Raw genomic sequence first — 57,315 nt, 5'->3', positions numbered from 1 at the left:
CCGGGTTGGATGAGAACTGAAGTGCGTGAGTGCGTTGGTGCGTTTTGAACCGCGAGGCAGGGCTTCGTGCATTGGATGCGCGGGAGCGTGAATACGTTGGGACGCACTCACGCACTAACGCACCTTTTTTCCTACTTCAGCTTGACCCGTTCCGAGCCGTCGTACGCGCTCATGTCGGACAGGATCACCACGTCGCCCGGCTTGAGGCCGGTGACTACTTCCACCGTGCTCGCGGAGCCGCGGCCCAGCTTCACCGCCACGCGCGATGCCTCGGCGCCGGCGGGGTCCAGGCGGAACATGCTGACGGTGCTCTCCGCCTGGCCGTAGGCGGGGCGGCCCACGTACATCACGTTCGTCAGCCGCTCGATGTCCACCGTGCCGTCCACCGACAGGTCGGGGCGGGCGCCGCGGGGGAGGGGGCCCTCCAGCGTCACGTCGATGGCCACGCTCCCGTTCTGCACCGAGGGGTCGATGCGCACCACCCGGCCGCGCACGATGCCGTTGCGCGTGTCCACCGAAGCGGGGAGGCCGACCACCAGGTCCTTGGCCTGCGTCTCCGGGATGCGGAGCACCGCCTTGAGCCGGCCGGGCTGCACCACGCGGGCGAGGGTGGTGCCGCTGTTCACCCACTGCCCCGGCTCCACCGAGAGTTCCTGGAGCACGCCGTCGCTGCCGGCGCGCACCTGCATGGCGTCGATCTGCCGCTGCTGGAACTGGATGAGGGTGCGCAGGATTCCGAGCTGCGACCGCTGCGCGCTGATCTGCGAGCTCATCGACTGGCTGATGAAGGCCAGCCGGCGCTGCTCCACGCCGAGCCGCACGCGCAGCTCCTCGGCGTTGTCGCGCGCGCGGTCGAGCTCCTGCTGCGACACCATTTTCTGCGCGGCGAGCCCCTCGGCGGCGCGCGCCACGCGCTCGTTCTCGCGAAGCTGGTTGCGCACGGTGGCCACGGTGGCCTCCTGCGTCAGCCGCTGCGACTCCAGGTTGCTGCGAAGCGTGGCCAGGTCGCTCTCCGCCGCGGCGAGCTGGCGCCGGGCCTCCAGCGCCTGGCGCTCCACGTCAGGGTTGGAGAGCTCGGCCAGCACGGTGCCGGCCTTCACCACGGTGCCCGGCAGCACCAGCTTGCGCTCCACGCGGCCGGGAACGACCGCGGGAACCCAGCGGATGTCCTCGGCGATCAGGGTGCCGGGGCCGCGCACCTGGCGCAGCATGTCGCCGCGGCGCACCGTGTCGGTCCACACGGTGGCGCGCTCCACGGCGGGGGCGGCCGGGTCCAGGCGGGCGAGCGCCACGGTGGCCCCCGCGAGCACCGCGATCCCGGCGCCGCCGATGACCCAGCGTGCGCGCTTGCTCTTTTTGGGGCGGGGAACGTCCACGGTCGCAACTCCTGCAGATGATGGATCGGCGGGCGCGGGCGCGCAGCCGAATGATGTCGTTCGGTTCAGCGGGTGGCGCTCAGGCGCTCCACCGCGGCGGTCAGGGCGCGCAGCTCCACCTCCATCCCGGCCAGCCGGTCGTCCAGCTCCTCGTCGTCCGCGCCGGGGCGGCGTACCCGCGCCACGGCGTGGAGCACCGGAACCAGCCCGAAGCGCGCCGCCAGCCCCGCCAGCGGAAAGATCAGCACGGCTCCGGTGATCCAGAGCACGAGTACGGTGGCGAGGTCGATGGAAGGCATGGCGCGGAGGTGGCTCGTAGTTGATGATGTGCTTCGTTCGCGGCGAACACCCATAAGGCGAAGACCGTGCCCCGTGCGCCCGCTCCGCAACCCGTTGCCCCTGACGCACTTGCGCGCCCGAGTGTGGCGCCGGGAGCCCGGCCCGTGCCCGCCGCTGGGAAAAATGCGTCCCAGAAACGGACACCTCGCCGGGGCGCCGCACTTGACCCGCGTGCGCGCGGTCGATAGGGTGTGTCGCCCGTGGGATGGTAGTGTACTGGCCGAGATCAAGGGTGAGGAGAACCGCATAATGGCTGATCCGAAGGCGGATGCGCGCTTCGACGCGCTGGTATCGCAGGTGCACGACTGGACGGAGTCGGCGGTCGCGCTGGACGAGGGGCACTTCCCCGGCGAGCTGCTGAGCGACCTCCGCGACCTGATCGAGGAGCTGAAGGCCTTCCTCGAAGAGGCGGAGCCGGGGACCTACAAGCGCGGCGACGTGATCGAGATGTTCGTCACCCCGGAGATGGCGGAGGTCACCGACCGCTTCCCCAAGGTGCGCCGCCTGCTGGAGAGTGCCTGGGGCTCGCAGCTGATGGAGCTCCTCGCCGAGGAATCCGCCGGCTACGAGCACGGCGACGACGACGAGGAAGAGGAGTAGGACGGAAGGGGCGGCTGCGAGGCCGCCCCTTCTTCTTCGTGCGTCCTCAGGCCCGGCGGGTCTCACACAGAGGCTGCGGAGAGAACGGAAAAGGCACAGAGAAGCCCTCCTGCCGTTCTTTCCGTTTCCTTCGTGTCTCTGTGTGAAGCCGCTGTTGGTTTTCTCCCCACTACCGCACGCCACCCATGCCAGACCAACCAACTCCCGCCGCGCAGTCCACCATCTCCGCGGACGCTGTGACCACGCAGCCCCCCGGCCCGCGGCCCGCGGGGATCCAGCCGGAGCACATCTACAAGGCTGTCGCGCTCGCGTTCGGGCTCGCGATCCTCTTCCGCTTCTTCGACACCATCGCGCAGGTCTTCTTGATGATCTACGCGGCGGCGATCGTGGCCGTGGGGCTCAACGCGCTGGGGCGGCGGCTGCCGCTGGAGCGGAAGTGGCTGGCGGCGCTGGTGGGGGTGCTGGTGATTGGCGGAGTGGCGGCGCTGCTGACCTTTGGGCTTCCCGTGCTGGTGGGGCAGCTCAAGGACATGGTGGGGCGCGGGCCGGGGCTGGAGCAGCAGATCAAGGAGTGGGAGGTGTGGCTCCGGCAGCAGACCGGCGCCCCCATCCGCATCCCCCGCCCCGCCGAGATCGCCAAGCCCGGCGCCGTGGGGAACGCCAACGCGGTGGGGAACGCGATGAGCTTCCTGGAGGCGCTGTTCATCCCCATCGTGGTGTTCTTTGGCGCCCTCTTCGCGCTGGCGAACCCCAACGAGAACCTGATGAGCCCGGTGCTGCGCCTCGTACGCGCGGACCAGCGGCCGGCCGTGTACCGCGTCTTTCAGCTCCTGGGCGAGCGGCTGGTGGGGTGGCTGCGCGGGACTGCGCTCGCCATGCTGTGCGTGGGCATCCTCAGCGTCATCCTGTACTCGCTGATCGGCGTCCCCAACGCGCTCCTGCTGGGCGTCCTGAACGGCACGCTGGAGTTCATCCCGCTGGTCGGGCCTTGGATCGGCGGGGGCACGGCCACCATGGTCGCCTTCATGGACGACCCCGGCAAAGGCGGATGGACGGCCCTCGCCGCGCTCGCCATCCAGCAGATCGAAGGGTACGTCATCACCCCCTTCGCCATGAAGCAGAGCGCCGAGATCCACCCCTTCATCACCCTCTTCGCCCTGGTGCTCTTTGGCGGGATGTTCGGCTTCCTGGGCCTCCTCCTTGCCCTCCCGCTCGTCCTCCTGGTCTGGACCCTCGTGCAGGTGCTCTGGGTGGAGCGCGCCCTCGACACCGACCGCGACCGCATCGCCCCGGTGGTGAACGAGTAGGGGCGCGATTCATCGCGCCCACCCTTGCCCTTCCTCGACCCCCGTCCAACGCACGGATCCCGTACGGGCAGACCCACGTGTCTGCCCGCCCCCGCCCCCACCTCGATCCCCTGCCTTTCGCACCGCCACCTGCAGGGGCGGCCCCGCGTGGCCGCCCGTGCCCGACCCTGCACCGTTGCCCGCCTCCCCCGTCCACCCCGCGCGAATCCCCCGCACGTTCTGGCACCACGGCGCTCCGCACGCTAGCTTCCCGCACGCCCAACGAGACGTGACCGGAAAGCACTACATCGCCGCATCCCATGAAGCTCCGCCCCAACCTTCTTGCCGACGCACCTTTAGCCGCCGCGCGCCCACCCGCCGGCGCGTCGCGGATCCGCGCGTCGCACGCCGATTCGCACGGGGTGCCGGAGCGTTGGCGGGAGGCGCGGCACCCGTGAGGGGGCGTTACTCGGGGGGGATGGAGCACGTCCCGCGCAGGTCGGCGATCCCGCGCGACGAGTTCCACGGCGCCCTGCGCGCCTGGCACGCGGATGCCTCGGACGGCGAGGTGATCCGCGAGACCTCCACCAGCGACGAGGACCTCTACGACGGCGACGACTGGGTCTGGGTGAAGCACCTGGGGAACCGCTTCTACCTCCACGCGGACACCACCCGCGCCGGCATCGAGCGCTACCTGGAGCTCCTGGACGCCGAGGGGGACACGCTCCGCTGGAGCGCCGCCCCCGGAACCGGCGACCGCCCCGTCGCCATCGGCGCCGATGGCGAGATCATCCCGGAGTTCCGCCTGTACCGCACGACCTGAAAACTTTTCCGGGCGCGGACAAATTCGCCGCTGGAAACACGCGAAGCCCGCCTTCGCGGGCTCCGGGTCCGATGCCGCGGTTCTCGAGCCGGCTTCAGCCGGCTTCCCGTGGTTCCAGCCGCCGGGCTGTCGCTACCACCCCACACCAATCCCGCCCCCACCACCTGCGAAGGCAGGTTTCCCGCCGTCGTTGCAGCGGTTTCAACCGCCGGTCCCCCCACCATTCCGCCCGGCATTTCCCTGTCCCGCCCAGCCATGTGACCGGGCATGCCCCTTGCCCGTCCACATAGAAGAAGGGGTGGTCGGCGAACACGCTTGCGCGGTCGCGCATCCTGACTCATGTTGCGGTAAACGCATGTCCGGCCCGGGAAGCAGCGCGCCCGGGCGCCTACGACAAACGGCAAACCCGGCGAAAGCCGGCGACGCAAAGCTACGAGGCTACCGCCGCTCCAAGGGAAGCGGCCACGCCAGTCGAGCCGCCGAACAGGTCACGAAGATGCGCACCAGCGGTACGCGCTCCCTCTCCCCGGCCAGGCCGCCCGCGCGCGCGGCACGCTCCCCCTGGCCCGGGGCCGTCCGATGAGCCCGCGGACGACGTTCGCCACCGGCGACGATCTGGCCGCACCCGGCCCGCATACCTTTCCCCCCGCACTCCGCGACCTGCTATCGGGCGCTGTCCGCCGTCTAGGCGCGACCGCGGCCGTCTTCGTGCCCGCGAACGCCGAAATCGGCTTCCACGGCGTGCCGGACGCACCGGAGCAGGCCGTCCTCACCCGCGCGCTGGGCGAGCTGCGGCCGCTGGCCAACGAGGTGCTCGCGACCGACGCGGCGCGCTACGTCCCGCTTCCCCGCGCGGAGCCGGGCTCCGCCGCCACCGTCGCGCTGGTGCCGGTGTGCTGTGATCCGGAAGAGCCGCTCGGCTGCCTGATCGCGCTCGGCGGCACGGGATGGTCGGTGCCGGAGAGGATCGCGCTGGTGTGCATGGCGGAGGCGGCCGCGGCCGAAACGGCGCGCGAGGAAGAAGCCGCCGCACGCAGGCGCGCCGAGCACCGCGTGAGGCTGCTGGAGGGGGCGCTGCGGACGGCGCAGGTGGGCGTCACCATTGCGGACGAGCGGGGGCGCATCGTCTACGCCAACCCGGCCGAAGCGCGCATGCACGGCTACAAAGTGGAGGATCTCTACGGGCGGGAGGCGCGCTCGCTGGCGCCGCCGGAGCTGTGGAGCTCGGACGGCGGCCTCCCCGCGCCCCGCACGCACCGCTGGACGCGCGAGCGCACCAACGTGCGCAGCGACGGCACGCAGTTCCCCGTCCGCCTCTGCTCCGACCCCATCGTGGACGAAGCGGCGCGCCCCGTGGGCCTGGTCACCTGGTGCGAGGACCTGACCGCGCACGCCGCGGAAGACGCGGAGGAAACCGTCGCCGGAAGCCGGGACGCGCTCACCGGCACGCTGGACCGCGCGGCCTTTTTGCATCGGCTGCGGCTGGCCTGCGCCGCGCGCGAGAGGGGGACGGGGGACGAGTTCACCCTGCTCTTCATCGACCTGGACCGCTTCAAGGCCGTGAACGACCGCCACGGCCACGCCGCCGGCGACGCGCTCCTCTCCACCATCGGCCAGCGGCTGCTGGCGTGCGTGCGCCCCACCGACATCGTGGGCCGCGTGGGCGGCGACGAGTTCGCGGTCCTGGTGCGCGGCACCGGGCGCGAGGCGGAGGTGGTGCCCGTGGTGCACCGCATCCAGCGCACCCTTGCCGCCGCCGCCACCGCGGGCTCGGTGCAGATCCACCCCTCCGCAACCATCGGCATCGCCCTCAGCTCCGAGTGCGAGGAGCCGGAGGACCTCCTGGCCAGCGCCGACCGGGCCATGTACCGGGCGAAGGCGCTGGGCCCCGGCCATTACGGCGCGGGCGATGCGGCCCTGCGCACGCACGATTCCGCCGTCGGCGCCATGGAGTCGGACCTGCGCCGCGCGCTGGACCACGACGAGCTCGCGCTCCGCTTCCAGCCCATCATCTCCCTGCGGGACGGGCGGCTGTCCGGCTTCGAGGCGCTGGTCCGCTGGAACCACCCGCAGCGGGGGCTGCTGGGCCCGCAGGCGTTCCTGCCCGTCGCCGAGCGGAGCGACCTGATCGTGGACATCGACCGCTGGGTCCTGCGCGCCGCCGCCCGCCAGCTTCGCGAGTGGACGTCGCTCTACCCGGTGGCCCTCCCCGTCTCGCTGAGCGTCAACTTCTCGGGCCGCCACGTGGTGCGCCCGGACGTGGCGGAGCACACGCGCGCGGTGCTGCGCGAGTTCGGCGTGGGCTCGGGGCGGCTCATGGTGGAGGTCACGGAGACTTCGATGGTGGAAGACGCCGAGGCCGCCGCCGCCACACTCACCGCCCTGCGCGAGGGCGGCGTGCGCCTGGCGCTGGACGACTTCGGCACCGGCTACTCGTCGCTCTCGTACCTGCGGCAGCTCCCCTTCGACGTGCTCAAGATCGACCGCTCCTTCGTGCAGCGCGTCGGCCAGTCCGCGTCCGACCGCGCCATCGTGCGCAGCGTGGTGTCGCTGGCCCGCACGCTGGGCCTCAGCGTCACGGCCGAAGGCGTGGAGACCGCCGAACAGCAGAGTGCCCTGCGCCGGCTGGACTGCGAGCACGGGCAGGGCTACCTCTTCTCGGAGCCGGTCACCGCGGCCGAGGCGGCCGGGTGGATCGAGCGCGGCGCCCACGCCTTTCCCGGAAGGGCGCGCGCGGGGTGATCAGCGGGCGTGCTTGTACATCATGTCCACGAGCTCGTCGTACATGGAATCGGCCGCCGCGCCGTCGCTGCCCGTGATGGCGGCGGCGGCGCAGTGTTTGAGGTGGTTGCGCATCAGCTCGCGCCCCACCCCGCGCAGCGCCTCGTGCACCGACGAGATCTGCGTCATGACGTCGGCGCAGTAGCGGTCCTCCTCCACCATCTTCTGGAGCCCGCGGATCTGCCCCTCGATGCGCCGCAGCCGCTTGAGGTTGCGCTCCTTGATCCCGGCGTCCACCCCCACCGCCCTCCTTTCCCCGCCCTCCTCCCCGTGCGCCACCCCGCACGCGCAGGCGGCGGGTGCGTCGTTCGTGTCCGGCATGTCGGAACCTTTTTGCATTGTTGTGCGGAGATCGCAGGCCCCCTCCCCGCTCGTTCCTCGCTGCCCCTCCCCCAACACACCCTGGGGGAGGGGCGTTGGCATGGATCTGCGCAACCCTTCCTACTCTGTCGCGGCTTCGATCTCCGCGGCTCCCGAGACCGCTTCAGCGGTCTTCCCGTGGTTCCAGCCGGGGGCTTCATCCCCCGGTGCTGTTCATCCCCCGGTGCTGTTCATCCCCCGGTGCTGTTCATCCCGCGGTGCTCTCCGGCCCCCGGCACCCCCGCTCACCCCAGCCTCACCCGCCGCAACCGCAGGCTGTTCGCCACCACGCTCACCGAGCTGAACGCCATCGCGGCGCTCGCCAGGATCGGCGAGAGGAGGAGGCCGAATGCGGGGTACAGCACGCCCGCCGCGACCGGGATCCCCACGACGTTGTAGATGAAGGCCCAGAACAGGTTCTGCTTCATCGTTCGCATCGTGCGCCGCGAGAGGTGGATGGCGGCGGCGACACCGTCCAGATCGCCGCGCATCAGCACCACGTCCGCGGCCTCGGCGGCGATGTCCGTGCCGGTGCCGATGGCGATCCCCACGTCCGCGCGGGCGAGCGCGGGCGCGTCGTTGATGCCATCGCCCACCATCGCCACCACCCTGCCGTCGCCCTGCAGCCGCTCGATCTCGGCCACCTTCCCCTCCGGCAGCACCTCGGCCACCACGCGGTCGATCCCCGCCTCGCGCGCGACCGCCTCGGCCGTGTGGCGGTTGTCGCCGGTCAGCATCACCACCTCCAGCCCCATTGCGCGGAGCCGCCGCACCGCCGCGCGCGAGCTTTCCTTGATGGGATCGGATACCGCCACGAGCCCCGCCAGCCGTCCATCGACCGCCACGAACATCGGCGTCTTCCCCTCGGCGGCGAGCCGCGCCGCGTCGCCCTGGAGCGGGCCGATGACGATGGCGTAGTCGGACATCAGCAGCGCGTTCCCCACCGCGACCGCCCTCCCCTCCACCACCCCGACCGCGCCGCGCCCCGTCACCGATTCGAATGCATCGGGCGCCGGCAGCGCGAGCCCCGCATCCTTTGCGCGCGTCACGATGGCGTCGGCCAGCGGGTGCTCGGAACGCGTCTCCAGCGCTGCGACCAGGCGGAGGAGCTCGTCCTCCGACGCCACCTCACCGCCCTGCGCCAGCGCCAGCTCGGTGACGGTGGGGCGCCCTTCGGTTACGGTGCCCGTCTTGTCCAGCACGACGGTGGTCAGGTCCCCGGCGCGCTGGAGCGCCTCGCCGCCCTTGATCAGCACGCCGTACTCGGCGCCCTTGCCCGTGCTCACCATCACCGCGGTGGGCACGGCGAGCCCCATGGCGCAGGGGCAGGCGATGATCAGCACCGCCACCGCCGCCGCGAATGCGCGCACCCCCGGCGCCTGGTCCGCGATCACGAACCACGCTACAAAGGTGGCGATGGCGATGGAGAGGACGATCGGGACGAAGACGGCGCTGATGCGGTCGGCCAGGCGCTGGATGGGCGCGCGCGAGCCCTGCGCGTCGCGCATCAGCTTGACGATGCGCGCCAGCACGCTCTCCGCGCCCAGGGTGGTTGCGCGGTACTGGAAGGCGCCCGTGCGGTTGATGGTGCCGCCGATCACCCGGTCGCCCGCCCCCTTTTGCACCGGCATCGACTCGCCGGTGAGCATGGACTCGTCCACCGCGCTCGATCCGGACACGACCTCGCCGTCCACGGGGATGCGCTCGCCGGGCCGCACCACCACCGCGTCGCCGTGCCGCACTTCCTCCACGGGGACGTCGATCTCCGCGTCGCCGCGCAGGACGCGCGCGGTCTTCGGCTGGAGCTCGGCGAGGGCGCGCAGGGCGGCGGAGGTCTGGCGCTTGGCACGGGCCTCCATCGCGTTGCCGGCCAGGATCAGGGCGATGATGAACACCACCGCCTCGTAGTACACGTCCGGCTGCACGCCGCGGCGCAGGAAGAAGCCGGGCGCGACCGTCGCGGCCACCGAGTACACGAACGCCGCGCCCGTCCCCACCGCCACGAGCGTGTTCATGTCCGCGGAGTGGTGGCGGAAGGCGGCCCAGGCGCGCGTGTAGAAGTGCCGGCCCGCCCACGCCATCACGCCCAGCGTCGCCACGAGCAGCCCCCACGCCAGCGCCGCGCGCGGGATCGCGTACAGCCACGGCAGCGCGGAGCGCAGGGCCGGGCTCAGCCACTGCATCGCCCAGCGCATGAATGGGTCGACGGTGGCGCCATGTCCGTGCTCCCCCACCGCCATCAGCGGCATGGAAACGATCATCGCGATCACGGCGACGGCGAAGCTGACGCCGGCCTTCACCCGCAGATTGCGGAACTCCTCGTCGTGCGCGCGGTCCTGCGCCTCCTGCTCGTCGAAAGCAGAGCGATCCGGATGCGCCAGCTCGGCACCGTACCCGGTGGCGCGGATCGCATCCACCAGCGCGTCCGCCGAAGTCGACGCGGGATCGAAGTCGACCGTCGCGTTGCGGAGCATCAGATTGACGGCGGCCTGCTGCACCCCCGGCTGCTTCTCCAGCGCCCGCTGCACGCGGCCGGAGCACGCGGCGCACGTCATCCCGCTCACGGGGATGGTGACCTTTTCGCGCGCCGTCTCCCGCTCCGGCGATACCTGGGTCTGCATCTCACCCCTCCTGTTCGTCCACCGTGATGCGCCCGCGGAGCATCCCCATCCCGCAGGTGAACTCGTAGCTCCCGGCCCGCTCGGGCGTGAACTCGACCGGCGTCTGCTGGTTGGCGGGAAGGAAGCGCCTGATCCCGAAATCGGGGATCACCACCTCTTCCGAGCACCCCGACGTCTCCTGCCGGTCAAAGAGCAGCCGCACGGGCGCCCCCGCCCTCACCCGCACGTGCGCCGGCGAGTAGCCGCCCTGCACCACCACCGTCACCTCCTGCCTTCCGCCCGCCACCGCCCCCACCGCGACGTGCGCGGGCGAGCGCCCCGCCACGAAGAAGTACCAGTTGACCCACGCGATGGCGGCCGCGCCGCCAAAGATCACCGCCCATTCGGTGGCATCCATGGTCACCTCCCGGCCACGCGGGCCTGGTATCCCTCTTCCTCGATGGCCCTCCCGATCCGCTCCGGACTCGCCACCGTTGGATCATACTCCACGGTCGCGCCCCCGATCTTCACCTCCTCCACCTTTACCCCTTCCACGCCGCCGAGCGCCTGCGCCACCGCCGCCACGCAGTGCCCGCAGCTCATCCCGCCGATCTCGATCGTCATTCGTTCCATCGTCCCCTCCCGTTCGATGAAGATACCCCCTGCGGGTATATTGTAGCGTACCCCCCACCCCTATGTCAAGAGGGGCCCTCACCCGGCGGGTTACAGCTGCCACCCTCTTCCACAAACGCCGTGGGAGAGAGGACCTGGGCTCGTGTGTCGGGCGTGGGGCGGTGCGGGGTGGGCAGCCACGCGGGGCTGTCCCCGCCAGGGATCGAGGTGCGCGACGGGCGGCGGAGAGGCGTCGGCCACGGGCACGATGAATCGCGCCCCTACCGGACCTGTGCGGCGCGCGGGGATGCATGCAAACGCCCCTCCCCCAGGTAGTTATTGGGGGAGGGGCCGCGAGGTGCCGAGCGGGGTGGGGGCCTTCTCTACGGCAGCTTCACGAACGGCGCCAGGAACGCGCGCGCTTCGGGCGTGTCCAGACGCCAGTCCCAGGTGGTGGCGCGGCAGTTGTAGTCGCCGGTGGTGACGGTGGCGACGATCGTGGTGGCGTCGCCGTCCAGGAACTTGGGGCCGCCCGAGTCGCCGTAGCAGTCGCCGCCCTCGCCGGTGGCGCTGGTGTTCATCAGCAGGCCCAGCCAGGTCGGCTGCAGGCCCATGAACTCGGACTTCGAGTAGTTGCGCTTGCCGTCGTACGAGAAGCCCGGCACGCCCGTGCGCGTGGCCGACGTGCCGTACCCCACGTTCACGAACATCTGCTTGCTCAGGCTGCCCTTCGCCGCGAGCTGGTCCAGCAGCCCGGCGGTGGGGAGATTGAGCGGCGTCATCCCGCGCGTGGCGCTGGCGGGGAGGAAGACCACCGCCAGGTCGTGCAGGTTGGCCTGGTCGTGCCCGTACTGCGGGTCGGCCTTGTAGCCGGTCGCGGCGATGGCGCGGAAGCCCTTGCCGAACAGGTCCGGCGAGAACGACACGTAGAACTGCGACCCCGGCGGCGTGTACGGCGTGATCACGCAGTGCGCCGACGTCACGAACACCGTGGGCGACACCAGGCTGCCGGTGCACCACTGGTCGTTGCCGTCCACGCCGTTGCCGTTGTAGTCGAAGAGGAGCGCGCCCACCGACGCATAGGCGTTCCCCGTGGGCTCGCCGTTGACGATGCGGCTGGGCCCCTGCGAAGGCGCGAGCGGCGCGTCGCTGCCGGAGCAGGCGGCCAGCGAGAGCGCGGCGAGGGCGGACAGGACTGCGAGGTGGCGCATGAAAGGTTCTCCGAGGACGGTGAAACGGGGGAGGGCGCGCCGGCCCGGACGAGCCGGCGCGTTGCACGTTCGATTCACCGCCCCGTACGCACGACTCCGGAGGCGTCCTGAACCGACACGATTTGGAAAGATGGCGGCGCGCCGTCTTTGCTACAAGGGTTTCCGCTACCGCCCCGGCACCGGGTACACGGCGATGCTCTCGTGCCCCTCGCGGTCCACCGCCACCACGCCGAAGAAGTAGTTGTCGATGATGACGTTCTCCAGCGTCGCCTGGGTCACGTTGCCCACCCAGCGGGAGCGCGTCCAGGTGGGCTCCGTGGGCTCGCGCCAGTACACGCGGTAGCCCGCCAGGTCGGGCGCATCCCCCGCCTTCCAGCGCAGCACCGTGTTGGGCGACACGCCGCCCGCGATCGTCACCGAGTCCGGCGCGGCGGGGGCCCAGGCCAGCGACGCCAGGGAGGCGGCGTTCAGCGAGGTCATTTTCGCCACGTACGGGTAGTCCACCATGTCCGGCGTGTCGCCGTAGCGGATGCCGTTCTCCACGCGGACGTTCTGGTGCTGCCGCGTGTAGTCCTCGTACGTCTCGGTGATGCGCACCGCGGGGTAGCCGGCCAGGAAGAAGGGCGTCTGGTCGCCGCCGCGGCCGAAGCGGTCGAGGCGGTAGATCATCTGCACGTCCAGGTCGTTGACGTACTGGTCCGCCACCCGGTCCACGTAGCGCGCCAGCTGCCGCGTGGGCGTGTCCAGCTCGCCGCCGCTGTACAGGTAGCGCCGCAGCTCGGCCGCGGGCGCGTCCGGCGCGATGCCGGGGGCGAAGACGCGCGCCGTCGTGTTACCGGACGCCCCGGTCTGCCCGCGGGTGTTGCCGATGATGTCGTTGTTGAGCACCCCCGCGATCCGCCACCCGTTGGCCTTGGCGAAGCGCGCCAGGATCTCGCCGCCCAGCAGCCCCTGCTCCTCGCCGGCCAGCGCGCCGTACACGATCGTCCCGTCGAAGCGGTGCTTCGAAAGGACGCGCGCCGCCTCCAGCGCCGCGGCGACTCCCGACGCGTCGTCGTTGGCGCCGGGCGCGTCGCTGGTGGCGTCCATCACGTCGTTGACGCGCGAGTCGTAGTGCCCCGTGATGAGGACGTGGCGGTTGGGATCGGTCTGCCCGCGCTGGATGGCGACCACGTTGACCACGTTGGTGGGCACGCGGATGCGCCCCTGCGGGTTGGCGGGGATGACCTCGCCGACGTAGCGCACCTCTAGGCATCCGCCGCACTGCTGCGAGATGCGCTGGAACTCCGCGTACAGCCACCTGCGCGACGCCCCGATCCCGCGCGTCTGCGAGACGGTGTCGCTCATCGTGTGCCGCGTCCCGAACGCGGCCATCCGCCGGATGTCCGCCTCGATCCTCGCCGCCGACACCCCCGCCACGATCTGCCGGATGCGCGCGTCCTCCCCCGCCACGCCGTTGTCCGGCGCGCTCACCGTCTGCCCCGGCCGCGCCGCCGGGTCGCGCGTGGCCGGCCTGTTTGGAACCTGTACCTGCGCCTGCGCCGCCCCCGCGATGGCGACCGCAAGCATGACGGCGAACGAACGGAATGTACGGGTCACGGATGGTCTCCAGGGAAGAAGAAAGTGCGTTAGTGCGTTAGTGCGGAAAGTCCTAAGTGCTAAGTGCTAAGTCCTGAACAGCGCGCCAGTGCCGGCCGTCGAGTACACCCCCTCGTCTCTTCATCCTGAGGGAGTCCGCCTCCACGAGTTCTGCGGCGCACTCCAGAACTCCTGCGGCGACCGAAGGATCTAGCCGGCGAGGCAAGAGGACAGTGCGACACGACAGTCCCCTCGGCACGCGCAGTAGATCCTTTGCTCCGCGCCACGGTTCGGTCGCAGTGCAAGTTCTGCGCAGCGCGTCACTCAGGATGACAGAAAGGGGGAGGACTGATCAAGGACGGGTGACGCCCCGCTGCTGCCCCTTTTCTCCTGTCCCCCCGCACTCACGCACTCACGCGCTTCCGTTCACCACCCGCTCCAGCACCTCCGCCAACTCCACGCCGTGCAGCGACTCCAGCCGCAGCGAGTGGTCGCCGAAGGCGAGGGCGGCGGTCACGGGGTTGGGGACGACGACACAATACATCCCCGCGCGGCGCGCGGCCAACGCGCCGTTCGGCGAGTCCTCGATGGCGACGGCGCGCGAGGCGTCGACGCCAAGGCACTCCAGGGCGCTCAGGTACAGGTCGGGCTCGGGCTTTACGCGGCGCACGTCGTCGGCGGTGCGGACGCAGTCGAAGAAGCGCCGCAGCCCCAGGCGCTCCAGCTGTCCCTCCACCCACACGCGCGAGCCGCTGGATGCGACCCCCAGCCGCAGCCCCTGCGCGTGCGCGGCGGCCAGCGCATCCTCCACGCCCGGGAGCGGGCCCACCTCGCGGATGCGCTCGAAGAAGCGCTCGCGGCGCAGGCGGTTGAGGGCATCGCGATCGTGCTTCCGCCCCGTGCACTCCTCCAGGTAGGCGATCGTGTCGAAGTAGCCCGCCTCGCGCCCCACGCAGTCCGCCCATACCTCCAGCGGCAGCTCGGCGCCGTGCTCGGCGAAGAGGTCGCGCGCCACGCCGTACACGTGGCTCTCGCTGTCGAGGATGGTCCCGTCGAAGTCGAACACCACCGCCTGGATCAACGCCCCGCTCCGCGCCTTGGGAAAACATCTGTGCCGCCGCCGGGCCCACCGCTTGCACGCATCGGGCCCTCCTTTTCGACACCCACATACAAGGGTTGGGGATGGCCGACGAACAGAAGTACGACGTGATCGTGGTGGGAGGCGGCCCCGCGGGGCTGATGGCGGGGCAGTGGCTGGCGCGCTACCAGCGCCGCGTGCGCATCATCGACGCCGGCGACGGGCGCAACGCCGTCACCTACGGCGTGCACGGCTACTTTGGGATCTCGGACCCCACGCCGGACGAGCTGCGCCGCATCGGGCAGGAGCAGGCCCGCGGCGCCGGCGCCGAGTTCGGGCACGGGTGCGTGGAGAGCATCGAGGGCGAAAAGGATGACTTCACCGTCACCCTCTCCGGCGGCGGCACCCTCACGGCCCGGCGCATCCTGCTGGCGACGGGCCTCAAGGACATCGTCCCCGAAACGCCGGGGCTGACGGACTTCTACGGCCAGAGCATCTGGCACTGCCCCGACTGCGACGGCCCGGAGGTGGTGGGGAAGCGCATCGCCGTGATGGGCTGGGGCGAGGGAATCGCCAAGTTCTGCATGTACATCATGACGTGGACGCGCGACATTGTCCTCCTGACCGACAGCCACGCCGCCGACATGAGCACCGAGGCGCTCGAAGCGCTGGCGGAGCACGACATCTCCATCCGCCGCGAGGCCGTCGTCCGGCTGGAGGGCGAGGGCAAGCAGGTTCAGCGGGCCATCTTCCACGAAGGCCCGCCCGAGGAGATCGAGGCGCTCTTCTTCCACATCGCCAGCGGCGCCGCGTCCCCCCTCGCCGCGGACCTGGGGTGCAAGCTGGACGAGGACGGCGCCCTGGAGGGGATCCTGGAGGTCGACAAGGAGTTCCAGACCAGCGTCCCCGGGGTCTACGCGGCGGGCGACATCGTCCCCGGCTCGCGCCTCGTCATCCGCGCCGCCTCCGAGGGCGCCCGCGCCGCCCTCGGCATCCACAAATCGCTGATCGGCGAGGCGCGGCGGATCGGGTAGGGGGCCCTCACCCCCGCTCGTTCCTCGCTGCAGCACGCCGATGCCATCGTAGGGGCGCGATTCATCGCGCCCGTGTCACCGCAATGATCCGCCGCCCGCCCTTGCGCACCAATCTCCGTAGGGGCAGACCTGCGTGTCTGCCCGTGCCTTCCCCCGCGCCGAACCACGCGCCGCGCGCGGATGCACGCCCACGCCCCTCCCCCAGGTCGTTATTGGGTGAGGGAGCGAGGAACGAACGGGGAGGGGGCCCTACCGGGACTGCGTATCCGCCCGCCGCTCGATGGGCGCTTCCTCCGGCCACAAGCGGTTGCGGCCCTTGAGCATCGGGGCGAGAGCCGCTAGCATTCCCGAGATGGTCTGGAAGCGGGCGCGGGGGTCGGAGTCCAGCGCGCGCAGGATCATCCCCTCCAGCTCGGCCGTGATCTGCGGGTTGTGCTGCCGCGGAGAGACCGGCGCCTGGCAGATCTGCGGGTAGCGCGTCTCCAGCTCGCGCGTGGTCAGAGGGCGCGGCGTGTCGTCCGGGTTGGGCGCCGCCTTTTGCGCGGCCGGCTCGTCCCAGTCTTCGTCCTCGTCCCAGAAGTCCTCGTCGTCCTCCTCCGGCTCCTCGTTGGGCCACCGCCCCGTGAGCAGCTCGTAGAGAAGCGCCCCCAGCCCGTACACGTCCGTGGCGGGGGAGAGCGGCTCCTGCCTCACCTGCTCCGGGGCCATGTACGGCGCCGTCCCCAGCCGGTCGTTGGGGCGGCTGGTGAGCTTGATGGGGCGTACCACGTCGAAGTCCAGCAGCACCGGCACCCCTTCGCGCAGGTGGATGTTGGCCGGCTTCAGGTCGCGGTACAGGTAGCCGCAGCGGTGGAGGTAGTGCACGGCGGCGCCCACGTTCATCACCGCGCGGATGGCGTCGGGCACGTGGAGGCGGCGCTTGGGCATCGCCTCCAGCACGTCGAAGAGTGAGGGGCCCGCCAGGTACTCCATCAGCAGGTACGACCTCCCCTCCGCCACCCCGCTCCCAAAGAGCTGCACGATGTTGGGATGGCGCAGCCGGTGGAGGACGCGCGCCTCGTTGCGAAAGGAGGCCGGCGCCCTGGCCCCCGCGAACTCGGGGTGCACCACCTTGCCGGTGAGCGCGCACCAGTGGCGGTTGCTCCACACCTGGTACAGCTCCGTCATGCGGCCGCGCGCCAGGTGGCCGATCACGGTGAGCTCGCCGATGCGGTCGCCGACCGCGAGGGAAAAGTCCGCCGTGGGGCGGGCGGGGTCGTGGGTCCAGCGGCGCGCCGCCACCAGCCCCTGGTAGCGGGCCCGCGCGATCCCGGGATCGGCCATCTGATTGGTCCTTCGGTGAGATCCGCCTTGAACGTCCGGAGCGGCCGTCCGTGAGCGTTCTCCTCCACGCAACGGCCGTACCCCGTGCGGAACCCTGGCGACGGCGCCGGGTAGCCTTTATCGTGAACCTTCACCCAGGAGAGATCCCCATGAAGCGCAACCACGTCATCGCGGCCCTGGCCGCAGGAGCCGTGCTGCTCGCCTTCGCCGCCCGCCCCGCGCGGGCGCAGGAGTGGCGTCCGCCCAGCACTTCCATGCCCCTCATGCCCGCCTCGGGCGACGTGAACGACGGTTGGGCCGGCGGCCAGGGAAGCTGGTTCATCGCCAGCCGCGGCGGTGTGAAGGCGAGGGCGGAGGGGGGCGGCCGCCAGGCGCGCTTCGTCCGCTTCAGTGCGGACGACATGCGCACGCTGGCGGCCTGGAGCGACCGCAACGGCGACGGCCGCTGCGACATGGTGGAGGTGTACCGCGACGGCGCCCTCGCCGCGCAGGTCATCGACCCGGACTACGACGGCACCGCCAACGTGATGCGCGTCTACGGCGCGGACGGGAAGCTGGTCCGCGAAGAGCGGCTGTAGCACCCTGCGCCCCCGCCCGTGAGCGGCCCGCACGAGGCGCTGCGGGCGGCGTACCTGGCGACCACCTGGTCGGTCCGCGCCCCCGGGGGCACGCTCCACCTGGCCCCCGGCCGTCCCTCTCCGCGCCCGCTCCGTCCCGCCGCCATCGTCACCGCCTACAACCCGGCCTCCGTCCACGCTTCGGCGGCCGAGAACCGCGCCGCCGCGCGCCGCCTGCTCCGCGAGGTGGTGGCGCTGGGCGTTCCGTGCCTCCCCGCGCGCGCCCACGCTCCCGACCCGCGTTGGAACGAGCCCGGCGTCGCCCTCCTGGGCCCCGCCGCCCTCGATGCCGCCGTGCGCCTCGGCGTCGAGTGGGGCCAGAACGCCATCCTCGCCATCGACGATGCCGGCCTGGTCTCCCTGGTCGCCACGCGGCCCGGCTTCTGCGGGCGCGACCCCGGCAATGTGATCGGCTGAGAGTGCGTGAGTGCGTGAGGACCGCAGCCTGCCGGTCAGCGCTTCGAGGTCTAAACGCTCAGGGGCGGGGGGACGGGCCTGGCATTGGGTTCGCTTCGCACCGAACACAAGGGTAACGATGAGTTCGCTGACTGTCATTGTGCTGGTGGTGATTTTTATCGTCTACTTCCTCCCGAGGATCCGACGGGGAGGAGGTCCCCGCGGCCGCGGCCGATAGCCCGCATCAACTGAGCGGCCCCGGCATCATCTGCCGGGGCTGGGGTCAGGCTCCGGGGTGGTGGGTTCGGCGGCCTTTTTCAGTGGACGAGTAGACAAAGTAGTCCATATGGGGGGCGTGACGTGCCAGCCTCGCGCCATAGTCCCCAAGGCGGACCTCGCGTGGTTCCAGCGGCCTTCATTCGCTCCTGGAGGAGGGGGTCTGCGCATGCCCCGGCGGTGGGCAGACACGCAGGTCTGCCCCTACGAGATCTGTGCGCATTGCAGAGGTCGAAGTAGGGGAAAGGGTGGGCGTAATGAATCACGCCCCTACGAGGATCGCGGCGCGCCACAACGCACAAACGCACTAACGCACTCACGCACTTTGCTGGTCAAAAACCGCATGACCCGCGCCCCCGTCTCGGTGCCGGCCGACGCGACGCTGGGCGAGGCGCTCCGCCTCATGCGCGACCACCGCGTGCGCCACCTTCCCGTGGTCGAGGGCGGCGAGGTGGTGGGGATGCTCAGCGACCGCGACCTGCGCCTCGCCATGCCGTCGCCGCTGGGGATGGAGAGCGCCGAGGACGTCGCCGCCGCCGAGGGGACGCCCGTGGCCGACGTCATGGCGCGCGGCGCGATCACCGTGGGACCGTTCGACACGGTGGAGGACGCGGCCGTGCGTATGCGGCGGCATCGCGTCGGTTCTCTGCCCGTGGTGGATGCGGAGGGCGCGCTCCTGGGGATACTCACCGAGACCGACATCCTTCAGGCGTTCGTGGAGATCCTGACCGCCTCCGGCCCGTCGTCGCGGCTGGAGATCTCCCTTCCCGACCGCCCGGGCGAGCTCTCGCGCGCCATGCGGGTGATCGGCGAGGAGCTGATGATCAACGTCAACAGCGTGATGGTGACGGGCCACGACGCGGAGGGGCGAAAGACCGCCGTGGTGCACCTGGCCACCATCGACCCGCGCGAGGCGATCGCGGCGCTGGAGCGGGCCGGGGCGCGCGTGGGCTGGCCGTCGCTGGAGAACGACCTGCGGCGGATGGAGGGCGCGTGAGCCCGGTGAAGACGGCGCTGGTTTGGGACCCGGCGGTCACCGCTTACCGATTCCGCCCCGACCACCCCTTCAACCCCAAGCGGCTGGAGCTCTCCGTCTCGCTGATGGAGGCCATGGGGCTGCTGGAGGCGGAGCACGTCGGCATCGTCGCTCCGCGCCAGGCCACCGACGAGGAGCTCCTGCGCGTGCACACCCCGCAATACGTGGAGGCGGTGCGGCGCTTCAGCGAGCCCGGCGCGCGCGCCATCGAAGGCTGGCCCTGGGGCCTGGGTACGGACGACACCCCGCTCTTCCCCGGGATGCACGACGTGACCGCGCTGGTGACCGGCGCCACCCTGCGCGCCGCCGAGCTGGTGATGAGCGGCGAGTACACGCGGGCCTTCAACATCGCCGGCGGGCTGCACCACGCGCACAGGGACCGCGGCTCCGGCTTCTGCGTGTACAGCGACCTTGCGGCGGCCATCGCCTGGATCCGCGAGGCGCACGGGGCGCGGGTGATGTACATCGACTACGACGCCCACCACGGCGACGGCGTGCAGGGGATCTTCTACGATGATCCCGAGGTACTCACGTTCTCCATCCACGAGTCGGGGCGCTACCTCTTCCCCGGCACCGGCTTCGTGGACGAGCTGGGCGAGGGCGAGGGCTACGGCTACTCCCTCAACGTCCCGCTGGAGCCGTTCACCGAGGATGACTCGTGGATCGGCCTCTACGAGCGCCTCCTCCCCGACGTCGCGGACGCCTTCCGCCCCGACGTCATCGTGCTGCAGAACGGGTGCGACGGGCACACGTACGACCCGCTCACCCACCTTCGCGCCACCACGCGGCTGTACGAGGAGACGGTGCGGATCACCTGCGAGGTGGCCGACCGGCACTGCGGCGGCCGGGTGGTGGCCACCGGGGGCGGAGGATACGCGGTGTGGACGGCGGTGCCGCGCGCCTGGACGCTGGTGTGGGCCGCGCTCTCCGGCCAGTCGGCGCCGGACGTCATTCCCCACGCGTGGAACGACCGCTGGCAGGGGGAGTCGCCCGACCTGCTCCCCGAGCGGCTGCGCGACCCGGAGGGGCTCTTTCCCCCCGTGCCGCGGCGCGCCGAGATCGAAGCAACCAACCGCCGCACCGTCGAATCGCTTCGCCGCCAGGCCCTTCCGCTCCTCCGCGGGTGGGGCCTCGGCTTCTGAGACAGGTGCCCACCGAACCCGCCGCACCCGCCACCCTGCAGGGGCTGCTTCCCGCCGCAGTGTACGACAAGGAGAACCGATTGTCCGCCGTACGTCCGTACCGTCCCGACGACCGCGAGTCGCTGGAGCGGTTCTATGCCGACTTCTCGCCCAAGCGCGAGGCGCAGGGGCTCCCGCCGGAGGGTGCGCCCCGCGTGGCGCGCTGGCTGGACTCCATCCTCCGCGCCGGCACGCACCTCCTGGTGGAGCACGAGGGGCGGCTGGTGGGGCACGCCATGATCATACCGACCGATCGTCCGGGCGTGTCCGAGTACGCCATCTTCCTGGAAGAGGCGGTGCGCGGGCAGGGGCTGGGCACCGAGGTCAACATCCTGACGGCGCAGGTGGCGCGCACGATGCGCCTCGACCGGCTCTGGCTCTCGGTGGAGCCACGCAACCGGCCCGCCGTGCGCTCGTACGAGAAGGCCGGCTTCCGCTTCAAGCCCGAGACGGTGTTCACGCCGGAGCTGGAGATGGAGCTGGTGCTGTAACTGCGGCCTCACACAGAGACACGGAGGGGTACGGAAAGGAAAGAAGAGGGTGGCGCGGAGATGCGCCGCCCTCTTTGCGGTAGGAACATTGGGCGCCTGGACGGGATACATCGCGGGTAGAAGCGAATCACGCGGGCGGGTCCGAAAGTGGAGGATTCGGGCGCTGGCCCGCGTTTTGATCCGCCTGGGCTGGCTTGCACCCCCGCCCGTACCCTTACGCGGAGACCGGTCTTGAACAACTTCGTCAGCCACGCGGCTGTCCTTGCCATGCTCGCCATCGCCGGGGCCTGCGCGCCGGTGGCCGAGCCCATCGTACGGCCGCTTCCCACGGGACCCGCACTGGACACGGCGGGCCGCACGTTCGTGCAGCGCGTGATCCCCCCGCCGGAGTTCCAGGCGGCGGTGCAGCGCGGCACCCGCACCGAGACGGGCGCGCCCGGCCGGCGCTACTGGCAGAACCGGGTGCGCTACACCATCCGCGCCGAAGTGGACCCCCGCACGCCGCGCGTGACCGGGTCGGAGCGGATCGTGTACATCAACAACTCGCCCGACTCGCTCCCCGTCATCAGCATGAACTTCTACCAGAACCTGTTCCGGCAGGTGACAGGGGGGCTCACGATCACCCGCTTCCAGGTGGCGGGTCAGACGCTGGGCGAGGTGTCGCAGCCGGACTACGAGGCCAACCTGCGCGAGGGGCGCCGCACCGCCGGCTACCTGGTGAACGGCACGCTGGCCCGAGTGCTCCTGCCGCGCGCAATCGCGCCGGGCGACAGCATCGCCTTCGACATCGATTGGAACTTCAAGGTGCCGCCCGCCCAGGCGCCGCGCACCGGCTTCGAAGACGCGCTGGGCGGGCGCGTGCTGCAGGTGGCGCAGTGGTATCCGCAGATCGCGGTGTACGACGACGTGGTGGGGCAGGACGTGACGCCGTACCAGGAGCAGGGCGAGTTCTACCTGGACTACGGCGACTGGGACGTGCAGCTCACCCTTCCCGCGCAGTACCTGATCACGGCCACGGGCACGCTGCAGAACGCCGAGCAGGTGCTGTCGCCCGAGACGCGCGCGCGCCTTGCCCGCGCCATGCAGACGGACTCGGTGACGCGCGTGGTGACGCGCGCGGACATGGAGCGGGCGACCCTTCCCGGCACCGGCGGCAAGGTGACCTGGCGCTTCCGGGCGGAGAACGTGCGCGACTTCGCCTTCGCCACCTCCAACCGCTACCTGTGGGACGTGATGCGCGGCACCATCCCCACCGGCAACGGCGGGACGCGCCACATCCCCGTGCACGCGATGTACCGGCCCGGCGCGCCCTTTTGGGACCGCGCGGTGCGCCACGCGGACCAGTCGGTGGAGTTCCTGAGCCGGCAGATGGTGCCCTACATCTACCCGCAGATCAGCGTCAGCGAGGGGCCGATCTACGGGATGGAGTACCCGATGCTCGTCTTCATCGGGAAGCCCACCGGGCAGGAGGAACGGCTGTACGAGGTGATCGCGCACGAGGTGGGGCACGAGTGGCTCCCCATGATGGTGGGCCAGGACGAGGCCGCGTTCCCCTGGATGGACGAGGGGATCAACACCTACATGGAGGCGCTGGCCTTCCACGACTACTTTCCGCGCTCCAACCACTGGGTGGACCCGCGCGCGGCCACGCTGGGGGCCAGCGGGCCCGCCGCCCGGCTGCAGCCGCTGATGACGCACGGCGACCAGCAGAACGCGCAGCTCTACGGCGTCACGGCCTACTACAAGCCGGGGCTGCTGATGCGCTCGCTGCAGGCGACGCTGGGCGACGAGCTGTTCTTTCGCGGGATGCGCACCTACATGAACGAGTGGATGCTGAAGCACCCGTACCCGTGGGACTTCTTCAACACGATGGAGCGGGTGTCGGGGCGCGACCTGGACTGGTTCTGGTACCCGTACTTCTTCCGCAACGCGAACTTCGACCAGGGGATCGCGGCGGTGTCGACGGGTGCGGACTCGGTGCGCGTGTCGGTGCGCGACTACGGCCAGGCGCCCGGCCCCACGTTCGTGACGGTGACGCTGCGCGACGGGACCACCGCCCGCGCCACCATCCCGGTAGAGCGCTGGCTGCAGCCCTCCACCCGCCTGCAGACGGTCACGGTGCCGGTGAACGGCCCCGTGGCCCGCGTGGAGCTGGATCCGGAGCAGTACTTCCTGGACGTGAACCGGCGGAACAACGTCTGGGCGGGGAAGTAGGGGGACGGGCTGCCCGGGTAGAACTGCCGGCGGTTGAAACCGCTGCAACAACCGCGGGAAACCTGCCTTCGCAGGTTGCGGGGGCGGGGTTGGCGGGGGGCGGCGGTGCCGCATCGCCGGGGGCTGAAGCCCCCGGCTGGAACAACGGGAAGGCGGCTGAAGCCGGCTCGAGAACGGCCGGTTGCATCCTGAGCGCAGTACCGCCGCGGCCCCCTTTCGTCGCACCGCCCTCTGGCGCGGAGTCGAAGGAGGGGGGCCTTTTCGTGTGGCGGCGCCGCGTTCGTGACGCGCCGAGGTCTCTTCCCCGAGTCCGCGCAGGCGGACTTTGTGCTGTTGTTGCTGCGAGTTCACTCGCCCGGCCAGCTCCGCACAAGCACCAGCCGGCACCCGCCCACCGCCATCTGTCGCGCGCGTCCCTTTCGCGTCGTGGCACCTGACCCTATCCTTCGGGGACACCCCTCGTACCCCACCGGCATGCCCCACCGCGACACCCTGCTGCGCATCTACGAGTGCGGAGAGCCCGAAGCGGCGCTCCGCGAGCTTGCGCGCGCCATGGCGGGGCCGGAGGCGCGCCGGCGGGCGTGGTGGCTGGGGGCAAAGGGCGAGCTCAAGGGCGCCGAGCCCGCGGCATGCCCCCCGCCCGCAGAGGTGCTCCAGGGAGTGGCGCGCGGCGCGGAGAGCGTCACCCTGGCGGACGGGCGCGAGGTGCGCATCCTGGGTCTGCGCGAGGGGGGCGCGCTGGCGCTGGCCGCAGTCGCGTGGGAGGGCGAGGGGTGGCGTGAGATGGCCGACGCCTTCGGGCGGGTGTCCGCGCGCGCGGACGAGCTGAGGCGCGCGGAGGAGGAGCGCGACGAGCTCCGCCAGCGCGCCGAGGAGAGCGAGGCGCTGCACGTGCTGGGTCTGGCCGCCAACCGCACCCTGGACCCCGACGAGGTGCTCGCGCTGGTGGCCCGCTTCGCCCGCGCGCTGCTGGGCGCCCACTACGTCACCGTCAACACCGCCGCGTTCGACGGGGCGCTGCGCACCACGGCGTCGGTGGGGCTGCGCGCGCACGACGGCGAATCCGACGACCCCTTTGCGCTCCGCGTGGCCGAGGCGGGGAAGCCGGTGGTGCTGGAGGGCGAGGAGGCCGCCGCCGAGCCCTTCCACGCCGCCGAGGGGATGCAGGCGGGGGTGGGCGTGCCGCTCTCCCTCTTCGGCGAGACGTTCGGTGCGCTGGTCATCGGCTACCGGCGCGCGTACCAGCCCGCCCCGCGCGACGTGCGCCTGGCGCTGACGCTGGCGGGTCACGCGGCGGTCGCCATCGGCAACGCGCGCCTGCACCGCACGCTGGCCGAGCGGGGCGGAGAGCTGGAGCGCGCCAACGAGGAGCTGCGCTGGAGCACGGAGGCCAAGGAGCGCTTCTTTGCTTCCATGAGCCACGAGCTGCGCACGCCGCTCAACGCCATCCTGGGCTACCAGGACCTCCTCCTGGACGGCGTGGTCGGTGCCATTCCGGAGGGGGCGCGGTCGTTTCTGGAGCGGGCGCAGCGCGCCACGCGCTCGCTCCTCCTGCTGGTGAACGACGTGCTGGACCTTTCCAAGCTCGCCGCCGGAAAGATGGACCTCGTCTGCCACCCGGCACGCGTGCGCGCGATCGTGGACGAGGCGCTCGCCACCGTCGAGCCGCTCGCCGTGGCGCAGGGGATCACGGTGGAAGTGGTGTCGGCGGACGCCGTTCCCCTGATCTCCACAGACGCGGACCGCGTGCGGCAGATCCTCCTCAACCTCCTCTCCAACGCGGTGAAGTTCACGGACCGCGGGGGGATCACGGTTTCCATCGAGCCGGTGGCGGAGGGGGTGGAGGTGCACGTGGCGGACACGGGGCGCGGGATCGCGCCGGAGCACCAGGAGCGCATCTTCCACGAGTTCGAGCAGGTCCCGGGCTCCAGGGTGAGCGGCGGCACGGGGCTGGGGCTCCCCATCTCGCGCAAGCTGGCGCGGCTGCTGGGGGGCGAGCTGCGGGTGAAGAGCACGCCGGGCGAGGGCTCCGTCTTCACCCTGCGCCTGCCGCACGCGGTGCCGGCGGATGAGTGAGGCGCTCACCCCCGTCCGGCTCACGAAGATGGCGTCGGACCAGGAGCGGCTGGGGCACTGGGACGAGGCGGCCGGGCTGTACGCGCGCGCCTTTCGCGAGTCGCTCCACTCCGGCGCGGTGGAGCACGCGTCCGATGCGCTGCGAGGGCAGGCGCGGGTGCGCAACCGCGAGCGGCGCTGGGACGAGGCGGAGGAGCTGGCCGAGCTGAGCCGCGAGATCGCCGAGCGGGCCGGGCTGGCGCGCGCCGCCGCCCGCGCCGTCAACGTCGTCGGCCTCATCCGCCACGCCCGCGGCGACTGGACGGGGGCGCACGACTTCTTCGCCCGCGCCCACGAGCTGGCGCTGGACCTGGGCGACGACGAGCTGGCCGGCTTCGCGCTCCAGAACACCGGGGTGATCGCCAACCTGATGGGCGACCTGCGCGAGGCGCGCACGCTGTACCTGGAATGCATCGGCTCGTTCGTGCGCTCGGGGAGCAGCGCGAGCGCGGCGCTGGTGTACAACAACCTGGGGATGGTGTGCGGCGACCTCCGCGAGTGGATGGAGGCGGAGATCTTTTACGCGCGCGGAATCGAGATCGCGGAGCGGATCGGCTACTCCCCCGCCCTCGCCCTGCTCCTGGCCAACCGCTCGCAGCCGCTGATCGAGGTGGGGGACACGGAGAAGGCCCTCGCGTCGCTGGCCCGCGCGGAGGAGCTGGCCACGAGAATCGGAGAGCGGGGGGTGCTCTCTGACGTGGCGCGCTTCCGCGGCATCATCGCCCTGCGCACCGGCGACGTGGCCGCCGCCGAAAGGTCGCTGGAGCAGGCCCTGGAGCTGGCCACCGGCCCCGGCCTGGAGGTGGAGCGCGCCTCGGCGCTTCGCGAGCTGGGAGAGCTGCGCCGCACGCGGGGGCACACCGCCGAAGCACGCAACGCATTCACGGAAGCGCGCACTCTTTTCGCCGTGCTGGGCGCCGCGCGAGACGTCGCGGACATCGACTTTCGCCTCGCGGAGTTGGGCGAATCAGAGCCAACCCTGCAGCCAGTAAAGACTTAGCCTCGCGACCACCCCACCGTCCGTTTCCCGCCGTAGCACATAGGCACGTGTCCTGCTATACTGATTTTCACACGGTGGAAACGATGTACCAAGGAGGGCTCAATGGTCCGTGGGATGCGCATTGCGATGGTGCTGGGGGCGGTGGTTCTTCTCGCCTCGGCCTGTGGTACGGACGGGGGAACGCCGTTCTCGCCGGAAGTTAAGCCGGCGTTCGACGGGCTCGGGACGGGCGGGAACGTGACCGGCGGTGGGACCCAGACCACCACGACGTCGACCACCACATCCGGAACGACTGCACCATCCGACACCACCACCACGGTGGGTCGCGACGGGCTGGGGACGGGCGGCAACTAGACGGCACGGATCGGAAACCGGCGAGAGGCCCGCGCACCAGGTGCGCGGGCCTCTTTTGCCTGCGACGGGGGGCCCGGGCCCCCTCCCCCGCTCGTCACCTCGCGGCCCCTCCCCCAAAACTACCTGGGGGAGGGGCGTACGCATGCATCTCCGCCGGATGCGCGATTCTGTGGGGCGCGATTATCGCGCCCGTGCTCGCCCCCACATCGTCTCCCGCTCACCACGCGCACGCCGGTAGGGGCGGCCCCGCGTGGCCGCCCGTGCCCGCCCCCACTCCGCCCTCCAGCCCCACGCGCCGGCAAGAGACATCCCGGTGCGGCACCCGTGTCCCAGCGGCGCGCAGGACACCCCGCAGCTTTCCGCCGAAAATTTCCTCGCCGGCAAACAACAGAGTCCGGCAGATGCGCGCAAGTTCACCAATAACAGGCACTTGCGACGCACGAACCACCCGGAAGCCATAGCGTCGTCAAAGGGGCGAAAACGGCACGGAACGTGTAGCCCATCCACAGCGCCCATCGGCAGATCCTCCCACCCGGGTGGTACCATGCTGTCCGCCCTAGCTCCACGCTCAACGCCCCCGCGAGAGGGCGATCTCCTCCGCGCCGCCCTGCGCGCCGGGTGCCAGGACGACCCCGAAAGCGCACTCCGGACGCTCGCCGAGTCGCTCCCCGATGCGCCCCGCCTCCAGTGCGCGCTCTGGGTGGACGCGGACGCGGAGATCGTCGCCGCATATCCGCAGGGATTCGAGGCGGGGGCCGAGGTGCGCGAGGCGGCGGCCCAGGCCGTCGTCGCCGGGAGCTACGCCGCTTGCTCGCTGGGGAGGGAGATGGAGACGCGCTTCCCCGGCGCCGAGATCCTGGTGCTCCCCCTGGCGAAGCCCCAGGGAGCGCTCCTGCTGGCCGCGCCCGCGGGAGCGTTCGGGGATGCGGACGCGTGGGCGCCGCTCGCCGAGGCGTTCGCGACCGTGCGCGCGCGCCACACGGAGCTCGTGGAGGCGCGCGCGGAGTGCAGCCGCCTGCGCGAGCGCGCCGAGGAGACCGAGGCGCTCGACGTGCTGGGCCTCGCCGCCAACCGCACTCTCGATCCGGACGAGGTGGTGGGGCTGGTGGCGCGCTTCACCCGCACCCTGCTCGGCGCCGACTACGCCGTCGTCAGCACCGGCGAGGGCGGGCACCTGCGCGCCTGCGCGGGCGTGGGCGTCCAGGCGGCACTCCCTTCCGCCGAAGACGATCCGCTCGCCCGCTGCGTGGTGGAGGCCGGCAAGCCCGTGTACCTGGGCGAGGGCGAGGAGCTGCGCGCGGCCGACTTCGCCCTGCACTCCGCCGAGGGGATGCAGGCGGGGCTGGGCGTGCCGCTCTCCCTCTTCGGCGAGCACTTCGGCGCGCTGGTGATCGGGTATCGCGAGCCGTACCGCGTCACCCGGCAGGACACGCGGCTGGCGGTGACGCTGGCCCGCCACGCCGCCGTCGCCATCAGCAATGCGCAGCTCCACCGCGCCGTGGAGGAGCGCTCGCGCGAGCTGGAGGGGGCGAACGAAAAGCTGCGCGAGCTGTCGGCGGTGAAGGAGCGCTTCTTCAACATGGTGAGCCACGAGCTGCGCACCCCCATCAACTCCGTGAAGGGCTACGGCGACCTCCTGCTGCGCGGCGCCGCGGGCCCGCTTCCGGACCGCGCGAAGCTCTACCTGGAGAGGTCGCGGACCGCCACGCTGACCCTCATGGAGCTGATCAATGACCTGCTGGACTTCGCCAAGCTGGATGCGGGGCGATTGGAGGCTTCGCTGGAGCCGTGCCCCCTTCGCGAGCTGATGGACGCGCCGATCGCGGTGGCCGAGCCGCTCGCCAGCGCCCGCGGCCTGCGCCTCCGCTCCGAGCCGGGGGAGGACGCGCCGGTCCTGCGCACCGACTCCCGGCGCGTGAAGCAGATCCTCACAAACCTCCTCTCCAACGCCATCAAGTTCACGGCCGATGGCGAGGTGGTGCTCGCCGCGCGGGCGGACGGGGAGTGGATGGAGCTGCGCGTCTCGGATACGGGGCGCGGCATTCCCGCCGAGCACCTGGACCGCATCTTCGAGGAGTTCCATCAGCTCCCGGGCTCGGAGGGGACCGGGCTGGGGCTCCCGATCTCGCGAAAGCTGGCGCGGCTGCTGGGCGGCGACCTGCGCGTGGAGAGCGAGGTGGGCGCCGGATCGACCTTCATCCTCCGCATCCCCGGCGTGCTCCCCCCGCGCCGGGACGACTAGACCTGCCCCGCGGGGCGCCTTCTCCTCCTTCTTCCCACCGGGTTCGACATGCGCACCCTTCATCGCATCACCCTCGCCTGCCTGATCCTCGCCGCCTGCGCGCCTTCCCCCGAGCCGGGGCCGCCCGCGCGCCGGACGTCGCTCCTGGCGCAGTGCTCGAGCCGCGAGGGACCGGCGGGTACCGACTCGGCGGTCGCGAACAACGCAGGCGAAGCCACCCTCCAGGTGCGCGGCGCGGCGGGGCAGCACGTGCTCCACGTACCCGCGGGCGCCGCCGAGCCGGGGACGGTCTTCATCCTCACCGCCATGGCCCCGCCGAACGTGGGAGTGGAGGCTCACGTGCGCGGGCAGGGCACGTACAGCTTCCTCAACGGCCGGCGCGCCACGCTGCGGATCGACGCGGAGCACTGCACCACGGAGGAATATGGGAAGCTCCCCTCGCCGACGATCCTGCGCGTGGGGCGCGACGGCGCGCTGACCCCGCTCCCCAGCCGGCCCGGAGAGGGCGGGGCGCGCTCCCTGTCCGCCGAGCTCCCCACACTCAGCGGATACGCCATCGGGTCCAACTGAACCGCGTGTCGAACGTGATGTCCGCCGTCGAAGTGCCGCATGCGGAGCCGCTCTGCGCGGTGGCCGCGCGCGGGAAGGAGCTGGAGGTGGCGGGGCGGTGGAGGGAGGCGAACCGGCTGTACGCGTCCCTCTTCCGCCGGGCCGTGGCGGAGCGCGCCCCCTCCGCGGCGGTGGACGCGCTCCGGCGGCAGGCCAGCGTGCGCGGACGGCTGGGGAAGGTGGACGAGGCGGAAGAGCTGGCGGAGCTGAGCTTCGAGATCGCGGAGCGCTGCGGCCTGGCGCGCGCCGCCGCGCGGGCCGTGAACGTGCGCGCGACGCTCCTCCACACGCGCGACGAGCTGGCCGGCGCCGCCACGCTGTATCGCGAGGCCCTCGCGCGTGCGCGCGCCGTGCGCGACGACGAGCTGACCGGGCTCGTGTGCCAGAACCTGGGGGTGATCGCCAACATCCAGGGCGAGCTGGCCGAGGCGCGCGCGCTCTACCTGGAATGCATCGCGTCGACGATCCGCTCCGGCGACCGGACCGCGGCGATGATGGCGTACAACAACCTGGGGATGGTGTGCGCGGACCTGCGCGAGTGGCTGGAGGCCGAGCTGTACATGGACCGCGCCCTGGACGTGGCGGAACGGATCGGCCACCTGCCGACGGCCGCGCTTCTCCACCTGAACCGCGCGGAGCCGCTGATCCAGATGGGCGAGCTGCGGCGCGCCCGCGCCACGCTGGACCGAGCCGAGGAGCTCGCTGCGCCGCTCGGCGACCGCGCGACGCTGGCCGCCGTCCGTCGTTTCCGCGCAGTCATCGCGCGTCTTGAGGGTGACTTCGCCGCCGCGGACCGCGAGCTGGCGGACGCCGCCGAGGCGGTTGCGGGCGAGGGGCACGAGCTGGAGCGGGCCCAGATCCTGGGTGCCGTCGCCCGCCTTCGCTGGGAGCAGGGCCGCCGCGACGAAGCCCGCGACGCCCTGCACCGTGCCCGCGACTGCTTCGCCGCCCTCGGCGCCGCCCGCGAGATCCGGCGGCTGGACGAGGTGCTGGCGGGGTGGGTGGAGGTGGAGGCCACAACCGCCGGATGAGCATCGGGGGAAAGGCGCCGGGGAACGCCCGCAACGCCGGGGGATAAATCCCCCGGCTGGAACAACGGGAAGACCGCTGAAGCGGTCTCGGGTGCCGCGGGTTGCGGTGCGCGCCCGTGACACGGGCGCGATGAATCGCGCCCCTACCGTATCTATGCTGCACGCGCGGATTTCTCCCCCTCACCCGCCCTGCGCCCCCGCAGGCGGGGGAGGGGGCCGGGGGGAGGGGGCCTACTCGTCGCCCACCACCACCTCCCCCCGCGCCGCGCGCTCCACCAGCGCCTGGATGCGGCGCACCCCCTCGGCCACGAAGCGCTCCTCGGGGCCGAAGGAGAAGCGCGCGTAGGTGCGGAAGCGGGAGGGGCGGCCGCTGCGGCGCTTTCCGGGGTTGATGTCGAAAAACTCGCCGGGGACGCAGATCACCTGCTCCTCGATGGCGGCGCGAAAGAAGCCCATTCCGTCGTTCAGCGGGGGCGGGAGGTCGGCGAGGTCGGCCCAGACGTAAAAGGTGCCCTCCGGCTCCAGGTCCAGCCGCATACCGGCCGCACGCAGCCCGTCCACCAGGACGCGGCGCTTGCGGCCGAAGACTTCCTGGATCGCCTTCGTCTCCGCGCGCACCGCGCCGGCGTCCAGGAGGGGGATGGCGCTGCGCTGCAGGGGGCGGTTGCCGCCGCCGTCCAGGAAGGACCCCGTGCTGGACACTCCCTCGATGACGGAGCGCGGCCCCACCACCCAGGTGCACCGCCAGCCGGGGTAGCGCCAGTTCTTGGTGAAGCCGTCCAGGATCACGATCGGGTCCGCGTCCACGTCGTCCACGTAGCGCGCGGCGGAGACCATCCCGTCCTCCTCTGGGGCGCCCCACTGGTAGTGGCTGTAGAACTCGTCGAAGAGAAAGGTGCACTCCAGCCGCCGCGCCGCGTCCACCCACGACTCCAGCTCGGCGCCGCGGATGGAGCGGCCCGTGGGGTTGCCCGGGTTGGAGAGGAGGACGGCGGAGAGGCCGCGCCCCGTGATCTCGCGCTCCAGCCGCTCCACGTCGAAGCCGTACCCTTCGCTCCCCTCCAGCAGGATGGGGATGGAGGTGAAGAGGCGAAAGATGTCCAGCAGCTCCTCGTAGGCGGTGTAGTCGGGGAGGAAGTGGCCCAGGTTGATCTCCCCCAGCGCCGCCACCGTGCGGGTGAGCGACAGCCGCCCGCCCCCGCAGATGCACACGTTCTCGGCGGTGTACTTCGACTCCTTTCCCTGGCGGTAGAGCTGGTTGTAGAGCTCGGCCACCGCGGCGCGCAGCTCGGGGACGCCGGCCACCGGCGCGTACTCCTGGTCCGCCGGCGCGATCTCCACCTCGCAGATGCGCGGGGGCGCGCCGGGGAGGTCGCCCGTCTCCGGCATCCCCTGGCCGAGGTTGCACCAGTCCGGGTGCCCGTATGCGTAGCCGAGGCGCGCGGCCTCGCTCATCACGTAGATCACTCCCGTGAACGGCACCGGCCGGAATCCGGGCGCGCTGGGGAGGGGGATGTCGACTCTTCTGCGGTCCATGGGGAAGTGCGTGAGTGCGTGAGTGCGTGAGTGCGGGGCGGGTCCGCCTGCACAGCGCGGGCCGGGTAGTCGGCCTCCCGTCTTGACCCGGCACGCGCGCTGGCTGTATAGTCGCGCTCCACACTCGCCGGGCCCCGCCACCGACATCCGTACCATGTCCCAGATCTCCGACCGGCTCCGCGCGCTCCGCGAGGCCGTGCGCATTGCGCCGGACGACGCCACGCTCCGCCGCCTCCTGGCCGACGCGCTGCTGGGCGACGGCTTCCACGAAGAGGCCGAGGCCGAGTTTCGCGCCCTCCTGCGCCTCGACCCCGACGACGACGCGGCCCGGCTGGGGCTGGTGCGCGCCTTCCTGCGCCAGAACAAGAGCTCCGCCGCGCTCGTGGTGCTCGAAGAAGAGGTCCGCGCCGGCCGCGGCGGCGCCGAGGTGCACCTCCTGCTCGTGCGCACGCTGCTGGACGCGGGGGAGATGCAGCGCGCCCGCGAGGCGTACGAGGCCGCCCTCGCCGCGCACCCCGGCGCCGCGGACGTGGAGCTCGCCGCTCGGCTGGGCGCCATGCGCGCCGGCCCGCGGCGCCCGTCCGCGGTCGAGGGACCCGACGATGAGGACGACGACCTCCCCCCCGGCGTGGTCGAGCGGCCGCACGTCACCTTCGCCGACGTGGGGGGGATGGAGGCGCTCAAGGAGCAGATCGGCCTCAAGATCATCCACCCGCTCAAACACCCTGAGCTGTACCGCGCCTACGGAAAGCCGATCGGCGGCGGGCTGCTGATGTACGGGCCACCGGGGTGCGGCAAGACGCACCTGGCGCGCGCCACCGCCGGCGAGGTGGAGGCCGCTTTCATGGCGGTGGGGATCGACGAGGTGCTGGAGATGTGGATCGGCCAGAGCGAAAAGAACCTGGCGTCGCTCTTCGCCGAGGCGCGCAGGCAGGCGCCGTGCGTCCTCTTCTTCGACGAGGTGGACGCGCTGGCCGGCCGCCGCAGCGACTTCCGCAGCGGCGCGGGAAGGTCGCTGATCAACCAGTTCCTCGCGGAGATGGACGGCATCGACGACGGGAACGACGGGCTGCTGGTGCTGGCGGCCACCAACGCGCCCTGGCACCTGGACCCCGCCTTCCGCCGCCCGGGGCGCTTCGACCGCGTCCTCTTCGTCCCCCCGCCGGACGCCACCGCGCGCGCCGCCATCCTGGAGATCCTCACCCGCACCCGCCCGGTAGAGCGGCTCGACATGGCCAAGGTGGCCGGCAAGACGGAGGGCTTCTCCGGCGCGGACCTCAAGGCAGTGGTCGACCTGGCGGTGGAGGGGAAGCTGAACGAGGCGATCCGAGCGGGGCGCGCCATCCCCATCACCACGGCCGACCTGCTGAACGCGGCCAAGGCGATGCGCCCCAGCACCAGGGAGTGGTTCTCCACCGCGCGCAACTACGTGATGTACGCCAACGAGAGCGGGCTGTACGACGACGTGAAGCCCTGGCTGCGCTGATGGATGCCCCCTCGCAGCACCGGGAGCGCGGCTGGATCCTCGCCACGCAGGGCCGCCACGAGATGGCCGAGCGCGAGTACCGCCTGGCGCTGGCGGAAGACCCGCACGACGCGGTGACGCACGCCCTCCTCGCCATCCTGCTGGCGGACCTGGACGAGCGCCGTGCCGACGCGCTGGAAGAGGCGCGCGCCGCGATCCGGCTCGACCCCGAGGACGCCTTCGCGCACTTCGCCGAGGCGCACGTGCACCTGCAGGCGGAGCGCTGGGACGAGGCGGAGCGGGCCGCCCTCACCGCCATCGACATCGACCCGGACGACCCGCGCAACCATACGGCGCTCTCCTTCGCCCACCTGGGCCGCAGGCGGTGGAAGGAGTCGCTGGCCGCCGCGGACGAGGCGCTGGCGCTGGACCCGGGGCACGCCCCCGCGCTCAACCTGCGCGCCAACGCCCTGGTGCACCTGGGCCGCAGGGACGAGGCGGGCGCCACCCTGCACGGCGCCCTCGCCCGCGACCCGGAGAACGCGGACACGCACGCCAACCAGGGCTGGGCGCTCCTGCACCGCGGCGACCGCAAGGGCGCGCTGGAGCACTTCCGCGAGTCGCTGCGGCTGGACCCCGAGGGCGAGTGGGCGCGCGATGGCCTGGCGGAGGCGCTCAAAGCGCGCAACCCGCTGTACGCGGCAATGCTGCGCTACTTCCTCTGGATGAACCGGCTGGACAAGCGCACGCAGTGGATGGTGATCGTGGGCGGGATCTTCGGCTACAACGTGGTGCGCAGGGTGGCGCAAGCCAACCCGGGGCTCGCGCCCTGGCTGATGCCGCTGATGGTGGCCTACGCCGCCTTCGTGCTGCTGAGCTGGGCCGCCCCGCAGATCTTCAACGCCGTGCTCATGGCGAGCCGGGACGGGCGCTACGTCCTCTCGCCGGAGCAGCGGCGCTCGGGCGGGTGGATGGTGGCGGGGGGTGGGGCCGCGCTGGCGCTGGGCGTGGCGGCGCTCGTCACCCGCGCGGGATGGGCGACCGGCGGCGCCATCCTCTTCGCCGGCCTGCTCATCCCCCTGTCCGCGTCGTTCCGCGGCCCACGCGGACGCGCCACGCCAAAGATGGCAGCGGCCGCGGCCGTGCTCTACGCGCTGGCGGCGCTCTTCGTCGTGCTGCGGCTGATGGAGAACGAGGCGGCGGACGGTCTCTTCGGTATCGTCCTGCTGGGGATCGTCGCGATCTCGTGGATCTCCAACCTGCGAAGCCGGTAGGCGCGGATGTCGGTGGAAGCCGCGCGCCAGCTGGTCCTCGCGCGACGGCCGGAGCTGGCCGAGCGCGAGATTCGCCGCTGGCTCGCGCTCCACCCGCACGACGCGGCGGGGCAGGCGCTGCTGGCGTGGAGCCTCGCGCTGCAGGGAAAGCCGGAGGCGGAGCGCGAGGCGGAGGAAGCGGTGCGGCTCGCTCCCGATTGGGCGCACACCCACACCGTACTTGGTGAGGTGAGGCTGGAGCTGGGCCTGCACCGCACGGCCGAGCGGTCGCTGCGTGACGCACTCGCGCTCCGGCCGAACGACGCGCAGATCCACGCGCTCCTGGCGGCCTCCATCCTCGGACAGGGGAAGCGCACTCACGCGCGGCAGGCGGTCGCCACCGCCGAAGCCGGGCTCGCGCTCGACCCTGTGAACGCCGGATGCGCACGCATGCGAGCGCTGGGGCTCATAAGGCTCGGCCGCTTCTGGAAGGCGCGGCGGGCCGCGGCCTACGCGCAGAGCCTGGACCCGGAGCATGCCTACGGGCACGCCATCGCCGGCTGGGCCCAGCTCGCCACCGGGCGCCGAAAGGTCGCCCGCGAGCACCTGCGCGAGGCCCTCCGCTCCGACCCGCAGAACGAGTTCGCGCAGCAGGGGCTGTGGCGCGCCGACGAGTGGCCGGTCTTCGCGGCGGCCCTCGTGATGGAGACCGAGACCCATCCGCGCTGGCTGCGCGCCGCGGCCGTCCTGCAGACGGTCTCGGTGTCGTTGGCCGCAATGCGGGGCCCGGACGCCGTGGGCCCGCTCTTCTGTTCGCTCCTCCTTCTCCTTTCGGCGGAGGCATGGACGCTCCCCGTGCGCTTCACGGCCCGCGGCCGCGCACGCATGGAGGAGCTGCGCATGCCGGGCGCGCTTCCACCGCGCGAGCGGCTGCACACCCGCATCCTCCTGATGTGCATCTTCGCCGTGACGATCCTCCTCCCCCTCTTCGTGTACCTTCCCTAACTTCTCCGCTCAGCGGAGCTTCCACGCCATTCTGGAGAAGATGGTGCCGGAGTAGTCGTTCTCCGCAAAGATGTTGGTGGCCACCTTCAGCCGGGTATGTACGGTCACCCGAGTCGCGCGCTCCTCCTGGCGCGCGACGGCGACGCGTACGAGCTCACCATGGCTGACGAACGACATCCCCGTCGTGCCGACGATGATCCACGTCTTGGGCTCCACCTCGCGGGTGATCTCTATGCGGAAACCGGACTCGACCATCGCCTCCCGCGCCGCCTGGAGCGTCGAGTCGAAGGAGGCCTGGAACACGCGCGCGGTGCCGGCGTCGAGCGGCGCGTTCTGCATCCCGCCCACCGTGGCGCAGGCGGACGTCAGGAGCGCCGCGAGGAGCAGGATGGTGGTCGAGATGCGGTTCATACGAGATCGGCAAGTCGAGTAGAAGGGTTACGCAGACTAGCCCCGGGATGCGGAGAGCGCCACCCGCCGTCGCCACGCGGGCTCGGGCTGGTGCGGAGCGCGCGTCCCGGTTACCTTCTCCCGTGCAAGCCGCCAGGGGTACTTCGCTGCGATCAGCGGAGTTGAGACAGTCCCTTGGAACCTGATCCGGTTCACACCGGCGTAGGGAGCGCGGCGTGTCGCATCCGATGGACTGGTCCGCCCGCGCCGCTCACCACGGCCGATGCGCATCCGTACATCCAGGCGCCACCCCGGAGCTCCGGCGTGGCGCCTGTTTCGTTTGCAGGCGCCGCCCGGACTCCGCCGCCACCCCGTACCGATCCGGATCATCCCGCTTCCGCAGCATGGAGACGCACGATGATCGACCGAGCCCGCCCCGACTCCGCCACCGCCCCAACCACCGGCGACTACGGCGACGCCTTCCCCGCGTCGCGCAAAGTCTACGTCGACGGGCCGGTCGGCATCCGCGTGCCCATGCGCGAGATCGTCCTCTCCGGCGGCGAGCCGCCGCTGCGCGTCTACGACACCAGCGGCCCGCTGGGCGGCGACGTGCGCGAGGGTCTCGCCCCGCTCCGCGCCGAGTGGATCCGCGCCCGCGGTGACGTAACGGCAGTGCCTGGTGCCCAGTCCCCAGTGCCGAGTAGCGACCCACCAGGCACTCGGCACTCGGCACTGGGCACTTCGTCCCTCATCCCCGCATCGCTCCGCCGCCCGATCCTCCGCGGCACCGGCGGCGTCACGCAGATGGCCTACGCCCGCCGCGGCGAAGTCACCGCCGAGATGGAGTACGTCGCGCTGCGCGAGGGGATGAGCCCCGAGTTCGTGCGGAGCGAGGTGGCGCGCGGGCGGGCCATCATCCCCGCCAACATCAACCACCCCGAGCTGGAGCCGATGATCATCGGCCGCGGCTTCAAGGTCAAAGTCAACGCCAACATCGGCAACTCGGCCGTCACCTCCTCCATCGAGGAAGAGGTGGACAAGCTGCGCTGGGCCACCCTGTGGGGCGCGGACACGGTGATGGACCTGAGCACGGGGAAGAACATCCACGAGACGCGCGAGTGGATCCTGCGCAACTCGCCCGTCCCCATCGGCACGGTGCCCATCTACCAGGCGCTGGAAAAGGTGGGCGGCGTCCCCGAAGAGCTCACCTGGGAGATCTACCGCGACACGCTGATCGAGCAGGCGGAGCAGGGAGTGGACTACTTCACCGTGCACGCCGGCGTCCTGCTGCGCTACGTGCCGATGACCGCCAACCGCCTCACCGGCATCGTGAGCCGCGGGGGGAGCATCATCGCCAAGTGGTGCCTGGCGCATCACCGGGAGTCGTTCCTGTACACGAACTTCCGCGAGATCTGCGAGATCATGCGCGAGTACGACGTCTCCTTCTCGCTGGGCGACGGCCTGCGCCCCGGCTCCATCCGCGACGCCAACGACGAAGCGCAATTCGCCGAGCTGCGCACCCAGGGCGAGCTCAACAAGATCGCCTGGGAGTTCGACGTGCAGACGATGAACGAGGGCCCCGGCCACGTTCCCATGCACCTGATCCAGGAGAACATGGACCGGCAGCTCGAGTGGTGCGAGGAGGCCCCCTTCTACACGCTCGGGCCGCTCACCACCGACATCGCGCCGGGCTACGACCACATCACCAGCGCCATCGGCGCCGCGCAGATCGGGTGGTACGGCACGGCGATGCTCTGCTACGTGACCCCCAAGGAGCACCTGGGCCTCCCCAACCGCGACGACGTAAAGGCGGGCGTCATCACCTACAAGATCGCCGCCCACGCCGCCGACCTCGCCAAGCGCCACCCCCGCGCCCAGGAGTGGGACGACGCGATCAGCAAGGCGCGCTTCGAGTTCCGCTGGCGCGACCAGTTCAACCTGTCGCTAGACCCCGTCACGGCGTTGTCGTACCACGACGAGACGCTCCCCGCCGAGGGCGCCAAGATCGCGCACTTCTGCAGCATGTGCGGCCCCAAGTTCTGCTCCATGAAGATCACCCAGGACGTCCGCGACTACGCCGCCAAGCTGGAGGCCGCGGAGGCGGGGATGGCAGAGAAGTCGGCGGAGTTCAGGGAGAAGGGGAGCGAGGTGTACCTGCCGGCGGAGGTGGTGGTTGCCGCCGCGGCAGAGCGCGGAGTCGAAGCGGAGGAGACGGTCGCGGCCGATTGAGCGGTTCCGCAACCGTGGGGACGCGGGGAGCACGATGGTGCTCCCCGCGTTCGCGTTTTCACCCCTGTTGGTGACCAGCAATTCGTCCCCCGGATGCGCCACGAGATCGAAAAGGCTTGACTCTTTCGAAATAGTAAGTATCCTGATGTTCAGTAGGCTGATCATCTACAATCTCACGCGTGAGCACACGTGTCGTCCTCCACGCTGACCTCTCCCGCTTCCGACATCGTGTTCCCTGGCACCGCGCCGGGAGTACCGCTGCGGCGCCAGGTCATCCCGCTCTCCCGTCGCCTGTTCCAGGTCGGCATGGCCGCGGCGGCAGAAGCGCTGGATGGCGAAGCGCTTACGGCACTGGAATACGGTGTCCTGGCTTGGTTGAGGGACGATCCCGACATCGATCAGAACGCGCTTGCCACACGGCTCGGGGTGGACCGGACCACCGCCGGCATGCTCGTCTCCAGCCTGGAGGAGAAAGGCTTCGTGGACCGGCGCACCAACCCCGCGGACCGGCGGGCGCGCCTGCTGCGGCTCACCCCGGAGGGAGAGGCGTTGCGTGCGCGGGTGCGCCCCCGTGTGGCCGAATGCCAGGCCCGCATCCTCTCCGTGCTGGAGCCGGCCGAGCAGGAGATGTTGCTCGACCTGCTCGTCCGAGTGGTGACGACGAACGAGGCGTACATGCGACCCGGTGCCGGTCGACGGAAGCCGTCGCGGAAGCCGGGCTCCTGACGCGGGCTCTCGCTGTCGTGCCGAGGTGGGCTCCCACTCCCGCCTCTCGTGAAGGACCCCAACCAATAGAGGCGGCCCATGTCCCATCCAGCAGGTCCCGCTCCGGTTCTCTTGCAGGGCTTCGTGGTCCCGGCGGACGAAAGCCGCTGGGGAGAGCCGATGCACACGTCGGCGGAGCACGTCTGGACTAAGGTGTCGCAGAAGGACACCCGTGGAGCATGGTCTCTCTTCGAGAGCCGTGTCCCCGCTGGGTTCGGCGTGCCGCTACACCTGCATCACGAGCAGGAAGAGTGGTTCTGGGTTCTCCAGGGGGAGTTCGAGTTCGAGGTCGGAGGGGCGTTGAACCGTCTGGGCCCCGGGATGAGCCAGCTCGCGCCGCGGCAGATTCCTCACCGTTGGCGCAAAACGACCGACGGCGACGGGTGCATGCTCATTCTCGTCCAGCCGTCAGCCGGGATGGAGGACTTCTTCGATCAGTTTGCCCTCCTCTCGCCAGAGCAATTGCAGGACTTCGGCGCCATCAGCCAGCTGTTCGCCGCGTGCGGAATGGAGGTGGTCGGCCCCCCGTTGTCGGCAACGGACGGCTGAGCATCGGCCCTGGCCCCGTGTGCGGCCCCGCTTCCGCTACAGAAAGATCACCCTGGACTTGTGGAGGCGGAGGCGGGAATGGCGCAGAAGTCCGCTGAGTTCCGTGAGCGCGGAGGCGAGGAGTACCTGCCGGCGGATATGGGTGCGGGAGGCCCCCAGGCGGACGCGGCGGAAACGGTCGCGACGGATTGATCCATCTGCCGGGCAATGTGGACGCGGGGAGCACCGCTGGTGCTCCCCGCGTCGATGGGTGTACGATACGCCACGCATCCGGTACCGGAAAAATGCGAGTCACTGAAGCCGCTCCGGGCGCCGGCCCCCTACTCTATGTGACGGCCTGGTCGGGGCCGCGCTTCACCTCCGTCGTGCTCTACACCTGCACCGACTTCGACGAGGCGAGGGCGACGGAGCTCACGCGGGAGTTCTTTCGCCTGTCGGAGTACGAGACAGCGTCGTTCTGAGCGGCTCGATGCGCGCGAGCGTCGCCAAACGTTCGCTGCCCGGGGTCCCTGATGAGACGCGCTCCTACATCAGCGGGCGTCATGCGGAGGCGGGCGGTTGCACATCATCCTCGCGCGTACTAAATTCTAGTACACCAATAGCCTGGCCGAGTGATGCCGAAGCAGCCCTCAGAACGCCCGTCAAGCCTCACCGCACTTTTCCACTCCCCGGCGATGGCGCGCCTGGTGGTGTTCTTTGCCACACACGCGGGTGAGCGGTTCCACTTTCGGGATCTCATGCGGCGGACGCAGCTGGCTAACGCGTCCGTGCAGCGGGAACTCCAGAACCTCGAACGGATGGGTGCGGTGAACCGGGAAGAGGAGGAGGGGCGCGTTTACTTCTCGGCGAGAGACGAGCACGACGCGTGGCGCGCGTGGGCGATGCTTCTCCGCTCCGCCGCGGCTCCGGCGGATGTGCTCCGGGAGGCGCTGGTGGACGCTCCCGGCGTCGAAGCCGCATTCGTCTACGGGTCCACCGTACGGGGTGACGCGCGGGCGGACAGCGATGTGGACGTGTTCCTGCTCTTCGACCGCGACGATCCCCACATGGAGGTGCGCCGGCAACTGTCCGACGCGGAGTTCCTCATCGGCAGGCAACTGGATGTGGTCGAGTACACCGCGGCGACGGCGAAAGAGCGCGTGCGCTCGGGCAATGCTTTCTTGAAGCGTGTGCTCGCGGAGCCGAAGGCGTGGCTTCGCGGTGATGAAGAAGCCTTTACGCGGGCGGTGATGGCGTGAACGCGCGAATCAAGATGATGCTGGACAGCCGCGAGATCGAGGAGTTCGCCGCGCCGTACGACGAAATCGTGGGGATGTGGCGCAAAGCAACCAGGACGGTCCAGAGCGCCGCAGCGCCGGAGTTGGACCTTGATCTCGACTCCCGGTTCACCCTCATGTACCAGTCCGCCCTGCAAGGCTCCACGGCCGTCGTCCGAGCGGCCGGATACCGGATCCGGGGGAACGACAACCACCGGCTCACCTTTGCCGCGGTCGCGGCACTCGGCCTCGGGGACCTGTCAGAGGCCGCCCGGGAGCTGAACATCATCCGGCAGGGCCGGCACGCGGCGGTGTACGACTGGGAGAGCACGACCGGGCCCGGCGAGATCAAGAAGCTCCGGGACGCAACCATCCGACTGCTCCAGGGCGCGGACGCCTGGCTGCGCGGCCAATCCGGGTCTTACGCGGACAGGCTCGCCCCTCTGGCAATCCCGGAGTTTCCGTTATCCCCGCGTGAGCGCGCATAGAGGCCGAATCACTCCGATGCCCCGGGCCACCCGCCGCGGATGCGCAGGTCGCGCTGGGGAAAGGGGATCTCGATCTCCTCCTGCCGGAACGCCGCGTCGATGGCGAAGCGGAGGTCGCTGGTGACGACGGGCTCCAGCAGCGGGTCCGGGATCCAGACGAGGAGGACGAAGTCGAGCGACGACTCACCGAAGTCGAGGAAGAGGACGGAGGGGGGCGGCAGGGCCAGCACCCGCGCGTCCTCCGCCGCCACGCGCGCCAGCACCCGCCGCACCCGGTCCGTGTCGCTGCCGTACGCCACGCCCACCTCCACGCGCACCCGCACCCGCCGGTCGCTCAGCGTCTGGTTGGTGACCGATTCGGTGATGAACTGGCCGTTCGGCACCACGATGTCCACGTTGTCCAGCGTGGTGACGATGGTGGCGCGCGCGTGGATCTGGCGCACGGTGCCGCGCACCTCGCCCACCTGCACGAAGTCGCCCTTCTTCACCGGCCGCTCCAGCAGCAGGATGAGCCCGCTGACGAAGTTCTGCGCGATGTTCTGGAGCCCGAAGCCGATTCCGACGGCGAGGATCGCCCCGAGCCCGGCCAGCGCCGTCACCGAGATCCCGAGGTTCTCCAGGGCGAAGAAGATGCCCAGCCCGATCACGGCGTAGTGCAGGAGGCGGTTCAGCGCGTACTGCACCCCCTCGTCCAGCCCGCGCTGGCGGTACACCCGCTGCATCGCGCGCCGCAGCACCGCGGAAGCCAGGAACGCCATCGCCACCAGCACCAGGAAGCTGACGACGGAGGCGATCGTGACGGTGCTGCCTCCCACGACGAAAAGGGGCTGGTCGAACGTCGAGCGGATCGGCGCGAGGCGGGAGCTCTGCATGCGGCTCGGGGTTCGGTGCTTGCGGTCCAACGGCCGGGTACGCAGGCGAGAACTGCAACTGCGGGGCTCGCGAAGACACACGCACTGGAGCAGCCAACTCACCCGGGAGCCATCCGTGGGGCACTACATCGACCTGGACCGCTGGGCCCGGCGGGAGCACTTCCACCTCTTCCGCGGCTACGACCGCCCACACTTCAGCGTCTCCACCGACGTGGACGTGACGGCGCTATACGAGGCGTCGCGCCGCCCCGAGGGCCCGTCGTTCATCCTGGCGACGCTCTTCGCGGGGATGCACGCGGCGAGCGCGACCGAGGCGTTCCGGCTGCGCATTCGCGGGGAGCGCGTCTGGTGCCACGACACGGTGTCGATCGGGTGCACGGTGCTCCGGCCGGACCGCACGTTTGGGTTTGGGTACTTTCCGTATGACCCGTCCTTCTCGCGCTTCGCCGCCGACGGACGCGCGGAGCTGGAGAGGGCGCGTGCGGGTACGTCGCTGCTGGAGGACGCGCGCGAGGAGGACGACGCCTACCTCCACAGCACGGTGCTGCCGTGGATCCGCTTCACCTCGTTCACCAACGCGCTGCGCCGGGAGGATTCCGTTCCCAAGCTCGTCTTCGGACAGCGGTTCGCGGTGGGGGACGCGTGGCGCATGCCGGTGGCGGTCGAGGTGCACCACGCGCTGGTGGACGGCATCGACGTGGGCGAGTTCCTGAAACGATTGCAGGATCTGCTCGCGAAACCGCCGGGCGAATAAGACAGAGGCGCGGAGGGGATTCCCTCCGCGCCTTGTAGTTCTCTCTGTGCCCTCTGTGTGACGCGCTGTTCCCTCCGTCAGCGCACCTCGACGTACTTCTCGAGCCGCGCGACCTCTTCCTTGTCCACGTACTTGCCGATCTCGCGGCGGAACTGCTCGATGTTCCTGTACGGGCGGTACTCTTCGAACTCGTGCTGCATGCGGGGGCCGACGCCGGGGATCAGGAGGATCTCCTCCTTGGAGGCGCTGTTGAGGGCGATCGGCTTCCATACCCTGGCGTACACGGCCTTGCGCTGCGGCTCGCCCAGGCGCGGGGCGAGCGCGCGGTCCACGGCCAGCATGTCGGCGTAGGGGCGGCCCTGGATCAGCGCATCGGCGGCGGCGGCGTCCAGGCCGGCGGCGGTGAGCTGCTCGCGCGTGGCCGTGTTGGGATCGATCATCGCGCCCTCCGCGGCCGCCGGAGCGGCGGTGGTGTCAGCGAGGGGAGCGGCAGGCGCGGCGGCGGCGGGGGGCGTGGCCTCCGGGGTGGCGGTGGCGGCGTCCTGGTCCGGCGCGTCGTTGCCGCACGCGGCGAGGAGCGCGGCGAGTACGAGGGCGGCGGTTCTGTGCATCGGTTCTCCCTGTTGGATGAAGTTCAGTTCTTCGTGCGGCGCAGCGCGGGGTGCCGGTACGCCAGCGCCAGGCCCACGAGCCCCAGCTGCGCCAGCGAGCCGGGCGCGAGCGCGGGGGTGGCGCCGCTGAGCGATTCCCAGAACAGCGCCGTTCCCGTGAGCGCGGGATCGGACTCGCGCTCGAATTCGGCGTTGCCCTGCAGGTGAAGATACGCGCCGACGCCCCCGGCCACGATGTACACGGCCATCACGGCGCGGAACGCGAGGAGCACCCCGCGCCCCGGCCGCAGCGCCACCGCGGTCCCGGCGACGAGTCCGGCGGCGAGCAGGGCCAGCGGCGTCCACTGCCACACGTCCTCGTAGTGCTCCAGCAGGAGCAGCTCGGCCGCGAGCCCCACGATCCCCACCAGCACCACCGCGAGCAGAATGCGGCGCAGGACCGGCAGCGCGTCAGGCTCGTGCGGCGGCGGAGATCCAGCGGGAATGTGGGACTCGTACATTCGGCCATCCGGGAACGGTTCGGCATCGCGATCCGCCGGAGAATATCCCTCACGGACCGATCAGGCAAAAACTACGGGCCTCTCGCAGAGCCACAGAGGGTACAGCGAGAACGGCGGGAGGGTTGGTTCTCAGGTTCGCCAAACGTTTGGAGCTGGCCGGTTGTAAGGAAGTGGGCAAGCACGATGGGCGGCGCGGATCCGTTCGGGACCCGCGACGCCCCGGACCCTCATGCGGGATGTCTGAGTTGAGATATACGGGAACGATTGCACTCATAGTGGCGCTGGGCGCGGGCGGCGAGCTGGCCGCGCAGGGCGGACGGCCGGGCGCACAGGCAGCGCAGGCCGCCGGGCAGATCCGCGGGATCGTGGTGGATGCCGCCACCGGCCAGCCGATCCGCTCCGCTTCCGCCGAAGTGCGCAGCGCCGCCGACTCCTCGCTCGTCAACGGGGCACTTACCGGGGCGGATGGGACGTTTCGCATAGAAGGGGTGCGCCCCGGCCGATACTACCTGCGGGTGACCGCCCTCGGCCACCAGGCGTCCACGCGCCCCGGCATCGCCGTCAGCGCGGAGGCGCCGGTCGCCTCGCTGGGGACGATCCGGCTGGGCACCAGCGCCGTGCAGCTCGAAGGCGTGACCGTCACCGCCGCGCGGCGCGAGGCGGCGCTGGCCCCGGACCGCAACACCTACACGCTGCGCGACATGCCCGCGGCGGCCGGCGGCAATGCCGTCGACGCGCTGCGCAACGTCCCCTCCGTGGAGGTGGACATCGACGGCCGCGTGAGCCTGCGCGGCAACGAGAACGTGGTCGTGCAGATCAACGGCCGCCCGTCGCCGATGCGCGGCGAGCAGCTGGGGGCCTTCCTCGCGCAGCTCCCGGCCAACATGGTGGACCGCGTGGAGGTGATCCCCAACCCGTCCGCCAAGTTCGATCCGGAGGGGATGGCGGGGATCGTGAACGTCGTCCTGCGCCAGAACACGGACCTGGGTACGAGCGGCGGGATCACGGCCGGCGGCGGCACCACGGGTCAGGTGAACCTCTCCGGCAACCTGGGCTACCAGAAGGGGCCGCTGACGCTGTTCGGCAACTACGGCTTCATGCGAGACGACCGGGAGACGACGGGCTTCACCTTCCGCGAGAACCGCTACCTCACGCCGCTGACGTACCTGGAGCAGGACGCGGCTGGGGCTTTCGCGCCGATCTCGCACACGCTCAACACGAGCGCCGAGCTGAAGCTGAGCGCGCGCGACCAGATCCACACCAGCCTGCTGCTGAGCACGCGCAGCGCGGACCGCAACGACGTCAACGAGTACCGGGAGCTCGGCGCATCGCGCGAGCTGCTGGGCCTTCGCGACCGGCGGGCGAACGAGGAGGGGAGCGAGCTGGGGCTGGACTACGTGCTCGGCTACCGCCACACGATCCGCCCGCGCCAGAACGAGTTCGCCACCGAGCTTCGCTTCAACCGCGACAACGAGGACGAGCTCACCCGCTACACCGAGCAGGCGCTGCTGCCGGACGGCACCGCGGCCGACGAGCTCCCCTTCCTGGAGACGCAGGGGAACGACGAGCGCACCCGCAACTGGACGCTCACGGCCGACTACACGCGGCCGCTGGGCGAGCGCGTGCGGCTGGAGACCGGCTACCGCGGCACGATGCGCCGGCTGAACAGCGACTTCACCGCGTCGCTCTTCTCCTACGGGTCGAATGCGTACGAGGTGGACGCGTCGCGCACCAACGCCTTCGCGTACGACGAGACGGTGCACGCCGGCTACGGTGTGCTCGCCTCCACGCTGGGGAGCTTCGACGTGCAGGGAGGGCTGCGCCTGGAGCGTGCCTCCAGCGAGTTCGACCTGGCGACCACCGGCGAATCCTTCGAAAACAGCTACGGGTCCTTCTTCCCGAGCGCGCTCGTCGCCTACAACCTGGACGACTCGCGGCAGCTCAAGGCGAGCTACTCCAAGCGCGTGGAGCGTCCGCGCACGCAGCAGCTCAACCCGTTCGGCCGCGTGGAAGACCCGCTCAACGTCTTCCGCGGCAACCCGTACCTCAAGCCGGAGTACACGCACTCCTTCGAGGTCGGCTTCCAGCAGTCGGGCGACCTGGGCACCATCCAGCTCACCCCGTTCTACCGCCACACGACGGACGCGGTGCGGCGCTTCACCACGGTGGACGATGCCACGGGCGTGGCCACGACCACCTTTCAGAACGTCGCCACGACGGATTCGTACGGCGCCGACTTCAACACGTCGATCCGCCGCGGGCGCGTCACGGGCTTCGGCGGCTTCAGCGCCTTCCGCCAGGTGACCGACGCGAGCAACGTGGGCGCCGGCGTGGGGAGCGATGCCTTCGGTTGGTCCGCGCGGATGAACGCCACGCTCAAGATCACGCCGCGGCTGGACGCGCAGGGCTTCCTGATGTACCGCGCGCCGATGGCCACCGAGCAGGGGCGCGTCTCGGGGCGGCAGATGTTCAACCTGGCCCTTCGCCAGAAGCTGATGGGCGACAGGGCCAGCGTGAGCCTGCGCGTGGTGGACCCGTTCAACACGATGCGCTTCCGCTCGATGACGGACGACGAGCGCTTCTACCAGGAGACGGAGCGCCGGATGGGTGCGCGCGGCGTCTTCCTGAGCTTCAGCTACAACTTCGGCCAGCAGCCGCGCGTCCGTCCGCGCGAGCAGCCGGAGCGCGGGGGCGACGAGGAGGAGATCCCGTAAGGGGCGCAGGCCCCCTCCCCCGCTCGTCACCTCGCTGCCCCCTCCCCCAATAACCACCTGGGGGAGGGGGCGCTTGCGTCCCTCCGTGCGTTACGCCGGTGCTGGCGTTCGCACGGAATCCCGTAGGGGCATTATAGGCGCACGGCTTCGGCAGCTGCCAAGTTTGTTGCCGGTTCGCAACCTTTCGTTCCACTCCGGCGCACTCCGGAACTGGCCCGCCCCTTGCGCACCTGCCACGCGCGCCCGCAGCAGCTTCCCTCCGTCCCCGGACCACACCTTGCACCGTAAAACTTTGCTCCTTGCCGCCCTCCTTGCGGGGGCCGCCGGGTGTTCGAACGATGCGCCCATGGCGCCGCCGGCCGGCCCCGTGCTGGACCGGGCGAACGGTGTCACGCTGTCGATGGCGCAGGGCGACGGGCAGACCGGACTCCCCGGAACGCCCCTCCCCACGCTGCTGGTGGTGCGCGTGCTGGACCAGGCAAAGCGTCCCATTGCCGGCGCGGTCGTGAACTGGGTCGCGGTCAGCGGCGGCGGATCGGTGAGCATCCGCCGGAGCAATACGGACGCGAGCGGCTACGCTTCCACGCGGTGGACGCTCGGAGCCGCGGAGGGCGAGCAGACGGTGCGCGCCTCGGGGAAGGGGGGTACGTTCCTCTTCTCCGCCAACCGCGCGCACGGCGTGCCGGTGGCGATGCACGTCATCCCCGGGTCCGTGTGGCTCACCGTGGGCGACACGGCGCGCCTGCGGGTGGTGTTCCTGGACGCGGAGGGGAACGTGGTGCCGGGCCCGCGCCCCACCTTCAAGTCGTTCTCCCATTACGCGACCGTGGACCAGAACGGAGTGGTTCGCGCGACCCAGGCGGCCAACGGCGGAATCGAGATCCTGGCGCCGCCCTTCCGCCGGTTCGCGTCCGTCAACCCGTGGTCGCGCGCCCACGAGCGCTACGGATCGCCGCGCAACTGGCTTTACGTGGTGCCAGAGGCCATCAACATCCTCCCCGGCGACACGACCCGCCTCCATGCGCTGTGGGTGGATGGGAACGGAGCGGTGAGCAACGCGCGCGACGCCGCATGGTCGTCGCTCAGCCCCAGCACGGCCACCGTGCTCCCCGGCGGGAAGGTGACGGCCGTGCGGGATTGGGGCGGGGCGGCCATCTACGCCCGGCGCTCCGACCGGGTGGGTCGCTCCGACGTGGGCGTGACCCGGCCGCAGGGGTGGTACCCGGGGCTCATCCTGACCGGGGTGACGATCTCGTCGGCAACGGTGCGCGCGGGTGCTTCGGTGGGGTGGGTGACCTTCTCCGTGTACTACATCACCGACGGTCCCGCGCGGCTGTCACGCTTCACGGTTCAGCTCCGCGCCCCGGACGGCACCACCCGCGAGCAGAGCTGGAACGGCTCCAGCGGTACCATGCGGATGCCGAAGGGCTCGGCCCCGGGGCGTTATGACATCGTAAAGGTGACGCTGACGGACAACCTGGGGAAGTCCGACTACGTGGTTGCCTCGCAGCTCCAGTCCCGCGGCAGCCCGACGTACTTCACCGTCGTCCGCTGACGCCAGCTCCCCGGACCGTCTGTAAAACCGAGGCACGGAGAAGAGCCTTTTCTCCGTGCCTCGCCGTTCGGATATCCGCGCACCGAAGCGCCTGACCCAGCATCCGCGCACCGTCCGCATCGCCCGTGCGCCGTGCCCCTGCCCCTCGCCCGGAACGGCGCTTGCGCCCGGCGCGCGGCATGAGCGCATCCGCCACGCGGCCACAGGTGCTGCAGACCGAGTCCGGGGAGTTCCCGCTGCACGAGTCCCGCCTCGGTCTGGCGGGGCACGAGTGGACGATCCTGCACACGGGTGTGGTGCTGACCCACGACGACGAGCAGCACTTCCTGCGCGAGTTCCGCGACCGGCTGCCGTACGGCGTCGCGCTCTGGCCCGCCGCCATCGCGCTGGCCCACGACGTCGCCGGGCGCGCGGATGCCCTGCGCGGTGCCCGCGTCCTGGAGCTGGGCGCGGGCACCGGCCTGCCGGGGATCGTCGCCGCCTCGCTCGGCGCGCGCGTGGTGCAGACGGACCGGCACGAGATGGCCATGTCCGTCTGCCGGCACAACGCGGAGCTGAACGGCATCTCCGCCATCGAGCACCGCCTCGCCGACTGGACCGCCTGGGACGACGCGGAGCGCTACGAGTGGATCATCGGCTCGGACGTCCTGTACGGCGAGTCGATGCACCCGCACCTCCGCCACATCTTCGAGACCAACCTGGCCCCCGGCGGCCGCATCCTCCTCTCCGACCCCTTTCGCGCGCCCGGCCTGCGCCTGCTGGAGTCGCTGGAGGCCGCCGGCTGGCGCATCTCCCTCGCCAAGTGGAACCTGGGCGAAGATACCTCGCCGCGGCCGATCGGCGTGTTCGAGATGGAGGCGGGGTAAACGCCGGTGCCGAATGTCGGCGCCCGAACACCGGGGGCTGAAGCCCCCGGCTGGAACCACGGGAAGGCGGCTGAAGCCGGCTCGAGAAACGCGGGACGTGACCGGGAGTCCGCAAAGGCGGACTTTGTGTTTTTCAGCGGCGAATTCATTCGCCCCTGGGAGGGCGGCGGCGGAGCCGCATCGGGCACGGGCAGCCACGTGGGGGCTGCCCCTACGGGATCGGTTTGTGCCGCAGAGATCGAGGAAGGTGGAGGGTGGGCGCGATAAATCGCGCCCCTACGATGTGTAGCCGCGAGTTTACTCGCCACCACCACCCGGCAGCACCAGCGTGAACGTGCTCCCCTCGCCGGGAGCGCTGCGCACGGTGAGGTCGCCGTTCATGGCGCGGGCCAGGTCGCGGGAGATGGCCAGGCCGAGGCCCGTGCCCTCGCTGGGGTTGTTGAGGGCGCGGCCCACCTGTACGAACGGCTCGAAGATGGCGTCCAGCTTGTCCGGCGCGATTCCGATCCCCGAATCCCGCACCTCGATCTCCACCCGCGCGCCCAGAGTTCGCGAGCGGACGCCGATTCGCCCGCCCGGATCGGTGAACTTGATGGCGTTGGAGAGGAGGTTCACAAGGATCTGCCGCAGCTTCTCGCCATCCGCGAACGCCGTCAGCGGGCCCACATCCGTCTCCAGCACGAGCGAGCGGGCGTGCACCTGCGGAAGGACCAGCGACTCCACCTCGCCGATGGCGGCGGCCACGTCCACCACGGCCAGGTCGTAGTGCACGGCGCCCGTCTCCAGCCGGGCGTAGTTGAGCACCTCGTTGATGAGACCCAGCAGGTGCTTCTGGCTGCGGCGGATGCGGAGCAGCGCCTCGGCCTGGGCGGGGGTCACGGGGCCGTGCACCCCCAGCTCGATCAGCTCGGCGTAGCCGTCGATGGCGTTGAGCGGCGTGCGCAGCTCGTGGCTCATCGTCGCCAGGAACTCGCTCTTGCTGCGGTTTGCGCTCTCCGCCTCCGCCCGCGCGCGCTCGGCGTCGCGAAAGAGGCGCGCGTTGTCGATGGCCACCGCCGCGCGGCTCGCCAGGTCCTGCACCAGCTCCAGGTCGCGCGCATCGTAGTGGCGCCCCGACTCGGTCATGCACAGGGTGAGCGCGCCCACGACGAGGCCGCGCGCGTTCAGCGCGACCACCAGGAAGGAGGAGAAATGCAGGGCGCGCAGGAGCGTGAGGTGCTCCTCGTCGCGGGCGCCGGCCAGGAGCATCTCGTCCGTCACCTCCGGTACGAACAACGGGGTGCCGGTGCGCAGCACGTTCGCGAAGCCGGTCTCCGCCGCCCAGTCGGTGGGATAGCGCTCGGTGAGCTCCGCGGCCAGCGCCAGCTTCGCGGGATCGCGGTGGACGACCGCGAGGCGCTGGATGCGCGGCGGCCACGCCTGCGCGGCCGGGTCCTCCACCACGTCCACCGCGCACCAGTCGCCCAGCCGGGGCACCGCGGCGTCGGCCACGGTCCGCAGCGTCTCCTCGTAGTTCAGCGAGGCGGAGAGGAGCTGGCTCGCCTCGGCCAGCAGGTCGGAGGCATCCTGCGCGCGACGGCGCTCGGTGATGTCCTGGAAGACGAGCGAAACGCCGCCCGGCGCGGGGTAGATGCGCGCCTCCACCCAGCGGCCGATCACCGGGCTGAGCCCCTCCACCTGCGAGCCCACGCCGGTCGACAGCGTGCGGACGACGGCCTCGTACACGGGCGATTCGGTGGCACGGGGGAACGCCTCCTCCATGCGCCGCCCCAGGAGCTCCGCCGCGCGGCGCCCCAGCAGGGCCTCGGCGCGCGGGTTCACGTAGGTGTAGCGGAGCTCCGAGTCCAGCGCCACGAATGCGTCCTGGATCGTCTCCAGCAGCGCGGCGTGCCACTCCGCCTGGTGGAGCTCCACCTCGTGCAGCCGCGCCCGCTCCAGCGCCAGCGCGCACTGCTCGCTCAGGGTGGACAGAAAGGTGCGCGTGGCGTCGTCGAACTCCTGCGGCTCGCGGAAGCTGAAGGAGAGCGCCGCCAGCGTGCGCTCTCCCACGCTTGCCGGCACCGCCACGAACGCCTGGAAGCCGAGCTTCTCCAGGTCTTCCGTGGCCCTGGGAAAGACGCGCGACCATTCCGCGGGCGTGCCGATGGCGACCGTCTCGCGCCGCAGCGCCGCCTCGGAGAGCGGCTTGCCGGGCTCGACCGGGAAGGTGCGGTACCGCTCCGCCACCTCGGTGCCATACCCGCGCGTGCGGATGATCTCGAATTGCTCCGGCCGCCCCTCGGCATCCGAGTGCACCAGCGCCAGCGACCCGGCGTCCGCCCCCACGGCGGCGAGCCCGCCCTCCAGGATCACGTCGGCGATCTGCGCGCGACCCACTGCCTCGTTTAGCTGCGCGGTGAGGCGCTGCACCCGGCGCGCGCGGTCCGCGGCGCGCTCGGCGAGGGCGCGGGACTCGCGCTCCGCCTCCACCAGCCAGGCCCGCTCCAGCGCCTGCCCGCTCTGACGGCCCAGCGCCAGAAAGAAGTCGCGGCTCTCGCGCGGGAAGGCGCGCTCCGTGGTGAAGGTGAACGAAATCGCCCCGATCGTCTCGCCGGCCACCGTTAGCGGCACGGCCGCCACGGCGCGGGTGCCGAGCGTCGTCCACAGCCGCGCGTTCTCGGGGAAGAGGCCGCGCACCTCCTCCTCGGTCTCCACGAAGAATGCCTCCCCCGTGCGCACGGACGCCGCCGCGGGGCCGGGCGTATCCAGCGGAAAGCGCGCGTACTCGCGAAAGATGTCCTCCGCCAGCCCCTTCTGGCGCAGCAGCACCACCTCGCCGCCGCTGCGCAGGGCGAGCAGCCCGGTGGCCGCGCCGGTCGCCACCACCCCCTGCGCAACCACCACCTCCGCCACCTCCTCTGGCGTGGCGCTCGCGGCCAGCGCCACCGTCAGCTCCTGCAGGCGGCTGGTGAGGTCGCGCGCCTGCTCCACCTCCTGCCGCGCGAGCACCTGCTCCGTGACGTCCACCCCGTGCGCCATGATCCCGGCGACGGTCCCCTCGGGTCCGTCGAGCGGCTGGTAGACGAAGTTGATGAAGTGCTTCGAGGGCGGCTCGTCCGGCGTGCGCTGGTAGACGACGGGCGCTTCGGTGGCGGTGTACGGCTTTCCGCTGCGGTACACGTCGTCCAGCAGGTCGATGTAGCCCTGCTCCACCAGCTCGGGGAGGGCTTCGCGCGCGGTCCTTCCCAGCAGGGGCCGGTCCCCCGCGAGCCGGCGGTACAGCGGGTTGGCGAGCTCGAAGACGTGGTCCGGACCGCGCAGGACGGCGATGTACGACGCGGCGTGCTGGAAGACGCTGGTGAGCCGCGCGCGCTCCAGCTCCAGCGCCTCCACCAGCCCGCGCCGCTCCGCCTGCACCCGCCTCTCCGCCACCGAATCGCGCACCTCCACGATCGTCCCCACCCGCCGCCCCCCCTCGCGGATGGGCGACGCGCTGAACGCGACGGGGTAGAAGCGCCCGTCTGGGTGCACGAAAACCTCTTCCCCTTCGGCGCGCGCGTCCTCGGCGAAGGCGCGCTCGATGGGGCACTCGCCGATGGGGTACGGGCGCCCGTCCGGCCGCGTGTGGTGGATGACGTCGTGAAGCGGGCGGCCCTGCACGTCGGCGAGCGTGCAGCCGGTGAGGCGCTCCGCCGCGGGGTTCATGAACGTGCAGTGCTGGCGCTCGTTCAGGATGAAGAGCGCCGGTGCCGCGTTCTCCGCCGCACCTCCGGGCTGGCGGCGATCGGTCTGGATCTGCAATCGCGTGTTCCGCGGGGCGGCCGGGCCGTTCATTGCCCGGTAGATCGTGGGGTCGACCGCATCAGTGCGCGATCGGGGAAGCGCAGGGATGGTAGCAACTTCCGTACTCTGCTCCGTCACGAACAGCGGGTCTCACGCGGAGGCGCGGAGACGCAGAGGAAGGAACTGCAACTGCGGCCTCACACAGAGGCACAGAGGGAACAACAAGAAGAGGGGAAAGACGGTTTCCTCGACATCGTCGTCATTTTGGGGGAAACGGGGGCCAGCCGGGCGCCTCCGCCGCCCACTTTTCCACCTGCGACTTCAATGCGCGCGCACGCTGATTGACACGCGAATCGTTCATGGAGGGATCGTGGCGCGCGAGCTCGCCCCGCGCGGTGAAGTAGTAGCGTTGGATGGTTCCGTCCGCGTCAGCGATGGGCGCGGAGGCGAAGCGGAGCCCGTGGCGGTCGAAGTACATCTCGCTTGTGCCAGATGGAAGGCGCGTGACGAGCTTGCGGACACCGGAGCGGTCCAGGTACGCCATCACCTGACCGTCCGGGTCGTAGCGGCGCGTCATTCGGCCCGCGCTCGCGTTGACTTCGCGGAAGACGGCCCCCGCGGCGGCGACGGCTTCGGCCTCCGTCTCCACGGGCGCGGGGGCGGCGCGCGGACGATTCCACGCCCAGAGCGCGACCCCGAGCGCGATGACGGCCAGCATCCCGAGGAGAGTGGCGCGCGTGGTCGGACGGCGCACGGGTGCTGGCTTCGCGAGCGGCGCGGCGAGGGGACGGAGAGCGTCACCCATCGCGGCGCAGTCAGGGAAGCGGCGAGCGGGGTCAGGGTCCAGCGCGCGGCGAAGGACGGCGGCGAGGGCGGAGTGCTCGAGTTCCAGCGTGTCGAGCATGGCGGGAGGGTCTTCGGCCGACCCGCCGGCGAGTGCCGCGACGGCGGTGAGCCCGAGCGCGTAGACGTCGGTCGCGGGGGTGGTGGGGTCGCCGGCCTCCTGCTCGGGCGCCGCGAAGCCGGGGGTGCGCGGGTTCCCGCCGCCGCCGGTCAGGTGGGTCACGGTCGATACGCCGCCCGGGCCCGGCTGCGCGATCCCGAAGTCCAGCACCTTCACCCGAGCCGATCCCCCCGAGCCCGTCACGAACAGGTTCCCCGGCTTCACGTCGCGATGCACGACGCCGCGGGCGTGCCCCGCCGCCAGCCCGTCCGCGGCCTGCGCCAGGATTCCGGCGAGCTCCTCCGGGGCCGGGCGCCACCCACCGGCAACGCGCGCGCCCAGGTCGTCCCCCGCGAGCAGCTCCATCACGAGGAAGTCCAGGTCCAGCTCCGCATCCACGCCGAAGTCGTGGACGGTAACGACGTTGGGGTGGGCGATGGATGCGGCGGTCTTGGCCTCGCGCAGGAAGCGGGCGCGCAGCACGCCGCGCGCCTCCCGCGAGATGCCGGGAGGCGCCGTGACCACCTTGAACGCCACCTCGCGCTCCAGGCGCAGGTCGTGGCAGCGGAACACCGCGCCCATCCCGCCGCTCGCCAGGAACTCGTCCACGCGGTAGCGCTCGGCCACTACCCGGCCGACCAGGAGCTGCTCGAAAGACATCAACGAACCGGAAGCGGTGGTGGTAGGGGCGCGGTTCATCGCGCCCGTGTCCAGGGCGGCACCGGTCGCGCGATGGCCGTTCAGCGCCCCGCCAGCCGCTGCCGAACGGTGAAGTGGTAGACGGGCTGCCGGTCCTCGATCATCACGTGCAGCAGCTCGCGGGTGCGCAGCTCGATCAGGGTGCGCCCCAGCTCGCCCTGGAGGATCTTGGCGTGCTCCTTCCCCATCTCTTCGAGCGTGTCGGTCTGCGCCCCCGCGCCGGCCGGCACCGCGAAGCGCTCGTGCGATACGTCCATCGTAGTGCCGAACTCGTGCGCGCTCGCCGTCTGCGACGCGTAGGAGTTGATCTTCCGCAGCTCCGCCTGGGTGGAGCCGGTGCGCAGCGCGGAGGTCACCTTCATCCGGTAGCGCGGGATTCCCAGGCTGTCGAGGCGCGCGTGGAAGCGGCGCCCCACCTGCACCAGGAGGGCGCGCGCATCCGGCGTCACGTACGGCACCGAGTGGTCCATCTTGCGCAGCACCCAGTGCGGCGTGCTGTCCCCCAGCGCCACCAGCCGCCCCTGCCGCACGAGCTGCTGGATCTGCGCGTCGGCATAGGCGCGCACCCCAAGCGACTGCGCGGTGGCGACCTGCGTGCGGTTGACGTCGCGCCGGAGCCAGCCGATCTCGCTCGCCCCCAGCGCCCGCCCCCGTGCGAACGCCGCCCGCACCGAGTCGGGGCGCACCGCAGCCGCCGGGTTCTCCGCGGCCACCGGCTGCGCAGGCACCTCTGCCGAGGAGGGCTGCCGCGGCTGCGCCGTCGCCGCGCTCGTGGTCCGCGCCGCCTCCGCATCGTTGTCCGGATCGTACTCGTGGTCTCCGCCCGAGCACGCCGCGAGCACCGCCATCATCCCCGCCGCCATCCACCTTCGCATATCGAGCATCGCGACCCTTGTTGTAAGCCTTTTCAGGAAAGCGGCTCACGTTGGGCCAGATGCATGCCAGATCCGTGTTCGCGCGGCGTTCCGTCGTTCGGTTGAAGCGTATCCTCAAGGAAACTGAAGATACGCTTCAACAGCGTCGCAGAACGGCTATCGGCTGCTCGGCCCCGCGGCACCTCAGGCCGCCTCCGCCTTCACCCGCTCGCGCGCCGGGAGGGGGCGCGCACGCCGCCGGCCGCGCCAGGCGCTGAAGCGGCGCAGGCTGAGCGAAAGGCCGGTCCACACCAGGAAGGCGGCGCCGAGCGAGACGAGGCCGGCGAGGGTCTGGCCCGGGATGCCGAGGACCTCGCCGGTGTGGGCGAAGCGGAGGATGGAGCGCATCCGGCGGCCGGTGGAGGTGGCGGCGAAGGGCTCCCACTTCGTCTCGCGGCCGGTGGCGCGGTCCAGGGTGAGCTGCGCGCGCTTGTGGGGCTCGCCGCCGTTGCCGCGGTCGATGCTGAAGACGAACGGCGCGTCCGGTTTCCGCGGGAGGTTCAGGGTGATGATGCGCCACCCCGGCACACGCTGCGTCACGCGCGGCCAGAGCGCATCCACGCCCGCGAGCGCGACAGCCGGGGGCACGGCCTCGGCACCGGGACGGCCGCCACCCTCCGCGGGCGGGGGAGGGGCCTCGCCGGCGGCGCGGTACACGAGGTTGCCCGCCCACCGGTAGGAGATCACAACGCCGGAGAGCACCACCACGAAGAGCGGCACCGCGCACCAGAAGCCGATGGTGTTGTGCCAGTTGAAGTCGCGCGCCTTGGGGCGCAGCCCGCGGCGGAACCAGGTGATGCCGCGCAGCGCGCGGCGGCTCCACTCGCTCGGCCACCAGAGGTAGAAGCCGCTCACCACCAGGAAGAGGAACGCGAGGTTGCAGGCGCCCGTCACCATCTTGCCGAGCGCGCGGTTCTCCTCGCCCGCGCCGAGCCAGCGATGGATGTCCGTGACCTTGCGGAAGAAGGCGCGCACCCCCTTGCCCCCTTCTCCCAGCACCTCGCCCGTGTACGCGCTGGCGAACACGGTGCGCTCCCGTCCAAACGCCACCTGCACCGGCGCGTCCCTGCCTGCGCGCCAGGTGAGCGCGGTCGGCTTCCCCTTCTCCGTTCGCAGCACCCGCTCCACCAGCGCCGCCGGCGCAAGCCGCTGCGCCCCCGCCGACGGCGCCGCCGCCTCCAGCGTCCGCATGTCCGCCCAGACGATGATCTGCCGCTGGTAGGTGAGCAGCACGCCCGTCACGGACATGATCAGCACCACTACCCCCGCGAAGACGCCCGCGACGAGGTGGCACCAGAAAACGAAGTTGCGGAAGCCGCGCATTTCGGTGTGGAGGAAAGTTCAAAGGGGAAGTGCTAAGTGCTAAGTGCTAAGTGCTAAGTGCTAAGTGCTAAGTGCTAAGTGCTAAGTGCTGAGCAGAAGTTCACCCAGGACTTAGCACTTAGGACTCAGGACTTCTTTACCAACGCACTCACGCACTTCTATTTAGTGTCCATCCGGAAACTCGGAAGCGAGGCGGGGGCAAAGAGATGACGGCGCACCCGGGTGTGTTGGATCTCGCGCGGAAGGCGTAGGTTTGGGTTGCGAAGCTCAAACCACCTTACGCGGAGCACACTCGAATGCGCC

The 57,315-nt window shown here is 71.1% G+C and carries 49 protein-coding genes and 2 riboswitches; of the genes, 30 read left to right on the top strand and 19 right to left on the bottom strand.

The window, feature by feature from the left end; genetic code table 11:
* Window positions 1-131: 131 nt before the first annotated feature.
* Window positions 132-1,376, bottom strand: coding sequence for an HlyD family efflux transporter periplasmic adaptor subunit (locus tag VF584_13640; protein HEX8211212.1), 1,245 nt, complete (start codon window positions 1,374-1,376; stop codon window positions 132-134).
* A gap of 65 nt (window positions 1,377-1,441) precedes the next feature.
* The gene (locus tag VF584_13635; protein HEX8211211.1) at window positions 1,442-1,675 is read right to left on the bottom strand and encodes a hypothetical protein; all 234 of its coding nucleotides are present in this window, start codon (window positions 1,673-1,675) and stop codon (window positions 1,442-1,444) included.
* Window positions 1,676-1,964: 289 nt separating this feature from the next.
* Between VF584_13635 and VF584_13630 the strand changes: the two genes are divergently transcribed.
* The 4 genes from VF584_13630 to VF584_13615 all read left to right on the top strand — a co-directional run bounded on the left by VF584_13630 (window position 1,965) and on the right by VF584_13615 (window position 7,166).
* Window positions 1,965-2,315, top strand: coding sequence for a hypothetical protein (locus VF584_13630; GenBank protein ID HEX8211210.1), 351 nt, complete (start codon window positions 1,965-1,967; stop codon window positions 2,313-2,315).
* Between the two features lie 185 nt (window positions 2,316-2,500).
* Entirely contained in the window at window positions 2,501-3,622 is a 1,122-nt protein-coding gene (locus VF584_13625; GenBank protein HEX8211209.1) for an AI-2E family transporter, read from the top strand.
* Between the two features lie 433 nt (window positions 3,623-4,055).
* A complete protein-coding gene (locus VF584_13620; GenBank protein ID HEX8211208.1) occupies window positions 4,056-4,424 on the top strand; it encodes a hypothetical protein in 369 nt (122 codons plus the stop codon).
* A 389-nt stretch (window positions 4,425-4,813) separates the two neighbouring features.
* Window positions 4,814-4,908, top strand: a riboswitch (cyclic di-GMP riboswitch).
* A 95-nt stretch (window positions 4,909-5,003) separates the two neighbouring features.
* Entirely contained in the window at window positions 5,004-7,166 is a 2,163-nt protein-coding gene (locus VF584_13615) for an EAL domain-containing protein (GenBank protein ID HEX8211207.1), read from the top strand.
* Here the strand turns inward: VF584_13615 and VF584_13610 are convergent, their stop codons facing one another.
* From VF584_13610 to VF584_13580, 7 genes are all read right to left on the bottom strand, one after another.
* Entirely contained in the window at window positions 7,167-7,526 is a 360-nt protein-coding gene (locus VF584_13610) for a metal-sensitive transcriptional regulator (GenBank protein HEX8211206.1), read from the bottom strand. It lies immediately after the preceding gene.
* Window positions 7,527-7,810: 284 nt separating this feature from the next.
* A complete protein-coding gene (locus VF584_13605) occupies window positions 7,811-10,186 on the bottom strand; it encodes a heavy metal translocating P-type ATPase (GenBank protein ID HEX8211205.1) in 2,376 nt (791 codons plus the stop codon).
* Window position 10,187: 1 nt separating this feature from the next.
* Entirely contained in the window at window positions 10,188-10,583 is a 396-nt protein-coding gene (locus VF584_13600; protein HEX8211204.1) for a cupredoxin domain-containing protein, read from the bottom strand.
* Between the two features lie 2 nt (window positions 10,584-10,585).
* Complete coding sequence (locus VF584_13595) at window positions 10,586-10,798, bottom strand: cation transporter (protein HEX8211203.1); 213 nt, start codon at window positions 10,796-10,798, stop codon at window positions 10,586-10,588.
* A 362-nt stretch (window positions 10,799-11,160) separates the two neighbouring features.
* Complete coding sequence (locus VF584_13590; protein HEX8211202.1) at window positions 11,161-11,988, bottom strand: trypsin-like serine protease; 828 nt, start codon at window positions 11,986-11,988, stop codon at window positions 11,161-11,163.
* Between the two features lie 165 nt (window positions 11,989-12,153).
* Window positions 12,154-13,587, bottom strand: a complete 1,434-nt coding sequence (locus VF584_13585; GenBank protein HEX8211201.1) for a M28 family metallopeptidase — start codon at window positions 13,585-13,587, stop codon at window positions 12,154-12,156.
* Window positions 13,588-13,978: 391 nt separating this feature from the next.
* Window positions 13,979-14,647, bottom strand: coding sequence for an HAD family hydrolase (locus VF584_13580; GenBank protein HEX8211200.1), 669 nt, complete (start codon window positions 14,645-14,647; stop codon window positions 13,979-13,981).
* Between the two features lie 101 nt (window positions 14,648-14,748).
* Between VF584_13580 and VF584_13575 the strand changes: the two genes are divergently transcribed.
* The gene (locus VF584_13575) at window positions 14,749-15,678 is read left to right on the top strand and encodes an NAD(P)/FAD-dependent oxidoreductase (GenBank protein HEX8211199.1); all 930 of its coding nucleotides are present in this window, start codon (window positions 14,749-14,751) and stop codon (window positions 15,676-15,678) included.
* 249 nt (window positions 15,679-15,927) lie between these two features.
* Here VF584_13575 and VF584_13570 read toward each other — a convergent pair whose 3' ends face one another.
* On the bottom strand, window positions 15,928-17,001 hold the full coding sequence (locus tag VF584_13570) for a serine/threonine-protein kinase (protein HEX8211198.1): 1,074 nt from the start codon (window positions 16,999-17,001) through the stop codon (window positions 15,928-15,930).
* 149 nt (window positions 17,002-17,150) lie between these two features.
* Here VF584_13570 and VF584_13565 point away from each other — a divergent pair, with 149 nt between their 5' ends.
* The 12 genes from VF584_13565 (at window position 17,151) to VF584_13510 (ending at window position 30,563) form a co-directional block, all read left to right on the top strand.
* Complete coding sequence (locus tag VF584_13565; GenBank protein ID HEX8211197.1) at window positions 17,151-17,579, top strand: hypothetical protein; 429 nt, start codon at window positions 17,151-17,153, stop codon at window positions 17,577-17,579.
* 18 nt (window positions 17,580-17,597) lie between these two features.
* The gene (locus tag VF584_13560) at window positions 17,598-18,035 is read left to right on the top strand and encodes a DUF3293 domain-containing protein (GenBank protein HEX8211196.1); all 438 of its coding nucleotides are present in this window, start codon (window positions 17,598-17,600) and stop codon (window positions 18,033-18,035) included.
* Between the two features lie 598 nt (window positions 18,036-18,633).
* Window positions 18,634-19,287 (top strand): CBS and ACT domain-containing protein, encoded by a 654-nt coding sequence (locus tag VF584_13555; GenBank protein HEX8211195.1) that lies wholly within the window; start codon window positions 18,634-18,636, stop codon window positions 19,285-19,287.
* Entirely contained in the window at window positions 19,284-20,468 is a 1,185-nt protein-coding gene (locus tag VF584_13550; GenBank protein HEX8211194.1) for an acetoin utilization protein AcuC, read from the top strand. The genes VF584_13555 and VF584_13550 overlap by 4 nt, the downstream gene beginning before the upstream one ends.
* 5 nt (window positions 20,469-20,473) lie before the next feature.
* A complete protein-coding gene (locus tag VF584_13545) occupies window positions 20,474-20,998 on the top strand; it encodes a GNAT family N-acetyltransferase (GenBank protein ID HEX8211193.1) in 525 nt (174 codons plus the stop codon).
* A 231-nt stretch (window positions 20,999-21,229) separates the two neighbouring features.
* Window positions 21,230-23,212, top strand: coding sequence for a M1 family metallopeptidase (locus tag VF584_13540; protein HEX8211192.1), 1,983 nt, complete (start codon window positions 21,230-21,232; stop codon window positions 23,210-23,212).
* A gap of 474 nt (window positions 23,213-23,686) precedes the next feature.
* Window positions 23,687-25,288 (top strand): GAF domain-containing sensor histidine kinase, encoded by a 1,602-nt coding sequence (locus VF584_13535; protein HEX8211191.1) that lies wholly within the window; start codon window positions 23,687-23,689, stop codon window positions 25,286-25,288.
* On the top strand, window positions 25,281-26,327 hold the full coding sequence (locus VF584_13530) for a tetratricopeptide repeat protein (GenBank protein HEX8211190.1): 1,047 nt from the start codon (window positions 25,281-25,283) through the stop codon (window positions 26,325-26,327). Before VF584_13535 ends, VF584_13530 begins: the two co-directional genes overlap by 8 nt.
* Window positions 26,328-26,429: 102 nt before the next feature.
* Window positions 26,430-26,681: a hypothetical protein gene (locus VF584_13525; protein ID HEX8211189.1), complete on the top strand. Its 252-nt coding sequence runs from the start codon at window positions 26,430-26,432 to the stop codon at window positions 26,679-26,681.
* A gap of 544 nt (window positions 26,682-27,225) precedes the next feature.
* A complete protein-coding gene (locus VF584_13520) occupies window positions 27,226-28,923 on the top strand; it encodes a GAF domain-containing sensor histidine kinase (protein ID HEX8211188.1) in 1,698 nt (565 codons plus the stop codon).
* A gap of 48 nt (window positions 28,924-28,971) precedes the next feature.
* Complete coding sequence (locus tag VF584_13515; protein ID HEX8211187.1) at window positions 28,972-29,493, top strand: hypothetical protein; 522 nt, start codon at window positions 28,972-28,974, stop codon at window positions 29,491-29,493.
* A 17-nt stretch (window positions 29,494-29,510) separates the two neighbouring features.
* Window positions 29,511-30,563, top strand: coding sequence for a tetratricopeptide repeat protein (locus tag VF584_13510; protein HEX8211186.1), 1,053 nt, complete (start codon window positions 29,511-29,513; stop codon window positions 30,561-30,563).
* 231 nt (window positions 30,564-30,794) lie between these two features.
* Here the strand turns inward: VF584_13510 and VF584_13505 are convergent, their stop codons facing one another.
* Window positions 30,795-32,099, bottom strand: coding sequence for a pyridoxal phosphate-dependent aminotransferase (locus VF584_13505; GenBank protein HEX8211185.1), 1,305 nt, complete (start codon window positions 32,097-32,099; stop codon window positions 30,795-30,797).
* 154 nt (window positions 32,100-32,253) lie between these two features.
* Between VF584_13505 and VF584_13500 the strand changes: the two genes are divergently transcribed.
* The 3 genes from VF584_13500 to VF584_13490 are packed head-to-tail and all read left to right on the top strand — an operon-like array spanning window position 32,254 to window position 35,822.
* Window positions 32,254-33,585, top strand: coding sequence for an AAA family ATPase (locus tag VF584_13500; GenBank protein HEX8211184.1), 1,332 nt, complete (start codon window positions 32,254-32,256; stop codon window positions 33,583-33,585).
* Window positions 33,585-34,838, top strand: a complete 1,254-nt coding sequence (locus VF584_13495; protein ID HEX8211183.1) for a tetratricopeptide repeat protein — start codon at window positions 33,585-33,587, stop codon at window positions 34,836-34,838. Before VF584_13500 ends, VF584_13495 begins: the two co-directional genes overlap by 1 nt.
* A gap of 6 nt (window positions 34,839-34,844) precedes the next feature.
* Entirely contained in the window at window positions 34,845-35,822 is a 978-nt protein-coding gene (locus VF584_13490) for a tetratricopeptide repeat protein (protein ID HEX8211182.1), read from the top strand.
* A gap of 9 nt (window positions 35,823-35,831) precedes the next feature.
* Here VF584_13490 and VF584_13485 read toward each other — a convergent pair whose 3' ends face one another.
* Window positions 35,832-36,233: a hypothetical protein gene (locus VF584_13485; GenBank protein HEX8211181.1), complete on the bottom strand. Its 402-nt coding sequence runs from the start codon at window positions 36,231-36,233 to the stop codon at window positions 35,832-35,834.
* A 124-nt stretch (window positions 36,234-36,357) separates the two neighbouring features.
* Window positions 36,358-36,459: riboswitch (TPP riboswitch) on the top strand.
* Between the two features lie 170 nt (window positions 36,460-36,629).
* Here VF584_13485 and thiC point away from each other — a divergent pair.
* The 6 genes from thiC to VF584_13455 all read left to right on the top strand — a co-directional run bounded on the left by thiC (window position 36,630) and on the right by VF584_13455 (window position 41,499).
* Window positions 36,630-38,441, top strand: a complete 1,812-nt coding sequence (gene thiC, locus VF584_13480) for a phosphomethylpyrimidine synthase ThiC (GenBank protein ID HEX8211180.1) — start codon at window positions 36,630-36,632, stop codon at window positions 38,439-38,441.
* Window positions 38,442-38,630: 189 nt separating this feature from the next.
* A complete protein-coding gene (locus tag VF584_13475) occupies window positions 38,631-39,167 on the top strand; it encodes a MarR family winged helix-turn-helix transcriptional regulator (protein HEX8211179.1) in 537 nt (178 codons plus the stop codon).
* A gap of 159 nt (window positions 39,168-39,326) precedes the next feature.
* Window positions 39,327-39,755 (top strand): cupin domain-containing protein, encoded by a 429-nt coding sequence (locus VF584_13470; GenBank protein ID HEX8211178.1) that lies wholly within the window; start codon window positions 39,327-39,329, stop codon window positions 39,753-39,755.
* A 284-nt stretch (window positions 39,756-40,039) separates the two neighbouring features.
* The gene (locus tag VF584_13465; protein ID HEX8211177.1) at window positions 40,040-40,216 is read left to right on the top strand and encodes a hypothetical protein; all 177 of its coding nucleotides are present in this window, start codon (window positions 40,040-40,042) and stop codon (window positions 40,214-40,216) included.
* 153 nt (window positions 40,217-40,369) lie between these two features.
* Window positions 40,370-40,993, top strand: a complete 624-nt coding sequence (locus VF584_13460; GenBank protein ID HEX8211176.1) for a nucleotidyltransferase domain-containing protein — start codon at window positions 40,370-40,372, stop codon at window positions 40,991-40,993.
* Window positions 40,990-41,499, top strand: a complete 510-nt coding sequence (locus VF584_13455) for a hypothetical protein (GenBank protein ID HEX8211175.1) — start codon at window positions 40,990-40,992, stop codon at window positions 41,497-41,499. The genes VF584_13460 and VF584_13455 overlap by 4 nt, the downstream gene beginning before the upstream one ends.
* Window positions 41,500-41,507: 8 nt before the next feature.
* Here VF584_13455 and VF584_13450 read toward each other — a convergent pair whose 3' ends face one another.
* On the bottom strand, window positions 41,508-42,371 hold the full coding sequence (locus VF584_13450) for a mechanosensitive ion channel domain-containing protein (GenBank protein ID HEX8211174.1): 864 nt from the start codon (window positions 42,369-42,371) through the stop codon (window positions 41,508-41,510).
* A gap of 115 nt (window positions 42,372-42,486) precedes the next feature.
* On the opposite strand from VF584_13450, the gene VF584_13445 reads away from it, so the two are divergent.
* Complete coding sequence (locus VF584_13445) at window positions 42,487-43,125, top strand: CatA-like O-acetyltransferase (protein HEX8211173.1); 639 nt, start codon at window positions 42,487-42,489, stop codon at window positions 43,123-43,125.
* A 77-nt stretch (window positions 43,126-43,202) separates the two neighbouring features.
* Here the strand turns inward: VF584_13445 and VF584_13440 are convergent, their stop codons facing one another.
* Together VF584_13440 and VF584_13435 are read right to left on the bottom strand one after the other, a co-directional pair.
* Window positions 43,203-43,736 carry a hypothetical protein gene (locus VF584_13440; GenBank protein ID HEX8211172.1) on the bottom strand — a complete coding sequence of 178 codons (534 nt, stop codon included), beginning with the start codon at window positions 43,734-43,736 and terminating at the stop codon, window positions 43,203-43,205.
* 23 nt (window positions 43,737-43,759) lie between these two features.
* A complete protein-coding gene (locus VF584_13435) occupies window positions 43,760-44,236 on the bottom strand; it encodes a hypothetical protein (GenBank protein HEX8211171.1) in 477 nt (158 codons plus the stop codon).
* Between the two features lie 245 nt (window positions 44,237-44,481).
* Between VF584_13435 and VF584_13430 the strand changes: the two genes are divergently transcribed.
* From VF584_13430 to VF584_13420, 3 genes are all read left to right on the top strand, one after another.
* Window positions 44,482-46,950, top strand: a complete 2,469-nt coding sequence (locus VF584_13430; GenBank protein HEX8211170.1) for a TonB-dependent receptor — start codon at window positions 44,482-44,484, stop codon at window positions 46,948-46,950.
* A gap of 346 nt (window positions 46,951-47,296) precedes the next feature.
* Window positions 47,297-48,505, top strand: coding sequence for a hypothetical protein (locus tag VF584_13425; protein ID HEX8211169.1), 1,209 nt, complete (start codon window positions 47,297-47,299; stop codon window positions 48,503-48,505).
* A gap of 179 nt (window positions 48,506-48,684) precedes the next feature.
* On the top strand, window positions 48,685-49,371 hold the full coding sequence (locus VF584_13420; protein HEX8211168.1) for a methyltransferase domain-containing protein: 687 nt from the start codon (window positions 48,685-48,687) through the stop codon (window positions 49,369-49,371).
* A gap of 297 nt (window positions 49,372-49,668) precedes the next feature.
* On the opposite strand, the gene VF584_13415 is transcribed toward VF584_13420, so the two are convergent.
* The 4 genes from VF584_13415 to VF584_13400 form a co-directional block, all read right to left on the bottom strand.
* Window positions 49,669-53,151, bottom strand: a complete 3,483-nt coding sequence (locus VF584_13415; GenBank protein HEX8211167.1) for a PAS domain-containing protein — start codon at window positions 53,149-53,151, stop codon at window positions 49,669-49,671.
* A gap of 241 nt (window positions 53,152-53,392) precedes the next feature.
* Entirely contained in the window at window positions 53,393-54,775 is a 1,383-nt protein-coding gene (locus VF584_13410) for a serine/threonine-protein kinase (protein ID HEX8211166.1), read from the bottom strand.
* Window positions 54,776-54,816: 41 nt separating this feature from the next.
* Window positions 54,817-55,650 carry a DUF5715 family protein gene (locus VF584_13405; protein HEX8211165.1) on the bottom strand — a complete coding sequence of 278 codons (834 nt, stop codon included), beginning with the start codon at window positions 55,648-55,650 and terminating at the stop codon, window positions 54,817-54,819.
* A 183-nt stretch (window positions 55,651-55,833) separates the two neighbouring features.
* Window positions 55,834-57,012, bottom strand: a complete 1,179-nt coding sequence (locus tag VF584_13400) for a PepSY-associated TM helix domain-containing protein (GenBank protein ID HEX8211164.1) — start codon at window positions 57,010-57,012, stop codon at window positions 55,834-55,836.
* Between the last annotated feature and the right edge of the window lie 303 nt (window positions 57,013-57,315).

This window comes from Longimicrobium sp. (assembly GCA_036389135.1).
GTDB lineage: Bacteria > Gemmatimonadota > Gemmatimonadetes > Longimicrobiales > Longimicrobiaceae > Longimicrobium.
The sequence above is the reverse complement of the archived record's forward strand: the minus strand, read 5'-3'. Positions and strand labels throughout refer to the sequence as shown.

Bases quoted from the DNA above. Each gene is read 5' to 3' on its own strand.
- VF584_13615 (HEX8211207.1), top strand. From the start codon at position 5,004: ATGAGCCCGCGGACGACGTTCGCCACCGGCGACGATCTGGCCGCACCC.
- VF584_13420 (HEX8211168.1), top strand. From the start codon at position 48,685: ATGAGCGCATCCGCCACGCGGCCACAGGTGCTGCAGACCGAGTCCGGG.
- VF584_13515 (HEX8211187.1), top strand. From the start codon at position 28,972: ATGCGCACCCTTCATCGCATCACCCTCGCCTGCCTGATCCTCGCCGCC.
- VF584_13485 (HEX8211181.1), bottom strand. From the start codon at position 36,233: ATGAACCGCATCTCGACCACCATCCTGCTCCTCGCGGCGCTCCTGACG.
- VF584_13405 (HEX8211165.1), bottom strand. From the start codon at position 55,650: ATGCGAAGGTGGATGGCGGCGGGGATGATGGCGGTGCTCGCGGCGTGC.
- VF584_13575 (HEX8211199.1), top strand. From the start codon at position 14,749: ATGGCCGACGAACAGAAGTACGACGTGATCGTGGTGGGAGGCGGCCCC.
- VF584_13470 (HEX8211178.1), top strand. From the start codon at position 39,327: ATGCACACGTCGGCGGAGCACGTCTGGACTAAGGTGTCGCAGAAGGAC.
- VF584_13635 (HEX8211211.1), bottom strand. From the start codon at position 1,675: ATGCCTTCCATCGACCTCGCCACCGTACTCGTGCTCTGGATCACCGGA.
- VF584_13525 (HEX8211189.1), top strand. From the start codon at position 26,430: ATGGTCCGTGGGATGCGCATTGCGATGGTGCTGGGGGCGGTGGTTCTT.
- VF584_13625 (HEX8211209.1), top strand. From the start codon at position 2,501: ATGCCAGACCAACCAACTCCCGCCGCGCAGTCCACCATCTCCGCGGAC.
- VF584_13400 (HEX8211164.1), bottom strand. From the start codon at position 57,012: ATGCGCGGCTTCCGCAACTTCGTTTTCTGGTGCCACCTCGTCGCGGGC.
- VF584_13505 (HEX8211185.1), bottom strand. From the start codon at position 32,099: ATGGACCGCAGAAGAGTCGACATCCCCCTCCCCAGCGCGCCCGGATTC.
- VF584_13595 (HEX8211203.1), bottom strand. From the start codon at position 10,798: ATGGAACGAATGACGATCGAGATCGGCGGGATGAGCTGCGGGCACTGC.
- VF584_13530 (HEX8211190.1), top strand. From the start codon at position 25,281: ATGAGTGAGGCGCTCACCCCCGTCCGGCTCACGAAGATGGCGTCGGAC.
- VF584_13460 (HEX8211176.1), top strand. From the start codon at position 40,370: ATGCCGAAGCAGCCCTCAGAACGCCCGTCAAGCCTCACCGCACTTTTC.
- VF584_13630 (HEX8211210.1), top strand. From the start codon at position 1,965: ATGGCTGATCCGAAGGCGGATGCGCGCTTCGACGCGCTGGTATCGCAG.
- VF584_13410 (HEX8211166.1), bottom strand. From the start codon at position 54,775: ATGAACCGCGCCCCTACCACCACCGCTTCCGGTTCGTTGATGTCTTTC.
- VF584_13610 (HEX8211206.1), bottom strand. From the start codon at position 7,526: ATGCCGGACACGAACGACGCACCCGCCGCCTGCGCGTGCGGGGTGGCG.
- VF584_13440 (HEX8211172.1), bottom strand. From the start codon at position 43,736: ATGCACAGAACCGCCGCCCTCGTACTCGCCGCGCTCCTCGCCGCGTGC.
- VF584_13535 (HEX8211191.1), top strand. From the start codon at position 23,687: ATGCCCCACCGCGACACCCTGCTGCGCATCTACGAGTGCGGAGAGCCC.
- thiC (HEX8211180.1), top strand. From the start codon at position 36,630: ATGATCGACCGAGCCCGCCCCGACTCCGCCACCGCCCCAACCACCGGC.
- VF584_13490 (HEX8211182.1), top strand. From the start codon at position 34,845: ATGTCGGTGGAAGCCGCGCGCCAGCTGGTCCTCGCGCGACGGCCGGAG.
- VF584_13565 (HEX8211197.1), top strand. From the start codon at position 17,151: ATGAAGCGCAACCACGTCATCGCGGCCCTGGCCGCAGGAGCCGTGCTG.
- VF584_13435 (HEX8211171.1), bottom strand. From the start codon at position 44,236: ATGTACGAGTCCCACATTCCCGCTGGATCTCCGCCGCCGCACGAGCCT.
- VF584_13510 (HEX8211186.1), top strand. From the start codon at position 29,511: ATGTCCGCCGTCGAAGTGCCGCATGCGGAGCCGCTCTGCGCGGTGGCC.
- VF584_13520 (HEX8211188.1), top strand. From the start codon at position 27,226: ATGCTGTCCGCCCTAGCTCCACGCTCAACGCCCCCGCGAGAGGGCGAT.
- VF584_13605 (HEX8211205.1), bottom strand. From the start codon at position 10,186: ATGCAGACCCAGGTATCGCCGGAGCGGGAGACGGCGCGCGAAAAGGTC.
- VF584_13590 (HEX8211202.1), bottom strand. From the start codon at position 11,988: ATGCGCCACCTCGCAGTCCTGTCCGCCCTCGCCGCGCTCTCGCTGGCC.
- VF584_13600 (HEX8211204.1), bottom strand. From the start codon at position 10,583: ATGGATGCCACCGAATGGGCGGTGATCTTTGGCGGCGCGGCCGCCATC.
- VF584_13450 (HEX8211174.1), bottom strand. From the start codon at position 42,371: ATGCAGAGCTCCCGCCTCGCGCCGATCCGCTCGACGTTCGACCAGCCC.
- VF584_13500 (HEX8211184.1), top strand. From the start codon at position 32,254: ATGTCCCAGATCTCCGACCGGCTCCGCGCGCTCCGCGAGGCCGTGCGC.
- VF584_13495 (HEX8211183.1), top strand. From the start codon at position 33,585: ATGGATGCCCCCTCGCAGCACCGGGAGCGCGGCTGGATCCTCGCCACG.
- VF584_13555 (HEX8211195.1), top strand. From the start codon at position 18,634: ATGACCCGCGCCCCCGTCTCGGTGCCGGCCGACGCGACGCTGGGCGAG.
- VF584_13465 (HEX8211177.1), top strand. From the start codon at position 40,040: ATGCGAGTCACTGAAGCCGCTCCGGGCGCCGGCCCCCTACTCTATGTG.
- VF584_13425 (HEX8211169.1), top strand. From the start codon at position 47,297: ATGGCGCCGCCGGCCGGCCCCGTGCTGGACCGGGCGAACGGTGTCACG.
- VF584_13570 (HEX8211198.1), bottom strand. From the start codon at position 17,001: ATGGCCGATCCCGGGATCGCGCGGGCCCGCTACCAGGGGCTGGTGGCG.